At 47.7% G+C, this 57,671-nt stretch carries 43 protein-coding genes and 2 pseudogenes (2 of these 45 running past the window's edge); 33 read left to right on the forward strand and 12 right to left on the reverse strand.

Translation table 11 applies throughout. The features are described from left to right. The 10 genes from BCU07_RS22830 to BCU07_RS22875 form a co-directional block, all read left to right on the forward strand. A protein-coding gene (locus tag BCU07_RS22830; RefSeq protein WP_102428385.1) for a non-ribosomal peptide synthetase crosses the window boundary here: on the forward strand, nucleotides 1–12,460 show its 3' portion. The gene continues 2,702 nt to the left of window position 1, outside the view; 12,460 of the gene's 15,162 nt are visible here — the last part of the coding sequence; its start codon lies off the left edge, out of view; the stop codon is at nucleotides 12,458–12,460. Nucleotides 12,461–12,483: 23 nt separating this feature from the next. After that, nucleotides 12,484–13,449, forward strand: a complete 966-nt coding sequence (locus tag BCU07_RS22835; RefSeq protein WP_102428384.1) for a TauD/TfdA family dioxygenase — start codon at nucleotides 12,484–12,486, stop codon at nucleotides 13,447–13,449. Between the two features lie 13 nt (nucleotides 13,450–13,462). Then, nucleotides 13,463–14,584 carry a phytanoyl-CoA dioxygenase family protein gene (locus BCU07_RS22840; RefSeq protein WP_102428383.1) on the forward strand — a complete coding sequence of 374 codons (1,122 nt, stop codon included), beginning with the start codon at nucleotides 13,463–13,465 and terminating at the stop codon, nucleotides 14,582–14,584. A gap of 19 nt (nucleotides 14,585–14,603) precedes the next feature. After that, a complete protein-coding gene (locus BCU07_RS22845) occupies nucleotides 14,604–15,146 on the forward strand; it encodes a VOC family protein (protein ID WP_102428382.1) in 543 nt (180 codons plus the stop codon). 14 nt (nucleotides 15,147–15,160) lie between these two features. Then, nucleotides 15,161–16,465, forward strand: a complete 1,305-nt coding sequence (locus BCU07_RS22850) for a PLP-dependent aminotransferase family protein (protein ID WP_102428381.1) — start codon at nucleotides 15,161–15,163, stop codon at nucleotides 16,463–16,465. Then, complete coding sequence (locus tag BCU07_RS22855; protein WP_102428380.1) at nucleotides 16,458–17,465, forward strand: Ldh family oxidoreductase; 1,008 nt, start codon at nucleotides 16,458–16,460, stop codon at nucleotides 17,463–17,465. Before BCU07_RS22850 ends, BCU07_RS22855 begins: the two co-directional genes overlap by 8 nt. A 134-nt stretch (nucleotides 17,466–17,599) precedes the next feature. Next, nucleotides 17,600–18,571 carry a hypothetical protein gene (locus BCU07_RS22860; protein WP_102428379.1) on the forward strand — a complete coding sequence of 324 codons (972 nt, stop codon included), beginning with the start codon at nucleotides 17,600–17,602 and terminating at the stop codon, nucleotides 18,569–18,571. Between the two features lie 122 nt (nucleotides 18,572–18,693). Beyond that, a complete protein-coding gene (locus tag BCU07_RS22865; RefSeq protein WP_102428378.1) occupies nucleotides 18,694–19,638 on the forward strand; it encodes a cupin-like domain-containing protein in 945 nt (314 codons plus the stop codon). Nucleotides 19,639–19,653: 15 nt separating this feature from the next. Next, the gene (locus BCU07_RS22870) at nucleotides 19,654–20,448 is read left to right on the forward strand and encodes a thioesterase II family protein (RefSeq protein ID WP_102428377.1); all 795 of its coding nucleotides are present in this window, start codon (nucleotides 19,654–19,656) and stop codon (nucleotides 20,446–20,448) included. Then, the gene (locus BCU07_RS22875) at nucleotides 20,417–21,187 is read left to right on the forward strand and encodes a 4'-phosphopantetheinyl transferase family protein (RefSeq protein WP_198599053.1); all 771 of its coding nucleotides are present in this window, start codon (nucleotides 20,417–20,419) and stop codon (nucleotides 21,185–21,187) included. The genes BCU07_RS22870 and BCU07_RS22875 overlap by 32 nt, the downstream gene beginning before the upstream one ends. Before the next feature lie 86 nt (nucleotides 21,188–21,273). Here BCU07_RS22875 and mrdA read toward each other — a convergent pair whose 3' ends face one another. From mrdA to BCU07_RS22890, 3 genes are all read right to left on the reverse strand, one after another. Continuing rightward, nucleotides 21,274–23,136 (reverse strand): penicillin-binding protein 2, encoded by a 1,863-nt coding sequence (gene mrdA, locus BCU07_RS22880; RefSeq protein ID WP_102258467.1) that lies wholly within the window; start codon nucleotides 23,134–23,136, stop codon nucleotides 21,274–21,276. A 1,041-nt stretch (nucleotides 23,137–24,177) separates the two neighbouring features. After that, a complete protein-coding gene (locus tag BCU07_RS22885; protein WP_017101219.1) occupies nucleotides 24,178–25,182 on the reverse strand; it encodes an AbrB family transcriptional regulator in 1,005 nt (334 codons plus the stop codon). Nucleotides 25,183–25,719: 537 nt separating this feature from the next. Next, nucleotides 25,720–25,908, reverse strand: a complete 189-nt coding sequence (locus BCU07_RS22890) for a hypothetical protein (RefSeq protein ID WP_017101218.1) — start codon at nucleotides 25,906–25,908, stop codon at nucleotides 25,720–25,722. 775 nt (nucleotides 25,909–26,683) lie between these two features. On the opposite strand from BCU07_RS22890, the gene BCU07_RS22895 reads away from it, so the two are divergent. The 7 genes from BCU07_RS22895 to BCU07_RS22925 all read left to right on the forward strand — a co-directional run bounded on the left by BCU07_RS22895 (nucleotide 26,684) and on the right by BCU07_RS22925 (nucleotide 31,734). Further along, nucleotides 26,684–27,274: a phage integrase central domain-containing protein gene (locus BCU07_RS22895; protein ID WP_229648402.1), complete on the forward strand. Its 591-nt coding sequence runs from the start codon at nucleotides 26,684–26,686 to the stop codon at nucleotides 27,272–27,274. Next, on the forward strand, nucleotides 27,216–27,830 hold the full coding sequence (locus BCU07_RS22900; RefSeq protein WP_413286183.1) for a site-specific integrase: 615 nt from the start codon (nucleotides 27,216–27,218) through the stop codon (nucleotides 27,828–27,830). The genes BCU07_RS22895 and BCU07_RS22900 overlap by 59 nt, the downstream gene beginning before the upstream one ends. A gap of 377 nt (nucleotides 27,831–28,207) precedes the next feature. After that, the gene (locus tag BCU07_RS22905; protein WP_241910052.1) at nucleotides 28,208–29,032 is read left to right on the forward strand and encodes a phytanoyl-CoA dioxygenase family protein; all 825 of its coding nucleotides are present in this window, start codon (nucleotides 28,208–28,210) and stop codon (nucleotides 29,030–29,032) included. After that, entirely contained in the window at nucleotides 28,974–29,210 is a 237-nt protein-coding gene (locus BCU07_RS22910) for a phytanoyl-CoA dioxygenase family protein (RefSeq protein WP_240798339.1), read from the forward strand. Before BCU07_RS22905 ends, BCU07_RS22910 begins: the two co-directional genes overlap by 59 nt. A gap of 16 nt (nucleotides 29,211–29,226) precedes the next feature. Further along, nucleotides 29,227–30,552 (forward strand): hypothetical protein, encoded by a 1,326-nt coding sequence (locus tag BCU07_RS22915; protein WP_017102637.1) that lies wholly within the window; start codon nucleotides 29,227–29,229, stop codon nucleotides 30,550–30,552. Further along, the gene (locus BCU07_RS22920; RefSeq protein WP_017102638.1) at nucleotides 30,549–31,187 is read left to right on the forward strand and encodes a LysE family translocator; all 639 of its coding nucleotides are present in this window, start codon (nucleotides 30,549–30,551) and stop codon (nucleotides 31,185–31,187) included. Before BCU07_RS22915 ends, BCU07_RS22920 begins: the two co-directional genes overlap by 4 nt. A gap of 130 nt (nucleotides 31,188–31,317) precedes the next feature. After that, nucleotides 31,318–31,734: a GFA family protein gene (locus tag BCU07_RS22925; protein WP_017102639.1), complete on the forward strand. Its 417-nt coding sequence runs from the start codon at nucleotides 31,318–31,320 to the stop codon at nucleotides 31,732–31,734. A 354-nt stretch (nucleotides 31,735–32,088) separates the two neighbouring features. Here the strand turns inward: BCU07_RS22925 and BCU07_RS22930 are convergent, their stop codons facing one another. Further along, on the reverse strand, nucleotides 32,089–32,391 hold the full coding sequence (locus BCU07_RS22930; RefSeq protein ID WP_017100444.1) for a type II toxin-antitoxin system RelE/ParE family toxin: 303 nt from the start codon (nucleotides 32,389–32,391) through the stop codon (nucleotides 32,089–32,091). Then, on the reverse strand, nucleotides 32,363–32,599 hold the full coding sequence (locus BCU07_RS22935; protein WP_017100443.1) for a TA system antitoxin ParD family protein: 237 nt from the start codon (nucleotides 32,597–32,599) through the stop codon (nucleotides 32,363–32,365). The genes BCU07_RS22930 and BCU07_RS22935 overlap by 29 nt, the downstream gene beginning before the upstream one ends. A gap of 471 nt (nucleotides 32,600–33,070) precedes the next feature. On the opposite strand from BCU07_RS22935, the gene BCU07_RS22940 reads away from it, so the two are divergent. From BCU07_RS22940 to BCU07_RS22950, 3 genes and pseudogenes are all read left to right on the forward strand, one after another. Further along, on the forward strand, nucleotides 33,071–33,613 hold the full coding sequence (locus BCU07_RS22940) for a hypothetical protein (protein ID WP_017100441.1): 543 nt from the start codon (nucleotides 33,071–33,073) through the stop codon (nucleotides 33,611–33,613). A gap of 3 nt (nucleotides 33,614–33,616) precedes the next feature. Further along, nucleotides 33,617–34,924 (forward strand): YfaP family protein, encoded by a 1,308-nt coding sequence (locus tag BCU07_RS22945; RefSeq protein WP_229648405.1) that lies wholly within the window; start codon nucleotides 33,617–33,619, stop codon nucleotides 34,922–34,924. A gap of 803 nt (nucleotides 34,925–35,727) precedes the next feature. Further along, a pseudogene (locus tag BCU07_RS22950) lies at nucleotides 35,728–35,913 on the forward strand (IS6 family transposase); the annotation flags it as partial. A 59-nt stretch (nucleotides 35,914–35,972) separates the two neighbouring features. On the opposite strand, the gene BCU07_RS22955 reads toward BCU07_RS22950, so the two are convergent. The 7 genes and pseudogenes from BCU07_RS22955 to BCU07_RS22985 all read right to left on the reverse strand — a co-directional run bounded on the left by BCU07_RS22955 (nucleotide 35,973) and on the right by BCU07_RS22985 (nucleotide 45,288). Then, complete coding sequence (locus tag BCU07_RS22955) at nucleotides 35,973–36,446, reverse strand: GNAT family N-acetyltransferase (RefSeq protein ID WP_016800590.1); 474 nt, start codon at nucleotides 36,444–36,446, stop codon at nucleotides 35,973–35,975. Nucleotides 36,447–38,064: 1,618 nt separating this feature from the next. Then, nucleotides 38,065–38,322 (reverse strand): annotated as a pseudogene (locus tag BCU07_RS22960) (ISNCY family transposase); the annotation flags it as partial. A 164-nt stretch (nucleotides 38,323–38,486) separates the two neighbouring features. Beyond that, nucleotides 38,487–38,900: an H-NS family nucleoid-associated regulatory protein gene (locus BCU07_RS22965; RefSeq protein WP_069592252.1), complete on the reverse strand. Its 414-nt coding sequence runs from the start codon at nucleotides 38,898–38,900 to the stop codon at nucleotides 38,487–38,489. Nucleotides 38,901–39,740: 840 nt separating this feature from the next. After that, nucleotides 39,741–40,319: a DUF2913 family protein gene (locus BCU07_RS22970; RefSeq protein ID WP_017104238.1), complete on the reverse strand. Its 579-nt coding sequence runs from the start codon at nucleotides 40,317–40,319 to the stop codon at nucleotides 39,741–39,743. A gap of 258 nt (nucleotides 40,320–40,577) precedes the next feature. Next, the gene (locus BCU07_RS22975) at nucleotides 40,578–41,702 is read right to left on the reverse strand and encodes a hypothetical protein (protein ID WP_102428375.1); all 1,125 of its coding nucleotides are present in this window, start codon (nucleotides 41,700–41,702) and stop codon (nucleotides 40,578–40,580) included. Between the two features lie 720 nt (nucleotides 41,703–42,422). Beyond that, nucleotides 42,423–43,250: a hypothetical protein gene (locus BCU07_RS22980; protein ID WP_102428374.1), complete on the reverse strand. Its 828-nt coding sequence runs from the start codon at nucleotides 43,248–43,250 to the stop codon at nucleotides 42,423–42,425. 691 nt (nucleotides 43,251–43,941) lie between these two features. Beyond that, the gene (locus BCU07_RS22985; RefSeq protein ID WP_102427886.1) at nucleotides 43,942–45,288 is read right to left on the reverse strand and encodes an ISNCY family transposase; all 1,347 of its coding nucleotides are present in this window, start codon (nucleotides 45,286–45,288) and stop codon (nucleotides 43,942–43,944) included. A 269-nt stretch (nucleotides 45,289–45,557) separates the two neighbouring features. Between BCU07_RS22985 and BCU07_RS22990 the strand changes: the two genes are divergently transcribed. The 13 genes from BCU07_RS22990 to traN all read left to right on the forward strand — a co-directional run. Next, on the forward strand, nucleotides 45,558–45,737 hold the full coding sequence (locus BCU07_RS22990; RefSeq protein WP_016800598.1) for a TraY domain-containing protein: 180 nt from the start codon (nucleotides 45,558–45,560) through the stop codon (nucleotides 45,735–45,737). A 343-nt stretch (nucleotides 45,738–46,080) separates the two neighbouring features. Further along, nucleotides 46,081–46,449, forward strand: coding sequence for a hypothetical protein (locus BCU07_RS22995; RefSeq protein WP_048660709.1), 369 nt, complete (start codon nucleotides 46,081–46,083; stop codon nucleotides 46,447–46,449). Nucleotides 46,450–46,623: 174 nt separating this feature from the next. Then, complete coding sequence (gene traA / locus BCU07_RS23000) at nucleotides 46,624–46,911, forward strand: type IV conjugative transfer system pilin TraA (protein ID WP_016800088.1); 288 nt, start codon at nucleotides 46,624–46,626, stop codon at nucleotides 46,909–46,911. 9 nt (nucleotides 46,912–46,920) lie between these two features. Beyond that, nucleotides 46,921–47,223 carry a type IV conjugative transfer system protein TraL gene (gene traL / locus BCU07_RS23005; protein ID WP_016800089.1) on the forward strand — a complete coding sequence of 101 codons (303 nt, stop codon included), beginning with the start codon at nucleotides 46,921–46,923 and terminating at the stop codon, nucleotides 47,221–47,223. Nucleotides 47,224–47,237: 14 nt separating this feature from the next. Continuing rightward, entirely contained in the window at nucleotides 47,238–47,813 is a 576-nt protein-coding gene (traE, locus tag BCU07_RS23010) for a type IV conjugative transfer system protein TraE (protein ID WP_016800090.1), read from the forward strand. Continuing rightward, entirely contained in the window at nucleotides 47,800–48,585 is a 786-nt protein-coding gene (gene traK, locus BCU07_RS23015) for a type-F conjugative transfer system secretin TraK (protein ID WP_017096434.1), read from the forward strand. The genes traE and traK overlap by 14 nt, the downstream gene beginning before the upstream one ends. Continuing rightward, nucleotides 48,575–50,119 carry a TrbI/VirB10 family protein gene (locus BCU07_RS23020; RefSeq protein ID WP_048666133.1) on the forward strand — a complete coding sequence of 515 codons (1,545 nt, stop codon included), beginning with the start codon at nucleotides 48,575–48,577 and terminating at the stop codon, nucleotides 50,117–50,119. The genes traK and BCU07_RS23020 overlap by 11 nt, the downstream gene beginning before the upstream one ends. Further along, nucleotides 50,116–50,511, forward strand: coding sequence for a type IV conjugative transfer system lipoprotein TraV (traV, locus tag BCU07_RS23025; RefSeq protein ID WP_017104313.1), 396 nt, complete (start codon nucleotides 50,116–50,118; stop codon nucleotides 50,509–50,511). Before BCU07_RS23020 ends, traV begins: the two co-directional genes overlap by 4 nt. 150 nt (nucleotides 50,512–50,661) lie before the next feature. After that, entirely contained in the window at nucleotides 50,662–53,211 is a 2,550-nt protein-coding gene (traC, locus tag BCU07_RS23030) for a type IV secretion system protein TraC (RefSeq protein WP_102428823.1), read from the forward strand. Beyond that, nucleotides 53,162–53,893 carry a type-F conjugative transfer system protein TraW gene (gene traW / locus BCU07_RS23035; RefSeq protein ID WP_016800095.1) on the forward strand — a complete coding sequence of 244 codons (732 nt, stop codon included), beginning with the start codon at nucleotides 53,162–53,164 and terminating at the stop codon, nucleotides 53,891–53,893. Before traC ends, traW begins: the two co-directional genes overlap by 50 nt. A 157-nt stretch (nucleotides 53,894–54,050) precedes the next feature. Then, on the forward strand, nucleotides 54,051–55,061 hold the full coding sequence (traU, locus tag BCU07_RS23040) for a conjugal transfer pilus assembly protein TraU (RefSeq protein ID WP_016800096.1): 1,011 nt from the start codon (nucleotides 54,051–54,053) through the stop codon (nucleotides 55,059–55,061). Between the two features lie 253 nt (nucleotides 55,062–55,314). After that, nucleotides 55,315–56,028, forward strand: coding sequence for a type-F conjugative transfer system pilin assembly protein TrbC (gene trbC / locus BCU07_RS23045; RefSeq protein ID WP_102428824.1), 714 nt, complete (start codon nucleotides 55,315–55,317; stop codon nucleotides 56,026–56,028). Nucleotides 56,029–56,064: 36 nt separating this feature from the next. Continuing rightward, a protein-coding gene (gene traN / locus BCU07_RS23050; protein WP_102428825.1) for a type-F conjugative transfer system mating-pair stabilization protein TraN crosses the window boundary here: on the forward strand, nucleotides 56,065–57,671 show its 5' portion. Its footprint extends 121 nt past the window's final position; the window shows 1,607 of its 1,728 coding nt (coding positions 1–1,607); it begins with the start codon at nucleotides 56,065–56,067; its stop codon lies beyond the right edge, outside the window.

Raw genomic sequence — 57,671 nt, forward strand, 5'->3', positions numbered from 1 at the left:
CGCTTTGGCGCAGGGTTATCTCAACCAGTCGGCGACAACGGCTGATAAATTTGTCACCGTGGCGGATCAGCGTTGGTATCGCAGTGGCGATTTGGTTCGCTGGGTCGACAGTGGGGAGTCGCAGGTGACACTGCAGTTTTTAGGTCGTATTGATAACCAGGTCAAGATCCGCGGTTTTCGTGTTGAGCCGGGGGAAGTCGCTCAGCAAATCAAGGCGCTTGGATCCGTTGAAGACGCGGTTGTGGTGGCGATGGAAGATGACGCACGAGGGACGCAGCTGGTGGCTTATGTGTGTGTTCAAGCAGAGGACACTGGCCGCGTGATTGAGGCGCTTCCTCAGGCATTGCAGGCACGGTTACCTGACTACATGGTGCCGGCGGTGTTCGTGCCTTTGTTGGCGATGCCACTGTTGCCAAATGGCAAGTTAGATCGTAATGGCTTACCGGCCATCACGGCTGAGGATTACCGCACGCACGCCTATCAGGCACCGCAGACTGAGCGGGAAAAACAGTTGGCGCAAGTGTGGGAACAACTGCTGTATCTGGACAAAGTCGGGGTCCACGACAATTTCTTTGCGTTAGGGGGGCATTCGTTGATTGCCACGAAAATGTCGGGGTTATTGAGGCATCAGTTCAACATTGAACTGCCGGTTGCGGCGGTGTTTACGCATCCCACGATCGCGTTGCTGTGTGGCTATTTATCGGCAGCTTCTGGTACGACTAGCCCTGCCACGATAGAAAAACGCGGCGATCATGGCCTGGCACTGGCGTCATTTTCACAGCAGCGTCTTTGGATGGCCACGACGCTCAAACGCGCCTCCGGTGAATACAACATGGCGGGCAGCTTGAGCCTGACGGGGGAGGTTGATCCCCAAGCGGTTCAGGCGGCTCTGGACGCGATCGTCGAGCGCCACGAAGTGCTGCGTACTGGCTTTATCGAGCGGGAGGGAGAGTTATACCAGCGGATCGTTAGTGAGGTCGATAGCCCGTACCGCTGGGTGGATCTGTCCGCCTTGTCTCAAGAGGCGCAAGCGGTTGAACTCGAACAATTGATTGCCAAAGATGCTGAGCAGGGGTTTGATTTGGCCCAGGGGCCGTTGCTGAGAATGACGTTGGTGAAGTTGGCGGATCAGCCATGCCACACGTCGTCCTATCGTGCCTTGTTTAACATTCATCACATTGCTTGTGATGCTTGGTCTATGGATATCCTGATCCGCGAGTTTGTCACTTTGTATCGTCAATTGACGAGCGGCCAGGCGACCGCTTTACCGGAGCTTGCCATTCAGTACGCCGATTATGCTCACTGGCAAAGACAACAGTTGGCCCAAGAGGAGGGAGTGAAGGCAGGTTTGGCTTTTTGGCAACACGCCCTTAAGGATGTGCCGACGTTGCATGAGTTGCCATTGGATTTTGTGCGACCGGCGGTGCAAGGGTTTGAAGGCCGTATCCACCAACTGAGGGTGGAAGGCGACCTATTGCAGCGTTTGAAAACGTTTTGTCGTCGCCACTCGACCACACCATACATGGTGTTGCAGTCGGTATATGCGGTGCTGATGGCTCGACTCAGTCGCCAAGAGACGGTGGTGATTGGGTCGCCTATCTCGGGACGTGGTCAGCAAGAAACCGAAGCGTTGATTGGTTTTTTCGTTAATTCGATGGCGATCCCATCCAAAGTGTGTGGTGAGCAGAGCTTTGACGCGTTTCTGAAGCAAAATCAACGCACGATTGAATCGGCGTTGGATCAGCAACACATTCCATTTGACTTAGTAGTGGAACACCTCAACCCGCAGCGAAGTCAAAGTCACCATCCCGTGTTCCAATTGCTGTTTGCGTATCAACCGGCCAGCGCGAAAATTCCGGATTTTCCGGCGCTTGAATTTGGCGACTACGTGCCTTCTCAGGCCAAATCCCGTTTGGATTTGGAGTTGTATGTGAACGATTTGGGTGAGGCACTGAGTTTCAATTGGCATTACAGCCGCGAATTGTTCGCGCCTCAGACAATCGTCAGTTGGGCCGATAGTCTGTTGGTGTTGTTGGAGGCGGCGTTGTCTTGTCCTCATGCGAGTCTCGCCTCCCTCAGTCTGCAGTCTGACGCGCAAGCGCAGTGGATGACAGAGTGGAATGCTGCGTCTTGGGCGCCGGTCAGTGAGTCCAGTTTTCTTGAGTTGTTCCGCGCCCAGTGCGCGAAAACCCCTTATATGACAGCGGTGGTGCATGGGAGCACGTCGCTGAGCTACCGTGAACTGGATGAGAAATCGACGCAGTTGGCGCAGTATCTGGCGCAGTGCGGGGTGGCGTCTGAGCAGAAGATCCCTGTCTGCTTATCACGAAATGAATGGTTACACATTGCGCTGATTGGGGTGCAGAAAGCGGGAGCGGCCTTTGTACCGATAGATCCCCAATTGCCGGATGCTCGATTGGCGTATATTGCCTCTGATTGTGCGGCAGACCTGATCTTGACCGAGCAGTCTCTGTGTGACCGATTTGAGGCGTTCGACTACGCTGGGCAGGTGATTGCTGTCGACGCACCTGAGGTTCAGGCTCGTTGTGCTGAGCAGACGAAAGATGGCCAGCGAGTCTTTGCCAGTCGCGGTTTGGACTCATTGGCCTACATCATTTATACCTCGGGCTCGACCGGCCAACCTAAAGGGGTCTTGATAGAGCAACAAGGTTGGGTGACGTATTTAAGCACGGCAGCGCAACAGTATATCAATGCAGAGCCTGAGGCGCCGCTTGCGGGCAGTGTTGTGTGCACCTCAATTTCCTTTGACGCGACATTGACGACGTTGTTTGCGCCGTTGCTCACGGGGGGATTTGTTGAGTTGATGCCGGATAACCGCAACAGTTTATCGCTGCTTGCGGACTCCGTGATGGACAGTGAAGAGCGGTTACTCTTTAAGCTGACCCCGACGCACATGGACGCGTTGCTGCACACGGAATTATTGGCGCCGGATGACGAGGTGGCACATACCTTAGTCATTGGAGGGGAGCAGTTGAGCGAAAGGTTGCTGCTGCAATGGCTCGATCTGTATCCGAATATGCAGTTCTGCAATGAATATGGACCGACCGAAGCGGTGGTGGGTTGTAGTGTGTTCGCGACGACGAAAGCGCATTACCAGCCAGGGCAAGCGTCGGGCGCTGTGCCGATTGGTCGCGCCTTTTCGGGAAATCAGCTCCGCATCCTGGCACCGGGCGGTAAAAGCGTTCCGTTTGGTGCCATTGGCGAGTTGTATGTATCGGGGACACCGCTGGCGCGAGGGTATCACAATCAAGCTGAGTTGACCGACAACGCGTTTGTTCGGGTGAACGAATCGCGTATGTATAAAACCGGTGATCTGGTGAGAATGCAAATGAATGCCAAGGGTGAGCCCACGGAGCTGGTGTTTATGGGGCGCGCGGATGAGCAATTTAAGCTGCGTGGCTATCGCATTGAACCAGGGGAAATCGAAAGTGCCCTGACCGATCTGGACGGCATCACGCAAGCCTGTGTGGTGAAACGAAGCGAGGCAGACAGCCATGATGAGTTGGTGGCGTATTTGGTGGGCGACCGTCCGGAGGTGAGAGGTCACACGTCGAGTGAACTGTACAAACGATACAATGCGCCGTTGGCGGACAGATTGCCGGCCTATATGTTGCCATCGCGTTATGTGATGGTGGCGGCATTGCCACTGACGGCCAATGGTAAGCTCGATCGTCGGGCGTTGCTGCAAATGGATATCGATGAGGGTCAGTTATTGCCGTTGAGCCAACCGCGTACCCAAACCGAAGAGGTGATGCTGGGATTGTGGCAAGACGTGCTGCAGACTTCGGAGATTGGGCGCCAGGACGATTTCTTCGCCTTGGGCGGTCATTCCCTGTTGGCGACCCAATTGGTGAGTCGGATCAGGGACGTCTTTTCAGTGGAGCTTTCGCTTGGCGTTTTGTTTGACCATTCCACTTTGGTGGCATTGTGTGAGCAAATTGAATCTCTCAGCCCTGGGGCTCAATTGCCGGACATCAGCGTGGCGCCGGCGGCTCAGTACCCACTGTCGTACTCTCAGCAACGACTGTGGTTTGTGCAGCAAATGGACAAACAATCCCATCACTACAACATGCCGGGGAAATTTGAGCTGGCGGGATCCTTTGATGACACCGCATTCGAGTATGCGCTTAACACGATTTTGCAGCGTCATACTGTGCTGCGCAGTGTGTTCTGCCAGCAGGGGGATGCGGTTTTCCAGCGGGTTGTTGCTGACTATCGCTTGCCATTGCAGGTGACCGATTTGAGCCATCTTGACGCGGCGGAGCAGCAACAGCGGATCGCGGCACTTGAAACCCATGACATGCAGCAGCCGTTTGCGCTGGATCAGGAGATCCCTTGTCGTTTCCATCTAATCAAACTCAGCGCTCCTGCGAGCGTCAAGCCAAAGCATGTGGTGTTGTTTAGCTTGCACCACATCGCGGCGGATGGCTGGTCTTTGGCGGTGATGGTGAATGAGTTCAAGGCGTGTTACGAAGCGAAACGAGCCAAGATCTCAGCGTCACTGCCGACGTTGCCCGTGCAATATGGTGATTTTGCGTGTTGGCAAAAGCACTGGTTGTCGGGCGAAGTCTTGGCGTCGCAATTGCAATACTGGCGACAGCGTTTGGCGGGGGCGCCGCAGTTGCATGACTTGGCGACGGACAAACCAAGGCCAGCGAAGCAGACGTTCGCGGGGGCCCGCTACGAAACGGCCTTATCGTCGGATTGTCAGAAGCGCATCAGTGCGTTTTGCCGCCAGCATCACTTGACCTTGTTTACGTTCTTGCAGACGGCGTTTTCTGTGTTGATCAGTCGCCAAAGCGGGAGTCAAGATATCGTGATGGGCTCGCCGATTTCCGGTCGAGTTCACAGCAAGGTGGAAGCCCTGATTGGTTTTTTTGTCAACACGTTAGTGATCCGTACTCAGTTGGATGATGAGCAAACCTTCTTGGAATTAGCCGCGTGCAACAGACGTAATGTATTGGAAGCGTTCAACCACCAACATGTTCCTTTTGAGCTGATAGTCGAAGCGGTCAATCCGGAGCGCAGCTTGAGTCATGCGCCGTTGGTTCAAATCACTTTTGCTTTGCAAAACAACGACAAAGCCGAAATACGCCTTTCCGATGCGCAGGTAAGCAAGGGGCCGATCGCCGATCGTCATGCTGACACGAATGCGCGTGTTGATCTTGAACTGCACATCTATGAGGAAGAAGACGGCCTGCGTTGTGATTGGATCTACAACAAAGCGTTGTTCTATCCGGCGACGATTGAGCGGATGGCAGACAACTTCTCAGTGCTACTGGATGGCATTTTGAGTGCCCCGCAGACGCAGTTGGCGCGATTGCCTGTCGTGAATGCCGCGGATCAAACGTTATTGCTTGAAACGCTCAACGCGACTCAGGCGGCGTTTCCACAACACCGACTCTTGCACCAGTACCCGCAGACTGCGCGCGAGGCCGACCAGCGCATTGCGGTGAGATGTGGTGACGTTTCATTGAGCTATGCGGAGTTGCATCAGCAGTCTGAGCGCTTGGCGCGCCGATTACGTTGCTACCACGATGAGCCGGGTCATTTTATTGCGGTGTGTTTGCCAAGATCGGTCGAGATGATTGTGGCGATGCTTGCGGTGTTAAAGTCTGGCGCTGCGTATTTGCCGATCGATCCGCGTTACCCTCATGCCCGGATTGAATACATGCTGCAAGACAGCCAGGCATCGGTAGTGATTTCCAATCACGACTTGGCTCAGACGTTCAAATTCGAGGGTTGTCATACCCTATGTGTGGACAGTCATGAACAAGGGGGGGAGGATGAGCCGTCAGCTCTGATCAACGAGCCCACACCGGATCAGCCCGCCTATGGTATTTATACCTCAGGCTCGACAGGCCGCCCGAAAGGCACGGTGGTGAGTCATTCAAATGCGTCGAACTTGGTGAACTGGTACAGCCGTCGCTATGGGTTTTGCTCCGATGACAATACGCTCATCATTAGCGCGATAGGCTTCGATTTAACGCAGAAAAACATCTGGGCTACGTTGGCGACGGGGGGCACTGTGGTGCTACCCGATATGCATTTGTTTGATGTAGATCTGGTGGTGAAGACCATCGCGTCTCAAGCCGTGACGTCTTTAAACTGCACCCCGTCGGTGTTTTATACCCTGGTGCAAGACACAGATAGCTGGGCGCAGTTACAGAGTCTTAAGTACGTCTTCTTAGGTGGTGAGTCGGTGGCGAAAGAGATGCTCGAACCTTGGCTCAAGAGCGGATGTTGTCAGGCTAAAGTGATCAATATGTATGGGCCAACAGAGTGCAGTGACATCACGGTCGACTACCAGAACACGGGCGAGGAGACCGGGGTGATCCCGATTGGGGCGCCGATTGATAACGTGACGGTGTACGTTCTTGATGACGCGGGGCAGTTGGTGCCTGTCGGGACGCCTGGAGAGCTCCACATTGGTGGGGCTGGCGTCACAGAAGGGTACTTGCATCAACCTGCGTTGACGGCAGAGAAGTTCATCTCAGATCCCTTCCGGGCAGATGGGAAAGCGACACTGTATAAAACGGGGGATGTCGTTCGTTGGCAAACGGCGCCAAATGGCGACGTCCGTTACCTAGAGTTTTTAAATCGACGGGATCATCAAATCAAAATTCGTGGCCACCGCGTTGAGTTAAGCGAAGTGGAAACGCGCATCCGAAACCACCACGATGTAGTCGCGTGTCGGGTGCAATATGACGCACAGCTTGAACAAATTTGGGCGTGGGTGAGTCCGACGGAGCAGGCGTTTGAACGTGCTTGCGATGATCTTGCCCAACAAAACATCCAGGATTGGTCGCGCGTGTTCGATGAAACCTACGAAGCCAGTAACGGATCGTCTGAGGCTCATCAAAGCGAATTAGCGGGTTGGGTGAGCAGCTACACCGGGGAGATGATCCCAGAGCAAGAAATGCAAGACTGGGTTGATGATACTGTCGAGCAAATCTTAGCGCTTAAGCCGCGGAAATTGTTGGAAGTGGGCGTGGGCACGGGATTGCTGTTCCACCGTTATGTGGAGGCTTGTGACGCGGTCTTTGCTACGGATATTTCCGCAGCGGCTTTGGCGGGCATTGAAGCCAGCGTGAAGGACAACCATTACGATCACGTGACCTTGTGTCACGGGACTGTTGAGACGTTGGATCTGCCGGCAGATTGTCAGTTCGATACCATCGTGATCAACTCAGTCATTCAGTATTTCCCGAACCTGAAGTACTTGCATAACACCATTCAACGTCTACTGCCATGGTTGACCGATGACGGCCAGATATTTATTGGTGATATTCGTCATTTTGCTTTATTGGATGCGCACAACGCCGCCTCGATTGTGGGCACCACTGAGCGGACGGCCAACTTGTCGGTGCAGCAGGTACGTGAACAGTTGAATCAATTGCGCTACAAGGATGAAGAACTGCTGGTCAGCCCGGGGTATTTTCAGCACCTGGTGGCTGAGACAGAGGGGCTCGAACAGGCGGACATCAGTGTGAAAACTGGCGCGGGCAACAATGAAATGCTGCGCTACCGCTATGATGTGGTGTTGCATAAAGCGGCGTCGACGGAGGCGGCACCACCACTGCGTGAGTGGTATGACTGGCAGGATCTGACTCAGTTTGAGTGTTTACTGCAGACTGGTGAGCATGCGAGTTGGGGTGTTTGCGGTGTGCCTAATGTCAGGATCCTTGACGATCTGACGTTATTGCAGCACGTCAAATCGGCCGGGGATCAGGTTTTGGTTAACGATTTGAGGTTGACGGCGTCGACGTCACCGGCCGCAGATTTACCGCGCTTAAAAGCCCTTGCCCATCGTTATGGTTATCAATTAAGTGCCACGTGGTCTAGCCGTGACTTGCACAGTTTGGATCTGGTGTTGTATCGCGAGGTGAAGCCTCCTGTTGCGGGTCGTGGGCACTATGAGTACCAGCGCTTCGCCAACTACCCGAAAATTGCGCACGTGGCGGAAGGCTTGGAAACAAAACTGGTCGCGGAGCTGAGCACTCATTTACCGGACTTTATGTTACCGGCAGGTTATGTGTTTATAGACAGTCTGCCCACAACGCCCAATGGCAAAGTCGACGTGAAGGCGTTACCGAAAGTGGCGCATCAGACGTTGTCCTTGAGCCGCTACGTCGCGCCTGTGACTGAGCTGCAAGCGCGCTTATGCGATCTTTGGCAGCAAGTGCTGCGAGTACCGAGTGTGGGGGTGAACGACAACTTCTTTCACTTGGGTGGGCATTCGTTGCTCGCGACGCGCTTGGTGAGCAAGTTGCGGTCTGATTTGGCGGTGACGTTGACCATCAGCCAGATCTTTGAGCACCCTACGATCGCCGAGTTGGATGGTCTTATTCGCGAGGCGCACTCGCCTTTGTCGTTGCCGCCTTTAGAGGTGGTTGACGCCACGGAGGCGATCAGGCTGTCGCACGCCCAGAAGCGTTTGTGGTTTATCGATCAGTTGCAAGGGGGCAGTACGGAATTCAATATGCCCGTTGCGTTTCACGTCCATGGTCCGCTCGATGTGCAGGCGTTGAAAGCTTCGTTGAGCAACGTGATGCAACGTCATAGGGTGCTTCGTTCGACGATCCGCACGGTTCAGGGTGAGCCTGAAGTGTTGGTGCATGAATCGTTTGACGTACCGTTTACTTTTACCGATATGTCGCCTTTGTCTGACGCTGAGCGGGACACACAGATGACCGCGAGTTTGAAGGCGTTGACGGCGCAGAGTTTCCAATTGGCGACAGAGTTTCCGGTCAAGATGCAGGTGATTCGGCTCCCCGATGTTGACGGTGAGGCGTCGCATTGCCTGCTGATCAATGTGCATCACATCGCTTCCGATGGTTGGTCGCAAAATCTGTTTGTTCAGGAGCTGAGCGAGGGCTACCGAGCGTACCAAGAGGGGGGCGTACCGACGCTGCCAGAGCTCACGGTCCAATACAAAGACTACGCGGTTTGGCAGTCACGCTGGCTGCAAGGTGAGAAGCGCCATGCGCTAATCGAGCATTGGCAAACGCAGTTGGCGGATTTGCCGGTCGTCCATGGTTTGCCGTTGGACAAAGCCAGACCAGTGGATCTCGGTCACGAGACCCAGATGGTGAGAACGATGTTGCCACTTGAGACTCTGAACCGAGTTGAAGCGCTGACGCAACACGTCGGTGGTACGCTGTTTATGTTCATGCAAACGGCGTTTGCTCTGCTGCTTGAGCAGTACTCACACGAAAAAGACATTGTGATGGGGACACCGGTAGCGGGTCGTTATGACGAAAACACGGAGTCGTTGATCGGTATGTTTGTCAACATGCTGGTACTGAGAACGGAGTTGGATCCTGAGCAGACATTTTGCCAATTGTTGGCGGAAAACAAAACCAGGTTACTGTCGGCGTTTGAGCATCAGTATTTGCCATTTGACGTGTTGGTTGATGAATTGAACCCACAACGTAGTACCAGTTATCACCCGTTGTTCCAGATCCTTATCGTGTTGCAAAACAATGACCAAGACACGTTGAGTTTACCTGGTCTGGACATGGCGTCGCTGGAGGTCCACGAAGGTCGAGGTTTGCTGTCACCGTATGATCTCGAGCTGCAACTGGAGCAAAAACCGCAAGGTTTGATGATCAATTGGCAATACAACGTGCAGCTCTTTGAGCGGGACTCCGTGACTCGAATGGCGAACAACTTGTTGCATTTGGTCGACAGTATTTTGTCACGCCCAGAGGCTAAGATTGCCGATTTACCCGCGATGGTGCCTGAGGAGAGAGCGCAGCTTACCGACACGTGGTCGGGGGCTGACGTGGTAGTCCCGACGGCCCAGTACATACCTGATGTGATCACAGAGGTGGCGAAACGACAGCCGCAGGCGATAGCGATTGAGCATAGGCAGCGCAGTGTGACGTATCAGGCGTTGCATCAGGCCTCCGACAGATTGGCCCTGAGTTTGGTTGAACGGGGACTAAAGAGCGGAGAGCGCGTCGGGATCTTTTTACCGCGCTCCCCGGAGACGATCGTGTCGATTCTGGCCATTTTGAAGGCGGGCGGGACCTATGTACCACTCGACAAGAGCTATCCGGCGGATCGCTTGACTTACATCATTTTGGATGCGGAGTGCAAATTTGTGATCACCATGGCGGGTCAATCGCCTGCGGGGATGGACGCGGATCGGCTGGTGGATTTCCACGCTGAACCTCGCCATGACGTCGCGTTGCCGGTCAGTAATCCCGCCTTGTTGGATGGTCCAAGTTATTTGATCTACACCTCGGGTTCAACGGGACAGCCGAAAGGCGTATTGACTGGGCATCGAGCGATTGCGACGCATATCCAAGCGATGATTGCTTTGCATGAGATTGGGGTGAACGACAAAGTGTCGCAGTTCTTTTCATTCAACTTTGATGGCTCAGTTGAGCAGATCTTTATGGCTTTGTGTGCGGGTGCGACGTCAGTGATCTACGACTTTGAACAAGACCGTGTGGGTTTGGTCGAGCATATTTGTCAGACGGGCATCACCATTGCGGATATGCCGCCCAGCTTGTTCCAGTCCGCGGTCTACGATCAAGCCACTCTATCGACGTTGGCAGACAGTGCGCTGCGCACCTTAGTGCTGGGGGCGGAAATGTTGCCGCCGTCGATTGTCGCTCGTTGGTTTGAGTCGCCACTGTCAACACGATGTCGTCTGTTTAATGCGTATGGGCCGACGGAAGCCACGGTGACGTCGAATGTGTATCCGGTGACCGAGGCCACTGGTGGCAGTGTGCCGATTGGGGCCTTTGTCCCGGGCACGATAGGCTATGTTGTTCACGATGACAAGCTGTGCCCAATCGGCGTGACTGGGGAGTTGCTACTGGGCGGCGTGGGTCTAGCATCGGGGTACTGGAAGCAATCGGCACTCACGGAGCGCGCCTTTGTTGAGATCCCTGAACTGCCGGGTCAAAAACTGTATCGCACTGGGGATTTGGTGCGCTGGTCAACGACTTCGGGAGAGGGCCCGGTGCTTGAGATTTTGGGCAGAAACGACCAACAGGTGAAGATCCGCGGTCATCGAATTGACTTAGGTGAGATCGAACAGTGCTTAGGTCAGTTGGCGTGGGTGAAAACGCCGTTGGTGGCGGTCAAGGGTGAAGGGGCGTTGCGTCAGCATCTGGTGGCTTATCTGCTGCCTCATACGGAGCGCGAGCCGAGCAATGGTATTGACTTGGCAAGACAGCATCTTCAGGCGTGTTTGCCGGAGTATATGCAGCCGTCGGCCTTCGTCATGCTCGGGTCTATTCCGGTGACGGCGAATGGGAAAACCGATCTGGATGCGCTGCCTGAGCCCAAGGTGAGTGGTGACGCCGATTATGTGGCGCCAAGTACGGAGCTCCAAACGGTATTACAGGGCATTTGGCAAGACTTATTGAAGGTGGCCCGGGTGAGTATTGACTTGGACTTTTTTGCCGCGGGAGGGAATTCCTTAGTGGCGATCCGTCTGGTGAATCAAATCAATCAGCACTTTGGTCTCAATGTGCCGGTCAGAGCAGTGTTTGAGCATCCTACGATCGCGCAGTCTGCTGAGATCTTGGACGCCTTGTTAGAAGAAACGGCCAATTTGACGCCGAGCTCCAAGGGGGATGAGGGCGTTCAGGACTTCAAACCTACGGTCTTTGTGAAGCTCAAAAAGGTCGGTGGCACGTCGTTGGCGAGTTCTGTGCTGTTTCCTTACTGTGTGAAACATGGATTGACGTTTGTCGATACGGGCGACGAGCCTGAAGTCAGCCTCGCACAGCAGCAGGCCGAGCAGACGCGTGAAAAAGCCAGCATGCTCTTTCGTCATTTTCCAGACTTCCCGAAACCGGAGGGTAAGGCGTGGCTGCGAGACAGAATGGGTGAGCACAACCTGATCACCTTGCTGCGTGATCCATTGAGCCGAGCGATCTCGTTCTACAACCACTTGAGTTTGGACAAAGCGCTGAGCTTTGACGACTACCTGGACTTCTATCATGAGCCTAATCATCAGGCGAGTTGGTTGGGGTATGAAGACGGGCAGCCGGACTTTCTACAGCGCGCATTTACCAGCGTTGGGATCACGGAACGCTTTGACGAAAGTGTGTTGCTGTTTAGGCATGCGCTGGGGATGAGCCTGGATGAAGTGCTGTACGTGAAGCAGCGTGACAAGGTGAAAAAGACCCTCACTCGTGACGATCTGACGCAAGCACAAATTGGTCGCTTGAAGGCGCTGGATCACCGGGACTGGGCGCTGTATCGCGAGGCGGAAGCCTTAGTGCAACAACGTGTTGATGCCTTGCCACAACTGCAGGCCGAACTGGCTGTATATCAGGCGGCATTGGCCGATTTAACGCATCCGCTTTGGCAGCAGCGGGGTGATTTCACCATCGGATACTCGAAACGGAGTATCTGGGCCAAATATAACGCCCGCAAAGGCCGCGTTATTGAATTCCAACGTTTGATGTAACCGGGATTGAAAGGAGTACCACTATGACACCAGTTTGTGACGAACTGAGCACACACTTAACCACGCTAAACGGTGAGCCAATGATGCTGCTCACCGAGGGGAGCATGGATGCCGAATGGGCGGCGGCGAACCGGGAAGCGATTGATCAGCATTTGTCGCAACACGGTCGCTTGTTGCTGCGCGGCTTGACGCTTAAAGGGAGCAAATCGTTAGGAAAATTTCTGACCGCGGTCTTTGGCGGCGAGTTATTGGAATACAAATACCGTTCGACCCCGAGAACTCGACTCAGAGGCAACGTGTACACCTCTACGGAATACCATTCTGACAGTACGATTAATCTGCACAATGAAAATTCGTATGCCAATAGCTGGCCGCTGCGCATTGGGTTTTATTGCATGAATGCCGCTGAGGTCGGGGGGGAAACCCCCATCACGGACAGCCGCTTGATTTATCGTGACATGCCAGCGGCGATCCGTGAGGAGTTTGAGGTTAAGGGCCTAAGGTATGTGCGCAATTACCTTGATATTGATCTGAAATGGAGCGAGGTGTTTCAGACCAACAGTAAGCAGGACGTCGACGCATTTTGTCAGGCCAACCAGATTGAGCATCAATGGCTTGACGGGGACGGATTGCGCACCAGTCAGAATGTGGCTGCCGTGAGAAGGCACCCTATCACAGGGGAGAAGCTATGGTTTAACGCCGCTCACATGTTTCATCTGCGTGGGCTTGACGAAGCGGTCAAGCAGTCGATGTTGGCCAGTCTAGCGCCGGACCAGTTACCTCGTAATGTGTTGTTTGGTGATGGAAGTGTCATTCCCGATCACTATATCGACGAGATCCTCAAGGTGTATCAAAAACACAAATTCACATTTACGTGGCAAGAAGGCGATTTAATGCTGCTCGACAACATGCTGTATGCCCATGCCAGAGAGCCTTTTCGCGGTCATCGCAAGGTGATGGTGGGAATGGGTAAGGAGGTCAGAGCCTAAGTAAGAAAGCCTGATGTGGGCGAGAAGATCATCGCTCGCATCGGATGAAGATGGGAAGGAGTCAGTGCACGTCGGTCGTATGCGGCTTTTAGGAAAACAACCAATCAGAGATGAGAAAACCATGTTAACGAAAGAGCAATTGGAATTTTTTGAGCAAGAAGGCTACGTAGGACCATTCAACTCACAACTCTCGGACGACACGATAGATTCGGTCGCGAACTATTTGCATGAGTACCTTGACAAACGTGCGGATCACCCGCTTTACGGTCGTTTTTCTGTCCGAGAGATGCACTTACTGAACGAAGACGTGTTGGCGTTGGCGAGTCAACCGCAATTGGTGGGGGCTTTACAACAGATCTTAGGCGACGATTTGGCGTTATGGCGCTCTAAAATCTTCTACAAAAAGCCCGGCGATGCCGCGATCGAATGGCATCAGGAATGGGGGGCGTTCAACGGGGAAGAGATTGGTAATGATATCCCCGGGTTGAAGCCGAGTGCCGACAACCAGAACGAGTTTTGGAACCTCACGATTTGGTTTGCCTTACAAGATATTGATGAGTCGATGGGACCGATGCAGTTCATTCGCAAGTCATACAAAAAACGCTATCCGATAGAAATGGTGCCGATGGTCGACTCCGCGTTTTGGCAGGATCCTTTCCTGGACTTGGAATCAAAAGAGCAACTGGTGGAGAAGTGTCGTAATGCCACTTTGGTGCTCGATATTAATACGTCGGATTACCTCGACGATATCGACATTGACGCCAGTAGCGTGGAGACACTGCAGCAGCACATTCTGAACAAGTGCGCCAAATTGGAAGCGGCGTACACGTGCGACTTTGATTACACGGAAGACGAATTGGTGACCTTGCCAATGAAGAAAGGTCAGTACGTGATTTTCCCAGAGCGCACGATGCATCGTTCAACCGCGAACGTCAGTGAGTCGGGTCGTATGGCGATCAACTTCCGTGTCACACCGAGCAGCACGCTGATTTACCCTGGCCGTGTGGAGGGTGATTATGTGGATGGGTCAAACATTGATATTTCTCACCATAAATCGATTCTACTCAGTGGTGAAAACCGTGAGCCTCGCAATGAATTCATGGACGCATCGGACGTAAAAACGCACCGTTTTTAAGCCGCTAAGGAGAACAAAAATGACCGAACTATTAGAACGCGACGCGGTGGAGACCGTGACAGCTGGCAAGATCCCCAACCTGTTTAAGCTTGACTACTCGAGGATCGATCACATTGCGGTGGCGGTGAAGGATCTCAACAGCGCCAAAGAGTTTTACTGCAATATCTTAGGTTTCGAGTTGAAAGAAGAGCGTCTCACTCAAGGGGAACGCTCGGGGATGATTTCGGCGGTCGTGTCGAGTCAAAGCTTCGATATTGTGTTGATACAGGGACTTGAGCCCGAGTCTCAGGTGTCGCGTTACATTGATAAATACGGTCCGGGCGTGCAACACGTCGCGTTGCACGTCGACTGTATTGAAGAGGCGGTGGCTGAGTTGTCTAAAAAAGGGTTGGAGTTTGCGACCAACATTTTGTCAGACACTAGCTTAAAGCAGGCGTTTACACGTCGCGATCCCAATTCGGGCATGATGATTGAGCTTATCCAGCGTGGCGAAGGGAAAGGCTTTTCAGACAAAAATGTCAGCAACCTTTTCAACCAATTGGAGTCAGCAGACTTCGTCTAACAGGTTCAACGTTTATGCAATTAACACAATCTCAACTGACCTCACTGGCGCATCCTGCACTGGATGTGATGAATTTTCTTAATGAGGTCATAGAACAGTACCCGGAGGCGACATCGTTCGCCTCCGGGCGTCCAAGTGAAGACTTTTTCGATGTGGCGAAGGTGTCGGATTACGTTGAGCACTACGCTCGATATCGCGCTGAACAGCAGGGCAGCACGTTAAAGGCGGTGTATCAGAAGTTAGGTCAGTATGGTCCAACACAAGGCATTATTTGTGATGTGCTGGCGCAGCATGTGCTGAAAGAAGAGGGGATATCGGTGGCTCCGGAGCACATTCTGGTGACGGATGGCGCGCAAGAGGGCATGGCGCTGTTTTTGCTGTCGCTGTTCGATGCGGCAAAGGATGTCTTACTGGTGACTGATCCGGCTTACATCGGCATTGTTGGTATGGCCAGCGTGCTGGGCATAGAAGTCTGTGCGGTGGCGATGGATGACGAAGGGCCAGACTTGGCTGATTTGGAGGCCGTCATTGCAGAGATCCAAGGCCGTGGCAAAACGGCCAGAGGCTTGTATGTGGTACCTGAGTACAGCAACCCACTGGGGGTAAGTTTTTCTCGTGCACGACGTAAGCAGCTGGTGGCATCTTGTGGGGCGCAGCAAGTGCTGATCTTGGAAGACAATCCCTATGGGATGTTTCGTTATACCGAGCAGGGGTTACCCAGTTTGAAGTCGTTGGACACGGAAGGCTGTGTGATTTATTTGGGCACCTTTGCGAAATCGTTGTGTCCGTCGCTGCGAGTGGGCTATTTGGTGATTGCTCAACAGGTGCGGGATCACGAGCGCACCACGCCTTTGATTACGTCGTTTGTGAAGGTAAAGAGCTTTAATACCCTCAATACCAGTCAACTCAATCAGGCCACAGTAGCCGGGGTGCTGTTGTCAGAGGATCACACGCTGGCGTCGTTTGTGGTGCCGGCGAAACGGTATTATCAACGTAACCGCGATGAGATGTTGCGCTGTTTAGATCAGCACTTTTCTGAGTTAAAAGAGACCTACAAGGTGAGCTGGAATCAACCGGAAGGCGGCTTCTTTTTGGTGATTGACTTACCGGTGGCGTTTACCCTGCAGGAGTGTGCGGAATGTGCGGACAAATTCAAGGTCATATGCGTGCCATTGGCTTTCTTCAGTGGAACGGAGGTTTACAAAAAGCAACTGCGTCTTTCGTTCAGTTATGTTGCTGAGAAGGACATTGAGGCCGGGATCAAAAATCTGGCGCAGTATCTGGAAGTGTTGATCATGCGGAGTACTGGTGATGCATAAGGTACACGTTGAGGCGTTGTCTGGCGCGATCGCCGGTAAACTGAGAATGTTAGGATTGAGTGAAACGCACATCCATGATGTGGTGGACGGATTGATCGTGCCGTCACTGCGTGGTGTAGATACTCATGGTTTTCGTCTATTTAGCACGTATCTCTCTGAGCTTGAGGGGGGACGGAGCAAGGCCAAGCCCAATATTCAGATCGACCAGGTGTTGCCGGCCTTGGCTCAGATGGACGCGGACGGCGCCTTAGGCATTGTGGCAGGCTGTGAGGCGGTGCGCTTGCTGATGGAGATGGCGAGTGAGCAGGGCATCGCGGCGGTGTTTGTTAAAAATTCCAATCACTTTGGCGCGGCGTCCAATTACAGTTTAAAAGCTGCCAAGGCGGGATTCATGACTTTTTGTTGCAGCAATGCCGACGCGCTTGTCGCGCCATTTAATGGTGAAAAAGCCCTGTTTGGCACCAACCCCATGAGTTTTGCTGTGACGACGGACAAGGATGCGTTTTGTTTGGATATGGCCACCAGTCAGGTGTCGTACTCCAAAGTGAAGCAGCATCTGAAACAGTCAATGCCGGTTCATTGCAGTTGGGCGATTGAAGATGCGTCGGCGGCGTCTGGGATCCGCGCGTTGTTGCCACTGGGTGGCTACAAAGGCCAAGGGTTGGCTGCCATGGTGTCGATATTGGCCGGTTTGCTCAACGGCGCACCTGACGATGAACACATGGCCCATTTCTATGCGGAGCCGTTTGATACCCCGAATAACGTAGGACACTTTCTGTTTGCCATCAATCACAGGGCGTTGATGAGCGCGAGTGAATTTGATGCGCGCTTGGGGCGTTTTCTCGACAGTATCAGAGCGACCGAACCGCGTGGTTCGGAGCCAGTGAGAGTGGCTGGTGATCTGGAGCGCGACACGCAGGAGAGTCGCCAGAAAGGGGGGATCCCGCTGAGCGAGGAGGAGTACCTACTTTACTTACGTTTGCAACGCGAAGTTCAGTAACGACGTCCCGTTGACACTGGGCTATCGCCTAAGTGCGTGGTGGGGTCAAATTCGCAAACCGAGCTTGAGCCGGGCGAATTTGGCGTCACTACGTGACTCAATTTACGATTTACTATTCTTGGCAAGGGGGTTAGATGAGTGACGATAATCACCCAGATTCGACGCGCAATACGTACCAGGTGTCGCTGTTACCTGGGCGTTGGTTTGAGCTTACTTGGGGGGAGGCGCTCACGAGCACCGCGCGGATTGGTGAGGCATTGCAACAAGATAAGGTGGTGAAGGTGGTGGGCCTGCAGAGTGGCCGACACGCCGACCAATTGATGTATCAAATCGCGCAGCACTTTTCGTTAGAGGATAGCTTGGAGCTGCAAGCGGGGTATGCAACCAGTAAGGGGCATCGCCGCAATGTCGGCGAGTACTTTATGACGGTGTACGATCGCGATGACTACCGGGTGATTTCGCCCCATTCGGAAGGGAGTAGCTATGCAGGTATGCAGATGGCGGCCTTTTACTGTGAGCGGAATGATACCGATGGCGGGGAAACGGTGTTGTTGCAGGTGGATCAGGACAGCCCGCAATGGGCGTCACTGCGTGAGCGTAAGACGAAAGCGTTGTGCACTCGCGCACTCACTCCGGCCGATGCGGCGAAATTGAAAAGGATGTTTCAGGTCGATAGCGCGTATCCGGTGACCGCGCAGGATGAAATTGTCAGTGAGCACAAGGTGACGCCAGAGCTGACGTTGGTGCATGTGCTCACACCGCTGTGCCCGACCTATTCCCGCTTGGCTGAAAAAGAGGTGTTTACCTACTGGGACACGGTGGAGTCTGTCGACGCACGTTCGCCGCAGGCGTTTTCTGAGACGTTGGCCAATCTTGGTTTGTTGAAATTGCCCGAGCTGGGGACCTCGTTGGCTGCATTCGATGACGCCTACAAGCGGCGATTAACAACGGTAGCGGTGCGTTATCAGGATCTGTTTCAAGGCATGCTGGTGCACAAGCTGCAGCCTGGAGAGATGATCCTGTTCAACAACATGATCTGGGCCCATGCGGTCAACAACTGGACACCGGGATCGGGCGAGCGCACTGTGAGCGCGGCGTTTGCGTGAGACTCAACCCTAGGGGAGTCTTGGGCTGCGTGGCCTGTCCCGAACAGGGCTGTGGCGAGTGGCTAGGTTTGCCAACCTAAGAAGAAAATGGCGCTGTCAATCAAATAGCAAAGAGCAATCATATGCAAAATCAATTTACTGTAGATGAAGTGGACAAAGGGATCGCCCGAGAGGCGTTCTTAACCCAATATGTGGCCAAAAACCAACCGTTGATTATCCGTGGCTACGCCAGAGATTGGCCGGCTTTGACGCGCTGGGACGTGGACACGCTGAGGAGGCATTTTGGGCATTTAAATGTTCTCTGCTCGCAGTCCGAAACTCACAAACACCCGGATTTGTCGAATGCCCGACATAACCGCCATATCCCTAAGCCGCTTAAGATGTCGGACTACTTGGATCACATTGTCGCGGGGCCGGTGCAGGAAAGCGCGAAACTGGCGTTAAATCGTCTGATTTTCGACAGTGGCGAGCAGTGTCAGTATCGACACCATATTGACTTGTCACCGTTGGCTGAAGACTTCACTCAACCGGCTCTGAGCGACGGTGCAAGCTTTGAAATTGGCGTGTTGTGGATGCAAGCCCAACATACGCAATCATGGCTTCATACGGATGCGTACGAGAATTTGTTTGTTCAGGTTCAGGGCAAGAAACGGTTTATGTTGTTCGCTCCCCAGGAAGCAGGATCGCTGTACAACACACGTAAGTATGGTGCGTATTGTGAAGTGAACGCCTTTGAGCCGGATTTGGCTGAGCACCCACTATATCAGAATGCCCATGCGATGGAGGTGATGTTAGAGGCCGGGGATATGTTGTATTTACCGGCGTTTTGGTTTCACGCGGTAGAATCGCTAGATACGTTCAATATCAGCATGAACTGGTGGCATCGAGCTGACGCCTTGGCGGTTTCTCAACCCAGTCTGCAATTTTTATTAAAGAAAAGCGGCGAGCGTGCCCAAGAGCAGTTGCACTCGGCACAAGAGCGTAAAGCCTTCATGGATGCGATGGACAAGTTGAATGAGATCATCTCTTGCCCTGAGCAGGCGTGTCTTAGCAGTTATTATCGTTAAGTTCGGGTACGAGAGATGAACAAAAACCCATTATTTTGGACCCCACAGCCGGTGACGTCGCCTTCATTGAGGCTCTTTTGTTTCCCGTTTGCTGGGGGCTCGGCGCAGACCTTTACCTTTTTAAAGGCGAACTTGGATCCATCGGTCGAAATTGTACTGATAGAGTATCCGGGTCGGGGACGGAACTTTCAAAGCCCTCCGAGCGAGAGCATGTCGCAATTGGTGGACAGTTTGTTAGACAACTATCGGCAGTTGCCTGCGGCCTCAAGTGTGTTTTTGGGCCACAGTTTGGGGGCCTGTGTGGCTTGGGAGCTGATGCGTAACATGCGAGAACGAGGCATCGTATTACCGAGACTTTTGATTGCTTCGGGTTGCTCAGGTGCGCATCTCGCCTCCAATCTCACGCGTATTCACGATTTGCCCGATGAAGAATTTGTCCAGGCTTTGAAAGGGCTCGAGGGGACACCGCAAGAGGTGCTCGAGCACGACGAGTTATTGGCGTTACTCAAGCCCATGTTGCGGGCGGATTTTAAAATCGCCGAGCAATACTGCGCGCCTGCAGAGAGAATGCCAGTGCCGATCCTCGGGTTAGCGGGTACTCAAGACGCGCTTGCGACGCCGCAAAGAGTGCAAGCTTGGAGCGAACTCACGGATGATTTTCGCATTGAACTGATTGAAGGGGGACACTTTTTCATGAACACTCATCCAGAGGATGTGGTAACGTATGTCAATCAGGCGATCAGCCCTTTATTGTGTGGAACAAGGAGTCGTGAGACCAGTGAGTTTTCCGAGCTTTACACGAGTTGCTAACCCAGCGACAGAGGCCTTTTCTGGGCCTCTTTCTGGTTTTATTAAGAACGCAACGTTTTGGCAGCATGCGCACATGCCGGTCATCATGAGCCGTTGTGAGTTTGCTCGAGAGCAGTTCGAGCCGAGTTTTTTTGAGGCACTGGGGGTGCGTTTTGTGCCGAGCATCAGAGCAGCAGTGCCCAAAAGACAGGCGGAGTTTCTGGTGGGGCGTTATTTGAGTCAATCGGCGATGGCCATGTTTGAGCCTGGTGTTTCTTGTGGTGGTTTTGAGTTGCCCATCGGGGAGCATCGTTGTCCCATCTGGCCTTCTCATTTGATGGGGTCGATCTCTCATTCAGAGCGGATGGCTTTTTCCGTGGTGATGAACAAACCGTTGGCCCGACGTGGTTTTCTAGGGATTGATGCGGAAGGTATTGTCACCGAAGACAACGCAGAATGTTTGAGGGAGTATGTTTTGCGGGAGGAAGATCGGCAATATTTAAAGACCGTCGATCTTGCGGACAATGTGTTGCTCACCCTCGTCTTTTCGGCCAAAGAAGCCTTATTTAAAGCGACGTATCCATACATTGGGGCCTATTTTGGCTTTGAGCTAGCAAGGGTGATGTTTATCGATGTCGAGAAACGGTGTATTGGCTTGGCATTGACGCCTGAGTTTCAGTCGGAAACGGGCATTAGCGACACGTTTGTTTGTCACTATGATTGGCAAGACAATCATATTTGCAGTCTGATCTTACAATGACAATTTGAGGTTGCCACGGGAATGCGGGGCAGCCTTGGGCGATGACGCAATCGCCCACTGCTACCGATTGGGTTATCGCTCGGACTTCACTGACTTGGTTCGAGTAACACGTGATCAAAAATCTTCTTAACGATGGGCGCACTATTGAATGAACCGCCACCGGCGTTTTCGAGGATCACCGTCACGACGATTTGCGGATCGTTGTATGGGGCAAAGCCGGTAAACAAGGCCAAATCTCTTAGGTGTTCGGGAATGTTTTCAGCATCGTATTCTTCGTTTTCTGCCAGACCGAAGACCTGACTGGTACCGGATTTCCCGGCGCTCTTGTAGGGAGCGTTTCGAAACACTTTTCTGGAGGTGCCTTTTTTACCGTGGTTCACCAAATACATGCCGTATCTGGCGAGTACCCAGTAGTTTGATGGTACACCTTCGATCGGCGGGAATTCGGTTGGCTCTTTGGCGGTCGACGCGTTGTGACCCGACACACTATCGAGCAACCGGATCGGTTTTTTTCGGCCATCATTGATTAGGATGGAAGTGGCATTGGCGATTTGGATGGGGGTAGTGGTCCAGTAACCCTGTCCAATCCCGATAGGGATGGTATCACCGATGTACCAAGGTTTATTGAAACGACTTCTTTTCCAATCTCTGGTTGGCATATTTGCCGACGTTTCCTCGAATATATCGATCCCGGTACTTTGGCCAAAGCCAAACATCATCATCCAATTGGAGAGTGAGTCAATGCCCATATCGTAGGCGATCTGATAAAAGAAGGTATTGACGGATTGTTCGATAGAGTGAGTCACGTCGACGCTACCATGGCCCCATTTGAGCCAATCGCGAAACGCGCGAGAGTTGCTGTTGGGAACTCGCCACGCGCCAACGCTGCGAATTTTGGTTCTCGGGGTAATGATCCCCTCATTGAGGGCGGCAACGGCAACAAAGGGTTTGATGGTCGAGCCTGGAGAATAGGTACCTAACGTGGCGCGATTGACCAAGGGTCTATCTCTGTCGTTGAGCAAGGCTTTATAGGCGGCCCTGGAGATGCCGCTGACAAAGGCATTGGGGTCATAGCTCGGACTGGACACCATCGCTAAGACGCCATTATCGCGAGGATCGAGCACCACGGCGGCACCTTTTCGACCGCCAAGCAGGTTATGGATGTAGGTTTGAAGCTCAATATCGATATTGAGGGTGATATCTTGACCAGGGATAGGCGGCACGTATTTGAGTACACGTATGACGCGACCACGACTGTTCACTTCGACTTCTTGATAGCCCACTTTGCCATGGAGCATGTCTTCGTAATAGCGTTCAATGCCAATTTTCCCGATGTTTCTGGTGGCTTTATAATTGAGCTCTTTCCCTTCACTGATGAACCTGTTGAGGTCCGACTCGTTCAAGCGTCCTACATAGCCGAGTGAATGGGTCAAAATATCGGCGTAGGGATAATGTCTCTTGAGCATTGCCATGACATCCACGCCGGGAAATTTATAGCGATTGACCGAGAATTTGGCGACTTGTTCGTCATTGAGGTTGTCCAACAGAGGCACGGAACTAAAACGTCGTGCCCGTTTGAGGTTTGTATTAAACCTTTCTTCTTGCTCTTGAGAGATATCGATGATTTCACGGAGTCTCTCAATCGTTTTGGGAATATTCTTTATCTTTTCTGGCACGAGTTCTAAGCTGAACACTGGCACATTCTCTGCTAAAAGGACGCCATTGCGGTCATAAATCAGCCCTCTGGTCGGCGGCAAAGGAATGATTTTGATACGATTAGAATTAGAGCGTGTCTGATAATACTGATGTTTTGTCACCTGCAGGTTATAAATGTTGAGAACCAGCAGCCCGGCCAGAAAGACAATACATACGAAAGCAAACACGGCTCGGTTTTTGAATAAACTGGCTTCCAGTTCATGATCTCGAAGTCTGCTTCTTTTACTCTTCATAATGTTCTTTTATTGTGGTCGAGTTGAATTGGCCACAGAAGTGAGCCTCGATTGATGGGTGCGTAGAACCAATCCCTAAATGGTTGATTCGGCGTATGTAATATCTCTTTTTTCTACTTCGGTTCGCGTCCTTTGGGGAGCGGGTATTGTCGCTCCGAGCATATGAAATACTATGTGGATGTCCATTTCAAGTCTGATTTGGCTTTCTAGGCTAAAACTGACTAAGCACCCCACTGATTATCAAGGAATATGAACGCAAAGCGTACAGCGTTTAATGGTTATTACCCTCAGCCTTCCAAGATGATGATGCGGGGGGCGATTCCCGCAGTACGCTCTAAATCCATAAACCTAGTCGTACTATGACTGATATTTTTAATCACCCACCATTGTTTAAGCAACTTAACGCAGCTCTCACCATGATATGACGTCGAACCCATACATTATGATGTCGTGGTTGCTGGCGATGTTTAGAGATTGCCTATTGAATAGCACAGTCTTTCTATGTGTAAATATTGAGCATACCTTGAGGAGTGATAACCAAAATATATCGTGTAATACCTATATTTTTTCTAATACGTAATGGTCTAAATAGAGTAAATCGCCTAACAAACTTTTGTCCAGAGACGTGTTATGCCGCCATGCATTGGGACTGTGCTCTGGGTGTGCTCTGGGAAAAGATCGCCTTAGTGTTCACTTTTTGGGAGTGGTGTGATTACCGAAGGAGGTTGACGGTCTAAATAGAAATTAGATAGATTTACCGATGATGAATAATGTGTTCAAAGCAAAAAATGATGAGAGGATATTGTACTTCTCAAGCTTTATTGTTTCTGATGTTTTTAGATAGAAGCAGCGTAACTCCGCTCTTCAATACTACAAAGTACAGACTGGATACCGTTGAAGAACGGAAGTTCCAGTTGAATTTCTTTCAATAGGTAAATTAAATGCATTTAAGTGAAAAGAGCTTATTAGGAATGGAAAAAGCAAAAAACCAGTCTTAACTGAGGTTTTTTAATGAAACCAAGCCAACACCAATGTCCCATTTCATAATTGTCTCCGTAAATACTTATAAATATTGAAGCCGAGAGGGATAGAATGAAGCATTATCATGCGAATGATATGACTAAGCATTATTAATGCAGGCTCTAGTCCAAGATAAATGGCAGCGACAGTCATAGACTCCACACTGCCCGGAACCCACGACATCAAGAGTACGATGAACTCCTTATCAATTAGCTTGCTGAATATATATGCAAAAACAACTGTGACTGTAAGACTTAACGTTGTAGCAATAATCCCAGCTCGCGCATAAGAGAAGATATCTACAACGGTTATATCTTTTAGACGAATCCCAATTAATGCCCCTAGAGCGGATGTTGCAATAAAAACAAGCTCTGTCGGGACAAGAAAGTTGTATGACGGTAACTCAGAGTTCACAAACATAGTTGCTAACATCCCAGTCACCATATACGGTGCTGGAGTACCAATTTTATCGAGAAGCAAACCTGAAAAGTAGGCGAGGAAAAGTGGGAGAAGTATCCAAAGGTTGTCTAAGGAAATAGCCGGCCCAGGAACTGGTGAATTGTCCGCTGAGACAAGAAGAGCGGAAGCTATGATTAAGAAAATGAGTCGAACTGTGTGAGTGAAAATCACTTTACTAGAAGGTGAATTGTGATTTTCATTAATGACAAGAACCGCGGCCATCGCTCCCGGGACCGCCCCAAGTAGGCTTTCATATTTTGACCATTTCTCTCGCTTAGAAAGCCAGAGATACGAGGTGAGAACTTGTGCGGACATACAAAGGACGAGTCCCACAAAAAGTAATATCGGATAACCCTTGGAAAGAGTCTGCATAGGGACGATTGAGCCCACTGTGGCACCAAGGATTAACTGTACTCCGGTCAATGTGCTTTTGGGAAGAGCTAGAGTAAACCCTGTTTTTACCGTTAACAAAAGAGCAATCAGGGCACCGAACATTACACCTAGTGGTATCTCGAAATATGTAAATAAGAGCGAGCCAACCAAAGCTATGAATGAGGCTAGATACATGTTTTGGTTTCCCCTTTTTTTAGCTTGAAGGATGACAATAAAGTGGAGATTTGGTTATTAATCATATCTATGTTATTGACTATGTAAAAATCACCACAAGTTATCCGCCCAAGAGCATACAAGCCCATTTGAATATCACCAGTTTCTGACTTAGCAGGCTATCAAGTACCGGATTGCTTCTATCGAGTGAACGTTGTATTCCTGTAGCATTGATGATGAAATCAAAGAAGTACTCCTTTTCTATCTGTCTCTACACAATATTGACCATTGTCTAATCGTTGAGCAAAGTCACTGGCAAGGTAAGATGTATCAGTGCCCGGAATGGAAACCTGATGAGGAAGCTAGTTCCACCCTTGTAGGAGTGGAACTATGGTCGATAATTAAAATGGACAGCTCATATAATCCTGAAGGATTATCTTTTTGGGAGACATTTTGCAGACAGCAGCCTAATTGCCTCTAAAAATCAGTGCGCATGTAGTGCAACTAAACTTTGTGACACAACGAGTAAGACAAGAGTACGAAGAGATATTAATGATGTTAGTGGTCTTTATCATATATACCAATGTCTTTTTTTAAATGGTCAGAAAGGTGTCTCACATCGAGAGATGCATTTTTATTTTTTCCACTTTTAAAATTATACCTTTTAAATTTAATCCGCAGATAGCGTAAATAGTCTCTAAACTTCGATTTTTTTTGAATTGTTTTCACTGACTTTTCATTTTTCATAGCAACGCACTCTTTTTTATAAGAAAAACCATAATTTTAACGACCAAAATTAATTGAAATTAAGTATCTTTAAACCCAGAAGCTTCGTCTTCATGAGAAAGTTGATTTGATACTAATTATGTTTACTTTAGGGACTGCTGCTCCTTTTCTCTTCAGTGAAAATAGTTTTATTTGTCTTTCCATGAAGAATTCCCTTATTGTTTTGTTACTTATTGCCAGAGTAAGTAGATAGTTACTTATTATTTTATAAGTTAACACAAAGGCTAAGAGCTAATTATTTACATTTAATTTATATTCGTTAAGGGTTTATAATGAAAATCAGGATTAGATACTGTTCACGAAATGCCTCCAGTATATAAAAGGATATTTGATTGGTTTGATGCGATGGTGCGTTCTAGAATTTTTTCATTTCTAGCCTGTATTTTTGGGGTGAAAGTGCCCCTGTATAAGAGTAACTTGGCGTTAATGTAAAAACAGTGTGGTCAAATCTACACCCCAACCCCTTCCAATAGGGGCGTTTTTCATCGATAATTTAGCCTCTTAGTGAAAACAAAGACTAATTGGAAAGTGTTCCAAAAATGCCCCTGTATTTTCAATTTTTGACCACACCCTACGCCAGTATTGCCATTCAGTCGAAGGTGAACGTGATCGTGCTGAGTCGTCTTTTGGGGCATGCTGAAGCGGAAACGACGCTAAAGTATGCGCATTTGGGACGTGAGGACGTGTGTCAGGCGGCCTCTCATGTGTCGGGTGTACTCGTTAAGGGGATGCGCTCATGAAGTCACTGTTATTCACTTCTAAAGTGATTCAATCTCTTCATTCAAAAACTCGAACGTATACGGTGTGGGATACCAAAATTCCCGCGTTAGGGGTTAGAGTCTATGCCGATGATCGCCGTTTCTATGTGACTTATCTACCCATTCCCAATAAGACGTTAGCGGCCGTGGGACAATTCACCCTAAAACAAGCCAGACAACACGTGCAAGCTTTACAGTCTTCTTTTTTAGAAAAAGAGACGAAACCGATACGGTTAATTCGCTTTGATGCTTTGGTGAAAGAAGAATGGACGGATAAGGTCTGCAAGGGATGGAAACTGAGTACACAAGGGACAGCGTCGAGCGCCTTAAGAAGGCATTTGTTGCCCGAGTTTGGACGTTTTCCTGTCAGCCGTATTGATTCGTTTCATGTGCATCGTTGGTTTGATGAACTCAGCCAGAATTACGCAGGGGCTGCCAACCGTAATCTTGATGTGCTTCGTTCTATCTTCAAATATGCGGTGAAGCAAGGTTATTGCATGGAAAACCCTTGTGAGGGTCTCAAGCAAAGTCGCAAAAAAAAAGCTCAATCGTTTTTTGAGTTTGGATGAGTTAGCGCGATTGGATAAGGCATTAACTGTGGTCAGCCAGCAAGGTAATCTGGAAGCGTGCTGTTGTCAGGTGCTAAAACTGGTGCTGTTAACGGGGTGTCGAATTTCAGAGGTAACAGGCCTACAATGGTCTTTTGTTAAAGGCAGGGAGTGGCACTTGCCGGACAGCAAAACGGGTGCGAAGGTGGTGTATGTGGGCAAGGAAGCGCAGAAACTCCTTTCAGACATACCAAAGCAAGCATGGACACAGCGTAGCGAATCATACGATGATGTGTTTATGCCTTTGCGTCGTTTTGTGAGTCGGTCGACTAAGGTTAGTATGGTCTGGCAACAGGTGCGAGCCTTAGCCCATATCGAGGATGTTCGCATTCACGATTTGCGTCATACCTTTGCCAGTTATGCGGTGTTAGAGGGGTTCCCTATTCCGATGGTGTCGAAACTGTTGGGTCACACGCGTATTTCATCCACGCTTCGTTATGCTCACGTGGATGATGTGCAAGTATCGCAATCTGCTGAGGCGAAGTTATTAGTGGAATATTATCAGGCCAGCTTGTGAATAACCCTAAAACTCGAAAAGTGAGAGCCTCCAAACCTAAGCCGACGAAATCTCCCCCTAAACGCAGAGGAAGACCTATCAAAGTAATACCGGAACTGACCGAGAAGGAGGTTGAACGGTTTAGATATGAAGTGGATTTTTGGGAATGGTGATTAAAATATCTGTCGGAATAACATAAGTACATCAAATTTTAAGATTAGGTTTTTTGGTGAAGTTTGTGTTTTGGGGAGTCACACTTGGAGTTCTGTGAATAAGTGTACGCGAGAACTAACGCTTTTCTCTAAATATTAATTATTAATTATTAATTTTAGGCCATTCGATAAAGACTGATAGGTTCGACGCTCTTTGTTTAACATCATAGGGTAGGCAGCTAATCAATGGACAAGAGTAAAGGATTGACGAGAGAGCAAATAAGGTCTTTTCGCCGAGATGGTTATTTAGGACCATTACCGAGGTTCGCAAATGTCGAATTAATTCAAGATGTTTTAACGGAAGTTAGGGAGATAGCTCAAAGCCCAGAGCCGCATCCCCTGTATGGTCGTTATTCTGTCAGGGATTGGCATTTAGTATCGACGAAAATTAAAGAGTTGCTCACAGATTCAGCTTTGATCCCAAAGCTACAGTCTCTGATTGGAAACGATTTAGCTCTTTGGCGCTCAAAAATTTTTCACAAGAAATCTGGAGAAAACGGTACAGGTTGGCACCAAGAGTGGGGAGATTTCGATGGTGAAGAAATTGGCAATAATAAGCCTAGTTTAAGGCCTAAACATGAAAGGCGGGATCGTTGGTGGAATTTAACTGTTTGGGTCGCCCTTACTGATGTTGAGCTTGATTGCGCTCCGTTGCGTTTCATTCGTGGTTCACATAAAAAACAATATCCTAAAACCATGGTTCCAATGACAGAATCTGAGTTTTGGCATGATCCATTTATTGACTGTAAAACAATCGAAGATGTTGTCGAAAGGGCGAACAATTACACACTAGTATTGGACGTTGATACCAGTGGGCTTTTTGAAAATTATCAAATTAGTGGGAAATCATTCGAGGATGTTAAAGCCTATGTTCGAGCTGAACTTGCAAAATTACCTGCAAAAAAAAACATTGGGTGTAGACGAGAGCCAAGAAGATATAGTGACGATCCCTATGAAAAAAGGGGAATTTGTTATTTTCACGGAAAGAACCATGCATGGTTCTCTTCCTAATACATCTTATAATGACCGGTTTGGCATTAATTTTAGAGTAACGGCAACGGATACGGAAATTTATCCATTTCGACACTTGGGCGACTTTATTGATGGCTCAAACATAGATATCACAAGACATTCGAGCTTACTGCTCTGTGGTAAGGATCTGTCTAACACACGTAACAGTTATACGTGAGAAGGGAGGTTAGAAAGTGATTATCAGCAAACAAATGCATGACATGAATATTCTGAATGATGCTTCTGCCTTACTTGGGTGTTCGACTTCTAAAGAGCTCTATCAAAAATTAAGAGCTTTAATAGAGCGACACGAGACTGTGAGAGTGAAGACAGGAATAAACCTTGTGGCAGCAGAAGGCCCTATGAGTTTACAAGCTCGGGGACTACTAAGTTGTGACTTGGGGTCTAGAGCCTCAGGCGGTTCTATTGGGCGAAATAACCGCTTTTTTACGGGGCTTGATCAAGCTGATGAAATAGAAGCACTTTGCATAGTATTACTTAAGGAATTATTTGAATGCAATCATGCAGACCCTAGGCTTTTAGGAGGGCTTCATGCTAATACGGTTGTCTATGCAGTTCTCAAAAACCATTTCAACGTATCAGATATGTCCACCCTCAATACATTTTATGGTGGTAACTCAAGTAACCATAGTTTAGGCCCCCCGGGGATCTTGAACTATTCCATTTCAGATCTTCCTGTGGATCCGAATACCCTCGAAATTGACTTAAACGCCTTTGAATACATGGCTAAGTTTAGACACCCGAAATTAGTGAGTTTAGGGGCAGGTCTCAACCTTTTTCCCTTTCCTGTAAAAGAGATAAAAGACATTATTTCTCGTTGGGGAGGGATGTTACTTTTTGATGGCTCACATCAAGCAGGGTTGATTGCTGGTGGAGTTTATCCAAACCCTCTGTCTTTGGGAGCTGATATCTACACTGCATCGACAGGAAAGACGTTTAGTGGTCCTCAGGGAGGAGTAATTTGTTGGAATTCGGAAAAGTTTTCTTCTCCGATTAGCACGACTATATTCCCAAAGCTAACTGGTTCACATCAACTTAATCGAATTGCTGCCCTGACGGTCTCATGCTTAGAATTAAAGGAATATGGCCTTGAATATATGGCTCAAGGGATACTTAATGCTAGGCAACTTGCTAGTAATTTACAGGCGCACGGGTTGGAGGTGCTCTGTTCTGATGAAGGCTTTACTGAAACTCATCAAGTTGTTGTGAAATGGACTCGAGAAGAAGGTGCGCGTTTAGCATGCTACCGTCTAGCTGATGTTGGGGTTTTTGCTAATGCAGTCCCACTTCCTGAAGATAGAGAGTTGTTATCTGGGATACGTTTTGGTGCAACAGAAATTACTCGATTAGGGGTTACACAAAGTCAAATAGTTGTTTTAGCTGAGGTAATCGCAGGCGTTCTACAAGGTAATTACAATTTGAAGGAGGCGCGTAATGTAGTAAGTGAGTTAGCCTCAACATTTTCTGGCTTTAAATATAGCTTGGAGGGTGGACAATGATTTCAATTACAGAACTGTTTACTTACTTATTTGTTACGTTGCTATATGCGTTTATGCCCGGTCCTGCAATGCTTTACAGTATTGCTCAAGCTGTGTCAGGAGGGAAGAAAGTAGGAATTATGGCAGCTTTTGGCCTTCATATAGGAGGTTATTTTCATGTAATTTTAGCTGTATTAGGTTTGTCTTCTGTGCTTTTAGCTAATCCTTCTCTCTATTCTGCCATTCAAAAGCTAGGAGCTCTCTATCTTGTTTGGTTGGGTTTCCAACGTATCTATCTATCAAAAAAATTACGTATTACTTCTTGTGAAAGCAATCTTACCTCTCCTAAAAGAACGTTTATTGATAGTGTCATTGTAGATATTCTGAACCCTAAAGCCGCAATTTTCTATCTTGCTTTTCTCCCACAGTTTGTGAATGAAGCAGGAAGTGTTGCTGTTTGGCTCCAACTGCTTATTTTGGGAGTTGTTACGAATTTATTGTTTAGTAGTGCTGATCTGTTAAGTGTTTTGATGGCGAGTCATCTACAGAAAAAGTTTCAAGCAAGAAGTAACTGGGTTGATTTTTTCTCAAGGTGGTCTGGTAGTATTTTTATACTGTTAGGTGTTATGGCCTTGGTAAACTCCTCGTACAATTAGGGGAAGGGACACACTTCTCGGATTTTTAATTCAAGTTGATTTACGATGTAATGACTTAGGTTAGACGGTAGTGTTACTCGTTACTTAATTCGGAGTTAGCTGCCACTCATGTTGTGAGGAGGAGTGATAAATGGAATATCCACTTATAGGAGCATGTCAGTGCGGGCAAGTGACCTATGACTTGTATGAAAAACCACTAATGGTCTTTGCTTGTCACTGTACAGAGTGCCAAAAACTGTCTACCAGCCCATTTAGCATTACAGCAGTTGTCGATGCCGAGAAAATAGAGTTTTCTGGTCAACTGAAAACTTGGGAACGTTTAGCTGATAGTGGCAATCGTAATTGCGCGATGTTCTGTCCAAATTGTGGAAACAGAATTTACCATTTCAATCCAGATGCACCGCAAACGGTTAAATTAAAGTTAAAACCAACTGATATGTCGGCAGCTGATATTTTCGAACCTCAAGCACATGTTTGGGTTAGTGAAAAACTAGATTGGTACCAAATACCAACTAATGTAAAGGTTTTCCCTGAGCAGCCGGGGTAGCGGTGAGCAAGTGTTTAAGATATTAAAATACTTGTTCTAATCTATTGAGGTTTAGGGAGTTTCATTGCATTAACTTACTTTTGGCCAGAACTTTCATAGGTTGAATCTTTATCTGTGGCACTTTCTAACTCGAAAGTGCCCCATTATTGGCTAGACCTTTTACTCATTCACACCCTGTTCATGGGTTTTTACCATATTAAAACTTATCCACTCTTCTCATACTGTTAATCCCCGTGATGTTTCACGGGGGTAGATTCCACCTTTCTTTCAGCGTTAGCTACCTTAAGTTCTTTTTCAATCAGTTTGTAGGTGTTTGAGGGGTATAAAAAAGCCTCGCGCTTGGCGAGGCTTTGGTTATCTAAATGTTCTGGATGCATCTCGATAAAAGTTTTCATGACTGCCCAACGCCATTAAGGTCAGGACTAACGTCCCGTATTCATCGTAGTTGTACCCAAGCAAGGTGAGCTGCTTGTTCATCTTAAACTTGTGCACCCTAAGAAAAGACAAATCGCCTTTCTTCATCACGCCAATAAAAGGGTTTTCTATAACCTCTTTCACTGCTTTATCTAGATCTTGTTTTTGGTTTTTGTGTAGCTTTTTTACTGTCTTGGCAAATGTCGTAGTTTGCTCAATCTTTGTTACTTTCGCTAAATTCATAAGAGGTCGTATTCCCGTGCTCTAATTCGGCTTTAGCGATGATTGCCTGCAGTACGAACTCGTAGGTTAAGTCAGGGTTATCCTCCATGATCTTGCCTATTTTCGCCCAATGCTCAATTTGCTTGGGGGTCGTTCGATTTAAAGCTGTTCCAATGGTTGCAGCTCTATCTACTAGGCTCTCATCAAGTCTAACGCTTGTAGTAGCCATATGTATTACCTTGGTCATTTGTTTGTTGATGTCAATTGTAGCGCGTTGCATCATATGTGGCAACTTGCAACAAAAGCCCTGCTAGTGGGCTTTTTCACTTCTCATAAGTGACAATGAACTTAACCTCTAAGGTCGTGCTCTTCTGATGGCTCCTCCATACCGGAGATAATGCATCATTTACTAAATTAGAAAAAGCTTCTGTCCAAAGGTGTGCCATGAAACTCGAAAATGCCCCATTAGAAGTTACGACCGATTGATTACTCATTTCAGAAACCTGTGATTTGGCTTACTTTTCCTTATGCAAACCACATCTACTGTATTGATATAAGTGTAACGGACCTAGGTATATTAATGTAACGCCAGTCTCTATAGCGGCAACTTGGTCGGCTCAAGGGTGGTATGGGACTCGTTGCACTTGGCGTTAATCTCTTATATTTTAGTAACTTAACATTTATGATCAAGGAGTAGACAATGAAGTTGAAAATAAGGGAAGCTTTACCAATATGTGCCATCATGTTGCTAACGGCATGTGGTGGTGACTCTGATAGTGCCGATGATGTAAATGCAGCAACACCAATCAATTCACCTACAGATGCTTTAAGTCAGTTAGTTTCGTCAGGAACGTACCCAGACTTAGACACTAGTGATTCGCTTACAGGTTCAGTCACCAATAACGAAGCCATTCGAGACGATATATTGGCATATATTGAAGCGGCTAACTTATCAGCAAGTCAAAAGACACAAGTTAAGAGTATTGCCAGAACTATCCAAGAAGCTGTCCTTGTTGATCATTCTGATATCGATGCAGTCCTCCAAGTTGATGAAGAGTCTACTGTAGCTATCGGTTGCTTGAGTTTAGCTTTTGATAACCCTGCCGATGCACATCAAATTCTAAAAGCGATAGAACATTACACAGCAAACACTCGTGAGCGCGCAGCGGCATATTCAGCGTTCAATGAAGCTCTTGATGGCACTGTGACGCGCCTACCATCTAATATCGATTGCGTGGAATGATGTATGAAAAAAATTATTATAACCGCTTTAGCTGCGTCAATCTCTTTCAATGTAAGTTCTGCAACAGTTTGTGAAGTACCAGGGTATGTCGTTGGCTTTTTTAATGGAGTGTGGAATACAAAAAATGAAGCGAAATTAGCGACATTTGAATTCCAAAAGCAAATTGGAAATGAGTACAATTCAGAGCCTGTAGCATACGAGACTTTTTATAACGTAACTGGTTCATCGGTTAGTGCATCAGCGTTTCAAGATATAGCAGAAGTATTTATTCAGCGAGCGGAAGAAATAGACCCCGATCTCGGCGGTAGATTTGATATCTTTTGGTCAGCAATTACTGGTGGTGGAGCTGATGGTTTCTTAGATAAAGTCTACAATATTGTCAGCGCCCCTAGTGACTTGGTGTTGGGGCTACTTACTGAGCTTTACGACTGGGCATCATCCCAAACAGTTGCACTTGTTAGTCATTTGTTTTCTTCACCGCCAACAGCAAGCGATTACGCTCGTCATAACACGAGGATTCAGACGTTAGGCACACAGGGCGCAAAAATGCTGTTTATCGCCCACTCCCAAGGTAATCTTTTTGCTAATAATGCCTACAACGCAGCATTGGAATTGGATAACCTAGATGAATCTAATCTTGGGGTAGTCCACATTGCACCAGCTTCACCACAACTGAATGGACCTTATACACTAGCCGATCTCGATTTGGTGATAAATGGTTTAAGAGCTGTAGGGACAGTGCCCGATACAAATGTCTCGATACCAGTCAGCCATTTAGAGGTTGATCCATCTGGTCACACTCTCATACAAACCTATTTAAATACTTCTTTACAACCAGCTGGAATGATAAGAAACGATCTCCAATCGGAGCTGGCGTCATTACAAACTCCTGAAGCAATCGCTTCTACAGGGTCGTTCACAGCAACACTCAGTTGGAATGGTCTAGGTGATGTTGATTTGCATACGTTTGAACCCAATGGGATGCAGGTGTACTACCAAAATAGGGTAGGTAACGTTGGTGAGTTAGATGTTGATAACACCAGCGGCTATGGGCCAGAGCATTACTTCGCCACTTGTGACAGAGACAGCCTCGAACTCGGGGTATATAGTATCGGTGTGAATAACTACGCTCGTGCAGAAGGTCGAATTGCAACTGTTCAAATATCGACAGGTAGTATTTCGGATGTTCTAACTAAGTCAGTTACACTTGGGGAAGCTCAAGGTTCATCAGAGAATGCCAACCCATTACACATGATGAATGTTGTGGTTTCTGAAAACGACAGTGGTGGCATTGAAATAGGGGCTTTCTAGTAACCTTAAAGGGCCGTTTACCTATAGTAATATAATCTGATAGCCCTACTAAAACATCATTTGATGTTTTAGTAGGGCATTGCGTTTGGTCTACCAATTTCCGATACATTGTATGATTCGGAGTAGTAAATTTTGTCCGAACGACTTAGTCGCCAATCTGAACGTAACTCGGAAATGTCCAGAGGCTTCATAGACCTGAAGTTTTACTCGTCGTCGCGACTCAAGGCGAGTTCCAATGATATATTTTGTAACTGCAAGCAATTAGCTTTGTCGATAAGAGCTGATAACAAAGAGAGCCAAAGCTGACTAAATTGATTAACCAATAACTTTCAATGTTTTTGGTTATAGTATGTGTAATACAAATCCCAATAATACTTGAGTTATTTCAAATGAAACAAGAAGTACATAGGTTTGAGCTATCAATAAATAGCACTATCTCTGAAGTCTATGGCCACTTTACTAAGGCAAATAGTGACCAAAGCCTCGATAGAATGTTTGAAGGTCTTCAAAAAAAACTCAGGAAAATTACCTGCTCAGTGAGAGAGAGGGAGTGTACTCTCATTAATGTGTACATTGCATACGGCAGAAGACAAGAGGACTTTGATGGTAGAGGGAAGACTTGTAATTCTTTTCCTACAAGGAGAATCGAAAGTATAATGAACACCCATTCTAACCTTTCGCCAGAAGACCTGCTAGGTGAGGCTTTACGATCTTTAGAGCACTGAGCTGGAACTTTAACGTTTTCTAGATTAGCGCATGATAGCTGAAAATATGAGCAAAAAAATTAAGAGTAATTACACCATGACAATGCGATAGAGTCAGACCATGCTCTAATCAAAAAGCTCATCGAAGCGATTCAAGGTCTTTAAAGGTTACGGATATTGAACAAGAGTCAATTTGATTTTTGGTTAAGCCGTGACCGGGCAGAGGTGAGAGTGCACGAGGGATCAGCGTTTTTGAATGAACTCTTCAATACATTTACAGTTTAAGTATAAAATGAGGCGGCCAAATAGCCGTCCCAGACACACCATCTGACTTGTTTATTCACTCATTCCTTTAAGCCAAAAATTAATTCAATTTCATCATCAAGTCTTCTGCCCGTTGGTATAAAACCAAGTTTTTGATAAATAGAGAGCGCATTGCCTTTTTCTTTATCCATCGTGGTCAGGGAGACGCCTTTTAAACCGATAATGGAAGCGTATTTCTTACTGAAGTTAATCGCTTGACTCCCCAATCCCTTTCCTTGGAAACGATGGTCAATCATGACGCGCCATACATATAAATGCTCCTTTTGAAAGTGTTCATCGTGTGTGTCCAGTATTCTAGGGTCAATCAGAGAGATCAGGCCCGCAGGTTTATCGTTTAAGTAAATACCATAGTTGATACTATCGTCGTTAAAACTGGCTTCTGCAAGCCACTCTGCGTTGTTAGCAATGAGTTGTTTTTGAGACTCTTCCACTGAGAGCGCAATAATGTCATCGATAATGGTATTGTTTATTTTTAAAAAGCTAATTTTATTCATGCTTATTTACCTTGGGTAGGTATTTCATTAAAAGTAACTGGCCAATGTAAGGATCTTGATAAGCTAATCTTGAGTTATCAAAATGGTAATGCCGCTTTTGTTCCTGTCATTTAACATAGGCTCTTCAACTATCTTATAGATCTCTTTATCTGGCGCATGCTAGAACTCGCCAATCGTTTTTCATTAAGGTATATAGTCACAGTAGAGTATGCTTTCTCAAACAATGAGGATGGAAGTTCTTGTTTCCTATTTTGTCTGCACCCATGACAGAAATATGAGTTCCAAGCGTTGCCCACGATGATTAAAAAAAAGGGTCCGTACAGTATTTTTGCAACAGTCCCGTTACAAGAACCAAAACAAAATCCCTGCTAGAGTGCTTACTAGTGTAATGAAAGAGAGCTTTAACGTGTTCTAAGCCAGTTACATGTTGTATGTCACTTATCAACTAAAATGGTGGCTCTTCTCTTACCGCCTTTGCACTCAACAGTGACGTTCACTCCATTGACGAGTGCTTTCTCATTATTCGCTCTGGCTCTCACATCGAGTTCAAATTTGGACAACGAGTTCGGTAAGCGCAAAAGAAAGAGTGCTGGTTACCCTTTTGCTTTGGTACAGGCCAAATCTTGATGTTATCGAAGATGGCCAATCGCAGTGCTAAAATAGACAAAACTCTGGAATATTGCAGCTAATGTTATCGAAAGCTATTCTGCACTATTTTTGTAGTTTGCGTAATTGGTGTAGCCAAACTCAACACCAATGATACGAACCGCCATATAAGTTTTAGCCCAGACCATTTGACGTATTATTCCGGAATCTTTTGTCTCTTACAGTATGACTTTGTAAGTAAAATCATTACATAATGAAAGCGTATTCACTAGGTTGCTAGTTCAAACCTTGATGCTTTGGTTTTTCTAATAGCGATAAGATGTCGCTCCTAATGAATTGATAGCAGAGTAGTTTCTTACGTCTAAAGCGGGACTTGATTGGATGAACCAACGATAAATATAGGACGATTCACAATAATGCCGTGCTTGGCCGACATATCACTCAGATTGACATTACTCATGGGCGTTGATTAAGCGACTTTCCATACTTGTTAGAAGAATATTTATTACTTCTAAATCGTAGTCAATACAATGTTTCTAAAAATGACGTACTCTCTTACCTTTATCGTTTGGGTATAAAGAGAGTCGATTTAAAAGTGGGCAGTAAAACGTTGAATATTTTATAAAACTTTGACCAGAACGTTATATAAGGGCTTCAAGGAAGGTAATAACCTTAGTCTTTCGGTCTTTTTTATGACGTTGTCACAATGAAAGTTGGGTGAGGCGATAATTCCCCTCACTCAATTAGTACCTGAATATGATAACAATAAGGCCGATGGGTAGGAAAAGTCTAAAAGTTTCGTACAACGTCATACCATCCGGATGAAGGTGGACGTTAAGTGGGAAGGTGATGAAAGGGTTCCACATGACTCCGCGTTTAATCGAAGAAGGGACCTGTCGTATGACAAAAGAAAGTGCCCGCGCCGTTTTTTTTTCTTATCCTTATTTTTTATTGATTTAACTATTTATCTCCCCACGCGCAGTCCTTTATTGATGGCCATTTACTTGCTCGGCTAATGAGAAAGTTGTGCTAGTTCGTCTTTATTCAATCCTGTGACATCCATAATGGCTTCCTGATCTAGACCATTAAGCATCATCTTGTGCGCCATCTCCTTGAGGGCTTCTTGGCGACCTTCTTGGCGACCTTCTTGACGTCCTTCTTGGCGGCCACGTTGCTCGCCTTGTTGGCGCAATTGTTCTGCAATAGTCATAAGTGTTTTCTCGTGTTTCGGTACTGATGAGGCCAGTGACGTAATTAACGCCTCTAGGTTGATTTCTGTTCACGCATTCATTTTAAGATTGGCCAATGGGAGAGATATTTAAAGTGAGCTGACTGCCCTATAGAAACTAACCTAAACAAGGGCTCTGTTAGTTTCTATATGAATTCTGGGCCTCTTAATTGAGGGGGGTGTAGTGAGGGTTTTGAAAGAAGCGACTATTTCGCGATCAAGAAATCCTCAATTGATTTTCCAGCATCAAGCTGTTCTTGAATTATGGAAGGGGTGCGACCTTGACCGGTCCAGGTTTTTTCTATGCCGTTCCCGTCTGTGTAACTATATTTAGCAAGGCGAGGCTTACGTTTACCTTTTATTTTATTCTTTGATTGACCTGCTAGAGCTTCTATAAGAGCTTCAATATTAACACCATCGACCTTGATTTGCTTTGCGATTTCAGCGACTTTGGATTCTTGTTCAGCACGAGCTTCGCGCTCTACTTCTTCGCTCTCTTGGCGTTCAAGAAAGACGGTCGTTAACTTATTCAGTGCTTCTTCAAGTTCCTCAAGTGTTAATTCACGAGAGAACGCACGAAGCGAGCGGATATTAAGTAAAGTTTTTATCATTTCGGTCATGTTGAGTCCATTTACATTTAAATTGAGATAATATTACAAATCAATAAGATACACAAAAATTGTCGAAACACGTTTTCTCCAAAAATAGCGTTGTGAATATTCCCTCTTAGGCATATTTTTCTAAATATCAATGAGTTATTGCCTATCTTCATCCGAGAATGATGCTTTTTTAGGGTAAATAGTTCGAGCGTCGCTAAAGCTTATGGATTTAAAGTGGCTGTACTGAATATCTTTGATTAATTTAGTGTTCAAACTTTCATGAGTAAACGCACAGTAAATATGCAAGTTATTGATGGCTATAGAGGATAGAGCACTCTCAAGTTGAGTTTCAGTAACCATGTAGAGCAAAGGGGGTATTTCGGAACATCTCATATAACCATCAGCCTCGTCATAGCATGTTGATTATTGCATGTGTCTGCATAAAGAAAAGTATGAATAGTCCTAAACTCTTATTGTGTCTCTGCATTGAAAACTGGCGTCCGTAAGGTTTGGGTGAAATTTTCACCTACCACTAGGATGGAAGGCTCCGTGTCACAAGGTGAGTATCGCAGTATATTATACTAGACCTAAATCCGGATTTAGGTGGAAAAATGAAGAAGAGAATTGGACCCTATGCGCAAACCTAGCCTAGCTAATGCCAATTTTAAAAGGTTCATGCGTAAGCCAGAGTTGCGTATTGAAAAGCTCTCTCTTTATGACCTATTTGGTCAGACTGGCTTTGGGTGCGTTGTCATATGGGAAAGCTTTCAGTCAAGGTTGAAGATGGGTATTTAGTCGGACATTGTCTACCCAAGGTAAAACCGAGAAATAGAAAGGCACTATTCAATCGTATAATCGTTATCACTCTCGGTGCAATAAAAGGTGAATGACTTCATCTTTCTCTTCAGAGTCAACTTCAACGCGATAAAAGCCTTTGGCTTTTAGCGCTTCAATTAACGCTTCCAACCGATGGGTTTTCACCGTCATAGCCAGGGGTTTTATCTGGTTATTGTCTTCATCAAACCCTTGCTCTATGCTTTTTTCTTTCATGTAAAGAGTATCTCGTTCCATTTCTTTTGTGGGGTCTTCCAACATAGTTGGAAACTGATGCTGCTCAAATAATTCCGTTAACATGATATAGAGTTCATCAGCCTGTGAGAACTTGGCTTGATACCCGAGATTCAGTTGATTTACCTCCCACATTTTTTGTTCGAGGTTGCCTGTTACACTTCGGCCAATACTGAGCATGGTTTTGAGTTCATTTTTACATGTCGAGAACTGAGGCCGTTTTACTTTTGGTTTGATGAATTTTACCAACAGTTCATTTCTTATTTTCGTTGTCCAATATCCACCTTGTTGACTCATGGTTAAATACAGTGCGAGAAGCGCATTCGTCACGATCTCATCAAGGGCTTGATAGTGCTTAAGGTTTCGACTCATGAATTTATTCTTTCTCTTTAATTGAAGCTTCCTAGCTGTTTTTCACGATTTTAAATTGAGTGCGTAATCAGCGTGTATTAAGGCTTAAATAATAAGGCGCATTCAAAAATTAACGGGAAACGCGAACATATACCTGCTCAAACTTTAATGGCACCGCTCGTCGCAATCCCGTAGCTGGCGAAGCCAGTCGAAGGGTGAGCAAGCGGTATTTCGAACCTCTTAAACCACCATGATTAAGCCTCTTTTCTAGACACAGAATCAATAGAAGGTAAGAGATCCTAAATATTTTTTTAATTGATTGATACTGTTAACTTTTCTTATTCTTTTTTCAAGCGAGACTATCGAATCATCAATCATTTTAAGATACTTTTCCATTTTGGCTTGCGTCTTCTTCTTGCTTGGTGCTGAGAATTGTCTCCAGACTTGAGACTTAACTCCTTGTTGGCTAAAGATGTCACGGTGGGCCCGATTTAAATCCAGGAGCTTCATTTCGAGCAAATGCTCCATTCTCACTAAAGTTGTTTCATCAAGAAGGTGCTCAGAATCGGGGACATATTCTGTCAGCATTCGGACTAAGGTCATCACATCATTCTCTCGTTTGGCCACCGCCAGTTTCTGCATTAAACGATGTTTCTCTTCTTTCTTTAACGGGTCAGACTCTTTATCTGGATGGATAACACTCGCAATGCGTTTGTACATTTTGTTGAGTTGAGTACCTCGGAACATTTCTTTGATGTTAAGCGCGTCGTCGTCTTCACTCTCAAAATAATCGAATTCAAAATCGTCCCAATCGTCCTCATTTTGGGCTCGTGGTGAAAATGAGTCGTTATTATGTTTAACAAAAGAGGCCCATAAGGCACTGATAAAAGCTTCAATGGCGAATGGATCACCAGAAGCCAGAATTTCACGGATTTTTTTGTGGGGTAAATCAATATCAGCGCCGAACATCTCCTTCATGCCGTTTTCAAATTCTCGACAAGCTGCATTGAGCGCTTGCTGTTTCTCTTTCTGAAATACTTTATTATGATAGGTTTCATACTCTTCGCATAACGCCTCGACTTTGTCTCTATCATTGATAAAAGGGCGATCAAGCAAGTCAATTAACTCCTGTTCAATCGCTTGCATCAAGCGATTGCGGATATTGGTTTTGAGTTTTTTTGAGGTCAAAAATGACATCAAGTGCTTAACCCAGGCACAGTGAAGATGGTCGAGCTTTTTATCATAGGGAGTCAGTTTATCTTTGTATTCAGAAAAAAGCTGATTGACCTTGATCTCGGCCTTTTGATTACGCCGTTCATTTTTTTCAATCTTCCTCCAGAGCTCAGATAAATAATCCGACTGAGAATGTGGAACGTTGTTTGAGTGAAAAATAGGAAGTGTCATATCCGTCCTTTTCTCTTCTAGTAACCCATGTGTTTTTCTAGGCTAACAGCGTAAGAAGAGAAACACCTCGAAGTAATACTAATTTATGTTCCTTGAGTTTGAATTACCCTCTGACGCTGATAAATCGAAACGCTAATCTTAGTATTCAAGGGGCCATTCATTTTGTAAAGCAGTAAGCTTAAGCGGCTGAATAAGAACCGTGACCATTTAATGAAATTAAGAAGAAAGCCTCTCACAGCGCCATACTGCTCTTTTTAGGCTGCAATATTGACAGCACTAAAAACCCTCGCCCTGCTAAGCCATACCATCCGGATGAAGGTGGACGTTAAGTAAGGAGATGATGAAAGGGAGCCACCTGACTCAGCGTTTAATCGAAGAAGGTCCCTGTCGTATGACAAAAGAAGGTTGCCGCGCCGTTTTTTTTGCTTGTCCTTAAGTATTTATTTTTCTATTGATTTAATTATTTATCTTTATACGTAGTGTTCATAAGCGCAGCCCCTTATTGATGGCCATTGTAGCGGTCTTTTTTATCCTTCCTTTCTTGCACGGCCTTTCTTATAAAAAACCGTGAATAGAGAAATCCCTTCCGAATGAGACTGCGTGCGCAAGATAACCCTGAATAACCTGTTGGGAGAAACCAGAAAAATGAGAGATAGAGCAGGGTAGGCTAAGGTTCAGACGTGCTGATCCCTCCGCCTTCGCGGAGACGAACGTGTCTTTTTAATTAGGGGCCAGGTCCGGTTGATACTCACTAAAGAAGGCTGAGGTTGATTGCGCATAGGTGTTTAACGTTGACGCATTGAAGATCTCTTGTATCCCTGACGCTATCTTACGGAAAGAGAGCCATTGAAAGCTCAGTCCTTTCTTTGTCTGGCGTTCCCGTGTTGCGAGGATCAATTCGCTGATGTTGGTGTAACGCACGACTTTTAAGTCATTAAAGAAGCGAGGTGTAAACTGTTTGTACGCGGGTGCACTGCGTATCGTCCCTTCGTCTTGGTCGACACACACATTGATCCGCTCACTGTGAAAATAGCTGGCACGCTTTAGATACTTCACCGCTTTAGCAAAGGACTTCGGCGAAATAAACTCTCCAAAGCGCAACGCATAATCTTCTTGAAGCTGGTCGTAGCTGATGGTTTTCAATCCCGCTTCGGTGGGCAAACCGATGCGCCCGCCAATGAGGTCTGTGTTCGGCAGAGTGCACGCTAATACTTTCGCAATTAAGGTGCGACATTGGACATTATTCACCGCTTCACCGCCCCATGCATTGAGTGACGGGAAACGATTGGGGTTGGTAATAAATTCTTCACACCCTTTTAAGATCCGCGCGTATTCTGGCGGCAGGGTTTCTACCTTACCGCTTCGGAGCAACCGGCGAGACTTAAATCCGATCTCAAAAGGCGTCTTAGGGTTCCGCGCGTTCTCTTCTTCAATGACGCGTTGATACAATTCAATCAAATCCAGTTTGCGAGCCTTACGCTTACAGCGATACTGCGCATCGTAACTCGATTTATCGAACGGGGGAGGGGAGGAGCTAAACGTTTTCATAAGACTCACCGTCCACGTTTAAAACACACCTCGCTTCATCCTGAGGGACAAAAAAGGCGGTGTTAGGCAGAAAGTGGATTCTCCTGAGCGTTAGCCCAAGCCAAGGCTGAGTCAAATGCGTCATATTTTGAAGTCCAAGAGGTTTTTGGGGTGTTTGGATTGGCCGTCCAAACGGTGAAATTTCAACCTATCTCAACCGGGAAAAGAAATCAAATGCCGGTTTTTTAGACACAAAAAAGCCGACTACTCTTGGAAAGTCGGCTTTTTTGCGAGTGCTATATAGTCAGAGTACCACCTCTAACACACTCTAAATCCTAGAAAAAACACACGACATTGGACACTACAGGAGTAAGCAATGTCGTGTGTTTTAACCTTATAGACCTCAGGTAAGTATAGCGTGTCGTCGCCTGATATTTCAAACGCTAAGTGTGCCTTGGGATTTTTCCCTTAACATAACAAATATAATGCGTAACCAAAAATAGCAGATAAATAACAATGAGATAACAAATAACCTTGAAAAATTTATAGCACATCAAAGAATCCCAATAAAAATAATTAATGGATTAATTATTTAAAATTAAAAACAAAGGCAACGTTAAATTTAATAAAATAACCATTAAAATCAAAAGTTTAATTTTGTCAATCCCATTTTAAAATGTCCTCATTTGCCCCAAATAGAAATGTCCCGTTGTTAGGTCTTTCGACTGGAGGCTTTGAATGGTTCGATGAGGACAGGGTTGATGGCTCGAGGGGCTGTTTGAAGGGCTCTTTGTTGTGCACGGCGCTTGGGGGCTTTCTTACTGCGGGTTCGTTGCTGTTGTTGTTCGAATTCTTCTTGTTGTTGCTGAGCAAATTTTAAAACTTGGCCGAGGCGTTTGTTGTCGACGATTTGGGTTTGTTGAACGTGCTCGAGTTTGTCGAAGGTTTTGAATTCGAGTTTTCGATGCCCGTATTGGATGGCGATTTCACCGTTTGGGTAGTCGAGTATCTTGACATGTTCGTGCGCTAGTCGGCTGTTTTCTTCAGTAGGTTCAATGAGATAAATAACCTTATCGTATTGAAATGTCAGCGACTTTGAGAGCTTGCGGGTTTCTTGCCAACTGAAAATATCGTCGAGTTCTTGCTTGGACTCTCGAACCGGACGATGCATGTCTTTTGGGTATTGAGCGGGCTTAGCAAAGCGATGGTTAAAATCGGCGATGAAGTAGGGAAGCCAGGCGTTGGCTTGTTCGATGGTGTCGATACCTTGTAAGCGCATCTCTTTAACCAGTCGGTCTTGCAGCGTGAGGTTGGCTCGCTCAACGCGGCCTTTGGCTTGGGAGCTGTTGGCACAGATGAGTTCTATGGCCAGTTCTTTCAACACGCGCCCGTATTGAGTTTGGCCAACTTGTTTGTGTTTCTCCTGATTCACTCGAAAAATTGAGTGCTTGTCACTGTAAAATGCGATGGGTTTACCGTGCTCATTGAGGTATTCACGCGTGGTCAACATGTAGTCAAATGCGGATTCTGTCTCGCTGAATCTTAGGTTCATCAAACGGCCAGTCGCATCATCAATGAACACCAATAGGCAGCATTTGTCGCTGCGGCCTTCAAACCAGTCATGATGGGAGCCGTCAATTTGGATAAGTTCACCCAAGCAATCACGACGGTAACGAGGCTGATAGACTCGAGGTTTGCGTTGTGAATGTGGAAGCCACAGTCCGTCGGCGATCATCCATTGACGGAGTGTTTCTTTAGAGACGGATAGATTGTGTCGTTCAGTCAGTTTTTCCAGAGCGAACGTTGGTGAGAAGTCAGAGTAATGCTCACGGATAAGTTTCAGTATTTCAATTCTGAAATGTTCTGAGTAGCGTCGATTACTTGGGCGTCCACGCGCTGCGTGTGTAAGACTTTGAGCGCCAAGAGAGACAAGTTGGTTTACCAAACGTCGGATATGACGCGCAGACAGATTCAAAATGACAGCAGCGTCAACTTGACGTAGTCGTTTTTCACGTACGTCAGTAAGCACCTTGAATCGCTGAATATCTTTTTCACTCATAGTAATAAGCATCCGGATAACTCCTAAGCAGACCAATATAGGTAAGCTTAGGAGGACATTTTAAAATGGCTCAAACCGGACATTACTAAATTGCTCTAACAAATTTGGTGCGTATTATATTTGTTATGTTAAATTGCAAGATTGAGAGGCCCATCACAAAAGCAAATAAGTTTAATAATTCTGGGTCACTTTTGAACGATTAGAGGGTTCAGCGATATTTCAGTTTGAACTCGGTCGTTTCGGTTTTTCTTAATTGAAAAGGATTTTGTATGAATTTGAAATCAGAATGTAGGGTTGATAACAAGGAAGTCGGTATCGCTTTTAGTCTTTCAGCAAACGCGAATAAAACGTTAACGCTATCGGCGAAAAGAGCAGAACGGGCCAAAAAGCGCGAAGGGAAACTTCGATTAGAAGATCATCTCAAACGTTTTCCCAATTGGTCGCTGTAACGAATGATATTGCCGTCTGAGATCTTATTTCAGATGGCCTCGAAGGTGGGCTGCCTTCACGATTGCAAAAAGCGCCGCAGAGGGGCGCAGGCCTGCGTAATATGCCTAACAAATTCAGGAGCCCTCTCTGGGGCGACGTCCAAGGCTGTTTTTCTACTCAATTAAGCACGCTGGTTGAGTGGTGAAATAGAGTTACTTGGGAATACCAGACACCACACCCTTTGGATGTGCGCATTCTACTACAAGAATGCTCAAGCCAGTTTGTAGCACGGCTCTTGAAAGAGAGCCCATTGTTTTGCTTTTTTAAAAGAACAAAACAATGTCCTAAAAAGGAGTGTGAACGATGCAGATTATCTACGGACATTGTCGTACAGATGAGGCGGCGAATGTATTAGGCCACTTTGTTGAACAAGGGGATTTTGTCAGCGTCAAAGAACTGGGAACGGTCGGGCGTGAACACATGGCGTTTGCCGCCTTACTGTCTTTTACTGGACACCTTTCATTTCCTTTCTATTGGAAGGGTGTTCATTTTGTTGCGGTTCAAAAACAAGTTCAATCAGTTAACCGTCTCACTCTCCCAGCTTCAAAGAATGCTTGTAAAAAACGTTATCGGAAGCTTAAGAACACCATCATTAGCGCTCAAAATTGGAAGCAACATGTGAGTCGTAATCGCGGTTTGAAGTACGCGAAATCTTCTCTGTTTTCTTTATGATGCGTGCCTATACCTGTCGATTTTAACCTTTCTCCCCACGCGCCGTTTAATTTGCACGTTGCACGGTCTGCCTAGGACAACCTAACCCTTCTTCCCAGCTTCCAGGCAAGGAGGTCTTTTACTCCATCATGACCAAACACTTGATAAATTTATCACTCAATAAGGATATTTATTATGAAAAAACGCACCCAGCGCACCCTCCTTGTCGGGCTTGGCGTTGCTGTCTCGACACTTCTTATCACTCAGCCCGCTCTGGCTGCCGATATCTTCGCGTCAGGTAAACAAGCCATGAAAGACTCGGCGGGCAAAGGCTCTGCGGTTGAAACCGCGATGCTGGGGACTGGGCTTGCGGGGGCGGTCGTCACTGGACTGATGAGCCGTAACTGGTTTGCGGCCGTTGGCGGGTTCATTGGCGGCTCAGTCTTGTGGAATGTTGGAGCACCACTCGTCGGCTTAGGCTAAGGAGTCACAATGGAAGACCCTCATCAGTTTTTTTCTATTCCAAAACACATGAACAAAGGTCGTCGCTGGCTCGGGTTCCCAGTTGATGAACTCGTGCCTGCCCTCTGCATTTTTGGCCTCTCATTCTGGCTTAAACACGAAATGATAGGGCTGACGTTATCGCTGGCTTGGTTTGGGGGATTACGTTACATCAAAGCGCAATACGGTGACAACATCGTTACCCTGTCACTTTATTGGTGGGGGGCTTCCTTTGTCCATCCCACCCTCTTTAAGCGTACCCCCTCAGCCTGTCGTCGTTACTGGATTTTCTAAGGAGACCCTTCATCATGGATCCGTTTGTTAAACGGGATAAGCTGGCCGTCAAAAGCCTCCTCAATCTTTTTTTGAGTGCAGGCTTTCTTGTTATGCTTATTACTAACCTGGTGTTGGGTTACACCAGTTATCAAGCCCTTACCCATCAAAGCCGAACCCTAGTCCCGCCCACCCTCTCTCAAGCCTTTACGGTTTCGGATGGCGCGGTCGATGAACCTTATCTTGAGCAAATGGCGGATTATCTTCTCTACCTGAAACTCAACATCACGCCGGCAAGCGTTGGACGTCAGTTTGGTCAGTTACTTGAATATTTAGACGAGACAAGCTGGTACAACGTTCAACCTAAGCTGCTTCGAGAAGCCACGGTGGTTAAAAAAGATAACATCAGCAGCCAATTTTCTGTCGAGTTGGTCCGAATTTCTCTCGACACTCTCCAAGTACAACTCTACGGGAAACTCCAAAAGCACGTAGGCCAACGCGCACTAGATCCGGAGATGAAGTGGTATCAAGTCAACTTTAGCTATGACCAAGGCGTCATAGGTTTACTCTCCATTGAAGAAGTCGAGGTCAACACCGATGAATCTTTATGAGCAATCATTCACCCCATCGCAGCAATGGCACCCTTATTTTTTATCCATCGCGCTTTGGGTGGTCTTTTTCATCCCCTCTTTTGCCCTGGCTGAAAATGCCGCCATGGTGAGCTATGAGTTTGACGAAGGCGACACGATCCCCTTGTCACTCTCTTCCATTAACGTAAACCGTTTACTGGTCAACAATGACCGTATTATTTCGATCGTCTGCCCGAAAGGGTTTTGCACCTCAACGGGCAACCAAAAAGACGCTTCCGGCTCCATCACCTTAAAAATTAACCTTCCCTTACCGTTTACCGCGCACCTGACGACAGAGAAAGGGCGATTGTTTGCGCTGTTTATTACCCCCAAAGCTACACCATCTTTGGTCACGGAGTTTGTTTGGTCGCAAAATTACAAAGAGCAGCAAAGCCCGATTGAGCAGGCGGCGGATTATCCCGCCGCCATGACAGCGCTCACCAAAGCCATGATACGTTTTGTCCATGATGGCGCTCCCATTGCTGGTTTTAAACGTCACGACGTTGACCCCAAAACCTTACCCAAAGATGAAGCGTCGCTGGCCATCATCCCTCAAACGGTCTTCGTGGGCCGTCATTATTCTGGGGTGGTTTATCAGCTCAAAAATCAAAGCCGCAGTGACATGGCGCTGACCACCGCGCAGTTCTACAGCTATTCCGCACGCTCAGCCGCGCTCGATGCCTATCAATTAAAACCTGGGCAAACTACCACGCTCTATCTCATTACTGGAGGAGGCGCCACCCATGCTCGATAAACAAAAAGACGCCTTGGGCCGTTTTAAGAAACGCGTCTTCAAAGACACCGACGGGGACTTTGAAGACGGCGGCACGATCAATGCCGTGACAAGAAAGCGCAATCGCACCATTACGCTCACGGTATTGCTGATATTGACCGCCCTGGCTTTTGTTGTTTGGCGGTTAACACTGTCTCCCCAAGCGCCAAGCAAGGGCATTCAAGATGTCGGATTTGGCGCTGTCGTCACCGATGATTTTACCGACAAAGACAACCAGTCCGCCCTGACGTTTCAACAAGACAAAATCAACCAAATAGAACAAAGCTTAGCGCGGTTTGAAGGCACATTAAGTCGCTTTGGACAAAGCTTAACCTCTGAGTTAGAGAACATTAAAAAGGCCAATGAGCGCGATACAAAATCGCAACTGACAGAGCTTGAGCAGCAGATGCAACAAAAGCTCGATGAAGTTGACGCGCTCAAGGCGCAGCTTGAGACGCAATTAGCCTCAACCCTCAAGGCAGGCGATCCTTCGACTCAACACGGCATCGAGACCAACCAAGGAGACACCTTTGGCCAATACAAACTGCCCCCAAGACCGGCCATTAATAGCAACATGGATAACGCCAAGGTGAATGAGTTCCAGTACCAAGAGCAAGATGATGTGGCCTTTAGTGGTGATGCCTTTGATAGCTTTGAATTTCACTGGCAAGCCAGTGTCGAGGAGAAACAATCCCGTCGCACGACCGATAACTACGTGCCAACCGGCACCTTTGTGACCGCCGTAATTACCGGCGGCGCTGATGCTAATGGGGGCGTCTCTGGACAAGGGGATACCTCACCGATTGTCTTTCAGACAGTCAATCAGGGGGTCTTACCCAACGGTCAGGCCTCTAAATTGAAGGATTGCACGATCACCGGCGCCGTCTACGGTGAGATCTCATCCAGCCGCGGCGTCGCTCGCACCAGTAGAATGAGCTGCATACAACCCAATGGCGATATTCTCGATATCCCCGTCAATGCGACCGTGTTTAACTTTGGTCGCAATGGTATTCGCGGTACCACCATTTTGAAAAACGGTAAGATCGTTCAAATGGCCGGCATTGCGGGGATCTTGCAAGGCGTAGGGGATGCAGGTAAAGCGCTGGCACAAACCACGACACCGACGGCGCTCGGCCCAAGTCAAAGCATCAACAGCGATAAAATTGGCTTGAATCTGCTTGGCGGCGCCACGGAGAGCGTTGGCAGCAAATTGGCGGACTACTACATCAAACTGGCCGAACTCTATCATCCGATAGTGGAAGTCAATCCTGGTGCCATCGTCAATATTGTCTTTTTGGAAGGCTTTCCATTAGATCCATTGCTGGCCGATGAATACGAAACGCGTATGAATGAGCAGCGTGAGCAAGTCTCCAACAGCAATCAACTGTTAGATGTCATTACCAACACCCCCTCTCTTCCACCAACCACTCAAACCGCCCCCATCAACCCTTTAGCGCAAAAAATCACCCAACAAGGGTTAAGCCGCGTGGGCTTTGGGCGTGAGGAATCACCATGAATAGGCACGCTTTGTTTTCACTATCGATACTCTTAGGTCTGACCGGTTGTAGCGCGGGCTTTGAGAGCGAATACAGTTGCGATCAGGTCGGCGGCGTTTCAGGTTGCGTCACCATGAACGAAGTTCGAGACAACCTATACGGTTATACCGGAGGCAGTGGTAACGCCACGGTCTCTTCTCAAGCGCGTCTCGCCCCACCTTCCGCCTTTACCTTACTGCCAAGGCGCAATCGAGAGGGGGAGCCAGAGCGAAGCCAAGAAGACGTTAAAAAACTCACCGTCTTCCCTTTCATCGACAAAGACAATCACTACATCGATACGATGGATGTTTACTTTGTCTTAGACGATAGCCGTTGGTCTGGGCGCCCTGCGCGCGCGATTTGGAAAGATTGATTAGGAAAAAAAGAAACGAAGCTTAAACATCATTTTTATCATGGGCGCGCGACATTCAGTCTCAGCCTTCTCTCAATGAGGGGGGAATCCATCAAGCGGTCCAAGATTGTGTCACGCCCCCTAACATTAAAATAGAAAAAGGGATCCCCCATGTTTTCCTCCTCACGCAGTGGCTTATCCGCCTTATTTCAAGAGGCCAAGCAAGCCCAAAACCACCTTCACCATGAACTGCCGTATCGAGATTACGATCCCATTGAGCGGGTGTTCGACAATCCCCACTCTCGCGGTTTTGGCTTTAAAATCAGTGTCCTTGGGGGCGCTAACGACGATTTAATTCAGTCGTTAAGCCACCTCATGGGGGATTTGCCAGCAGGGGATAAATGGGACTATCAAGTGCAGCTGTTTGGTCACAACCGAGTGGCGCACTATCTCGAAGGAAACCAAGCTCTACTCAGTCAGCGAGGCGGTATCTGCCAGAAGCTGGCTAACGATGACGCCATTTACGCCCACTACGCCGCGCAGCACGGTTTTTTACACCGACAAAAAAACAATCGCTTTGATTTGCGCGATTACGACGCGTTCTTTTTTGTCTCCACCACGGAAAAAGACCCACAAGAGCTGCTTGATGCGCGAATGACTCTAGAGACAGGACTGGCGCAGCTTGGTTTTGATTTACTGCCCGTCACGCCTGAGATGTTGCTGACCGATGTGAGTGATATCTTAAACTTTGATAAACGACAAGACCGGCCAAAGGAAAAAGGCTACAACCCGTTAGAGCCTTTGAACCTGCAAGCCCTCTCTCCCGATACCGAAGCGTTAACGCATCGTGGCCATATCGCCACCCGTCATACCAATGACCAAGGGGAGGAGGTGCGCACACGGCTGGTCAATTTGGGACTTTCTCGTCTGCCTGGGGATTATCGCTTGTACGCCTTACCTGAGGCCTTTTCTTCTCTTCGCAACGTTTCTCGTAATATCACTTGCCCTCACCGCGTCACGTTGAGCTTTCGTAATGAGCCAACCGGTAAGCAAAATGCGGATAACGATAATAAGATAAAAGACTTAACCAAGACGGTGAACAGCCAAATGGCGCTGCTGGCTCCAACAGCGGAAGATGAGCTCAAAGAGCGAAAAGCCCTACAAAAAGGTCTGTTGTCTAAAGAGTTTACCATTGCGTCTATGGTACTCACGGTCTCCCTGTTTACCGATAAGACCCACCAGAAAAAAGACACCCAAGCGGCGAAGGAGTCATTCAGCCATGCTGGCCTTGATATCATTCCCCTGAAAATGAATCAGCCACAAGCGCTGCTTTCAACGTTGCCTTTTATGATGAGCGAAGGGTTGTGGGGCGATTGTAAAAAAGCCGGCCGAGTTCGCACGTTAAAAAGCTCTAATCTGGTGAACCTCTTCCCTCTCATCATGGATTTTTGTCAGTTAAAAGGCGGCGTATTGCTGCCCACGATGCGCCAGCAAATTTCTTTCTTTAACCCTTTCACCTGTGGCAGTGATAACCAAAATATCGCTCTGACCGGAGGCTCAGGCGCAGGGAAAAGCTTTCTGGTTCAAGAGATTGCCGAAACGGTTTACGCCATGGGCGGTAAAGTGTGGATCCTCGATAAAGGGGCCAGCTATAAAAAATTGACGCTCAGCCTTGGGGGGACGTACATGACGCACGCCAACATCTTCTTAAATCCCTTCACGCATTTAGGCGCCATGCAAAGTGCTGAGTTTGAGTTTGTGGATGATGACGGTAGACCGGTCGACCCCATGATGGAAGCGCTCGATAATATCACGGCGTTGTTTGCCACCATCGCGTCACCCTACGTCCCACTGACGGCGTTTCAACAAAGCGTCTTAGGCGATGCGATAGTGACGGCATGGGAGCGTAAAGGTAATCAAGCCTTGGTGGATGATGTCAGAGACGCCTTGATTGAGATTGCTGGAGAAGAAAGCGACCGACGCATCAAAGACATTGCGGTGCAACTGAAAAAGTTCTGCACCGACGGCATGTACAAAGATGTGTTCAACAAGCCCTCCATGCTCGACCCCAGTGTGGAAATCACCACGCTGGAGCTGGATGGGTTTCCGCCTGCTGTGCTCAGACCCGTGATTTTTGCGTTGATGGTGTCGATTAACCAGCAGATGTACCTGGCTGGCTCTCGCTCTACCCCAAAGCTGTGCATCATTGAAGAAGCCTGGAGCCTCCTCTCTGGGGCAAACGAGCAAGCGAGGGAGTTCATCAACACCGGTTATCGCACCGCCCGTAAGTTCGGCGGCGCTTTTTGTACAGTGACTCAAGGGATTGAAGACTTCTTTAGCAACGAGGAAGCCAAAGCCTGCTACAACAACTCCGATATCCACATCATTCTTCGTCAAGGGGAAGGGTTTGATGAGTATCTGATCCAAAACCCGGATGCCTTCTCACCGTTTGAGCAGCGCCTCATTAAAAGTTTCGCTCCGTCTGCCGAAGCGGGATACAGCAGTGCGCGCATCAAAGCGGGTGGCCATGTCACCTATCACCGCTTTTTCGCCTCTCCGGTGAAACGCGCCATGTTCTCAACCGAGCCTAAGGAGTTTGAGTATTGTGAAAATCTTTATAAACAAGGCCACTCACTGGAGCGCGCCATTGAGCAAACCTCTAGGCACTTTTATGGCAAAGACATTGACGCCTTTAATCAAGCCATTGGGGCGAGCGCTTAAATCCCCCCTTTTTCTTTTGGTCGCTGGACTGGCAACGACAAATGCCGCTGGAAAGAACTTGGGCCAAGTGGCCCCTATCTTCCCCATCGGTGAGATTGACATGCTGGAGTGGATTGACCAAAGACTGAAAGGGTTTGAGGCCAGTGGTCAATTAGCGGACATGCAAAACGAGTTCACGGAGCGCGCCAAGCAAAGCATTGAAAACCCACCGCCCGTTGCAGGCTTAACCACCACGATCAACCCCCGCACCTTTTACGTTGACCCAAGCATCACCCTCCCTAAAGACATTATCGCCCCCACTACAGGAGCCGTGATTGCCAAAGCGGGCACCAGAGTGAACCCCTTTGATACCCGCACTTGGCCAAAGGTCGACGGTCAAAACGTTCTACCACGATTTGAGTTAAGTAAGGTGCTGGTCTTTTTTGATGCCAGAGACGCGCAGCAACGAAGGTTCGCCAGCGAGTATCAAAACGCCAAGCCAATCAAGTGGGTACTGACAGGAGGCAGCCCGAATAAAATGGCAACCTTATTGGACGCAAGAATGTATTTTGCGCAGCAAGGCCACTTAACCCAATCGCTTAACATTACTCACGTCCCAGCGATTGCCTACCAAGAAGGCACGCGCTGGCGCATCGATGAGGTGAACGTATCGGGTTTGCACCCCTTGGCGATAGAGCAATAACAATGACATCGCATTGGAAGTGCGCACCTCCCTTGATCATGCTTCCAGTATGACGCTTTTTTCTCTTAACCAAGCTCGCTTTTGGCGGCGATAATGGGGCGAAGCCTCTTGTCGAGACAAAAGGAGTACCACGCTCGGCGTGGAAAAAGGACACCCCATGACACAACGACACTTTCGTTTACTGTTGTGCTGCCTATTGGTTTTTATTGCCCCATCAACCCTAGCAGCCAGTGCGGCGTGTAAAAGCCGTTTTATTAACCCCATGACCGATATTTGTTGGGATTGCTTGTTTCCGATGACGATAGGCTCAGCCACCGTCATGCCCTCTAAGTACCCCGATACGCCCAACCCCACACTGCCTATCTCTTATTGCCCTAAACCGCCGCCTATCTTTGTGCAAATAGGCATCAACATTGGCTATTGGGAGCCTTATGCCTTAACCGATATCACGCGCGTCCCTTACTGTATGGTGAACATGGGCGTGCAAATGTCCGGCGCTAACACTCAGCGTATCGGTGGGCGCGTGACCGCCCGTGAGAGTGACAGCAGTGACGGAGGCTTTTATCACGCCCATTGGTATAAGTACCCCGTCATTTATTGGCTGCAACTGATGCAATCCACCGCCTGCATGGCCACGGACGTTTTTGATGTGGCCTACATGACGGAAATTGACCCACTTTGGGACGACGATGAGTTATCCCTCATTCTCAATCCCGAAGCGTTACTGTTTGGTAACTTGGTTGCGCAGCTTGCTTGCGTGCCCGAAGCCCTGTTGACCTCCACTAACGCTGCCTTACCTATTGATGCTTTATTTTGGTGTTTAGGCTCACAGGGCAGTGCCTATCCGCTCACCGGCACCACCAACTATCGAGACACGCCCATCCAGGCGGCGACACTCTTGATGGAAAAGCTGAACTACAAACTGCACCGGCAAGGAATCATCTGGGAGACGCGCGGCGAAGATGGCGCGATTTGTTATCAATATCCCGATCCTATTTTGCCAAAATCTCGTTATCGGTATCAAATGTCGGGGCCTATTCCCGATGCCGCCTGGTGTCACCCGTACACCACGACAACCACACTCTGGGAAGCCGGCCATGACAACCCGGTGACAGGGGATAACTTTGGTTTTGTACAATGGCGAAAGCGCAACTGTGTCTTTTTATAAGGTGACGCGATGATGCCCATTCTTCCCCACAAAAATGAAACGGATCTATTTATTGCCAGTCACCCTGACTCCCTTACCGATTTTTTAAAAACAGAGCTCGCCAACAACAAGCACATTTACTGCTGTTTCCCGCTCTCGCAGTTTTGCTTCTCGTTTTGTCGCGATCTCAATGCTCGTAAGGTGCTGTCAATCAGCTTCCAAAACGCTCACACCCTCTACCCACCCTTTCAGCGGCCATAATGAAGAGGTTACTATGACCATTCCATCTTTTGAGAGCACCTTTAGGCGCTCTCTTGTTTTTCTGTGTTTTTTTATCACGTTACCCGCCCAAGCTTACACTGAGCAAGAGCTCAAATCTTTTGCCAAGCTTGAGCAAAAAATGACTCAACAACCGGAGGCGGCGAAGACGTGGCCTACGGACGACATACAAAATAAAGCCCAGGCTTATCGAGAAGAAGCGCTGACTCTCAGCCGCAATGTTCAAGATTTGATAAAAGAGGAGAGCCTGTCCCCCTTATTGGGGCGACAAAAGCCCACGCGCAACCCTGACCAAGCCCCAAAAGGGGTAATGGTGTTTGTTTCACTCACCATGCCCAAGACCGCGCTCAAACAGCTTCTGATGCAAAGTGAGCACTTAGGCGTTCCACTGGTGATACGCGGTGTCTTACCTGAAGGTTTTCCGGCCACTGCCAAGCGGATCGAGGCCTTGATACGCTCCCCCAATAAGGCGCCCATTCAAAGCGGCTTTTCCATCAGCCCTGATTGGTTTAAGCAATTTGATATTCATCGCGTACCGGCCTTTGTTTCGGTCAAACAAAACCGTTGCTTACCTAAGCAGCCTTGCAAAGCCAGTGACTACGACATCCTTTACGGCAACATTTCACTTTACCAAGCTCTGGATTACCTCGCGGCCGGGGATGCGCAGCAAAACATCCACCCACTGTTGCGCACGCTCTATGCCCAATAACCCTCTCTCACCCCAACTTTTGATGAGGTGCTCCTTATGCGCATTGACCTCTGGGCTGCGCTCACGCTCAGTTTTTTATCTACTCTCGCTCTTGCCAGCGAACAACAAACCTTTACCGAGAGCGCCAATTGGGCGAAGCAAACGGCAAACCAAGCTCTCACGCCTCATGCGCTTCCACTCAATGTCGATGACTATTGCAAAGACGCCACGTGTCGAAAAGAGATCCGCAGTCCAAAAGAGTCAAGACTGTCAGACAGTGATATCAATGCACAAAAAGGGACAGAGTTTGTGACCAATGGATTGGCTCAAGACATCAACACCCATTTTAATAAAGGGCGCCCCGATGTTAAAAGCGACCCAGCGATGCGCTTTGCCTTACTTGGCCAAGAGAATGCGTATGAAATCACTCACGGCCTCTCAAATGCCTATGTGGATTGTGATAGCGGCTCCCAGTGCCTTATCGAACACATTCCTAAACAGTGTCATCGTCCAACGAATAACAATGTGCCTTGTACAAAAGTCCCCGTTGCCTCCGTGAGCACCGGTGAGGTGAGCTACCGCTGTCCATCCGGTTGGACACAACAAGGGAGGGATTGCCAACGCCCCCTCCCACAATGCCGATACAATAATGACAATTACGTGAGGCAATCAGGGACTAGAAGAGGTTTTTCGGGATCAGAAACCACGTATTTTTGGGATGGAAAGATAGTCTCTCCCAACCAAGGCTACACGCTTGGCGATTTAAAATATACCATCAACTTAAACTGGCAATGGAGCGCATACTGGCATAAACGCTACGAGATTTGTCGACCCACCACACAAACGAAAAAAGCCACCTTGAGCTGCTCAAACGGATTCTCCTTATCCGGAGGGAACTGCATCAAAAACACCATGACCTGGCGAACACAATGCCGCCTGATGAACTCGTGCAAGATCACTCGCCAGCAATGTATTGAAGGTCGAGCCACCCGCACCATTAATGGCATTCCCACCACGCTCAATTGTTGGAAATATCGGATAGACCATCATTGTGACCGCCCTAATACCTGCGCAAACCTCCCGAAAGACTGTACGACTCAAACTCAACATTGCAGCCTTAAGCAAAATGGGGTGTGCATCGAGCAAGAGGTCACAAAGCGTTGTGCTGAGAAGACATGCCGAGCCACTGATCTGCAATGTGGGGAGCACTCCTTCTGTCTTGACGGGGAGTGTTACGAGGAGGCGCCCAAATTGAATAACAATTTTGATAAGTCCGTTGCGGCACTGGCAGGACTTGCCGAAGCCGTGAAAGACATCGGCGACCCCCCCAAAATATTCACGGGAAAGCCGATGAAGTGCAGTAAGAAACTCGCGGGCTTCAACGATTGTTGTAAAGACTCAGGATGGGGGCAAGGATTGGGAGCGAAATGCAGCGAAGCGGAAGAAGCGCTGGGGGAAGCCAAAGAGAAAGGCTTAACCCTGTACGTGGGGCAATACTGCGCCAAGAAAGTGCTGGGTGTCTGCACCCGTAAAAAGCGCAGTTACTGCGTTTACGACAACAAGCTGGCCAAAATCATCCAAGAGCAAGGGTCTCTTCAGCAACTGGGTAAACGGTTAGGCAGTGCTAAAAATCCCACCTGCGCCGCTATTACGCCCGAAGAACT

Source organism: Vibrio sp. 10N.261.54.E10, assembly GCF_002877735.2.
Lineage (GTDB): Bacteria > Pseudomonadota > Gammaproteobacteria > Enterobacterales > Vibrionaceae > Vibrio > Vibrio crassostreae_C.

Coding starts and splice junctions, on each gene's coding strand:
- BCU07_RS22835 (WP_102428384.1), top strand. CDS start 12,484: ATGACACCAGTTTGTGACGAACTGAGCACACACTTAACCACGCTAAAC.
- BCU07_RS22840 (WP_102428383.1), top strand. CDS start 13,463: ATGTGGGCGAGAAGATCATCGCTCGCATCGGATGAAGATGGGAAGGAG.
- BCU07_RS22845 (WP_102428382.1), top strand. CDS start 14,604: ATGACCGAACTATTAGAACGCGACGCGGTGGAGACCGTGACAGCTGGC.
- BCU07_RS22850 (WP_102428381.1), top strand. CDS start 15,161: ATGCAATTAACACAATCTCAACTGACCTCACTGGCGCATCCTGCACTG.
- BCU07_RS22855 (WP_102428380.1), top strand. CDS start 16,458: ATGCATAAGGTACACGTTGAGGCGTTGTCTGGCGCGATCGCCGGTAAA.
- BCU07_RS22860 (WP_102428379.1), top strand. CDS start 17,600: ATGAGTGACGATAATCACCCAGATTCGACGCGCAATACGTACCAGGTG.
- BCU07_RS22865 (WP_102428378.1), top strand. CDS start 18,694: ATGCAAAATCAATTTACTGTAGATGAAGTGGACAAAGGGATCGCCCGA.
- BCU07_RS22870 (WP_102428377.1), top strand. CDS start 19,654: ATGAACAAAAACCCATTATTTTGGACCCCACAGCCGGTGACGTCGCCT.
- mrdA (WP_102258467.1), bottom strand. CDS start 23,136: ATGAAGAGTAAAAGAAGCAGACTTCGAGATCATGAACTGGAAGCCAGT.
- BCU07_RS22885 (WP_017101219.1), bottom strand. CDS start 25,182: ATGTATCTAGCCTCATTCATAGCTTTGGTTGGCTCGCTCTTATTTACA.
- BCU07_RS22890 (WP_017101218.1), bottom strand. CDS start 25,908: ATGAAAAATGAAAAGTCAGTGAAAACAATTCAAAAAAAATCGAAGTTT.
- BCU07_RS22895 (WP_229648402.1), top strand. CDS start 26,684: ATGAAGTCACTGTTATTCACTTCTAAAGTGATTCAATCTCTTCATTCA.
- BCU07_RS22905 (WP_241910052.1), top strand. CDS start 28,208: ATGGACAAGAGTAAAGGATTGACGAGAGAGCAAATAAGGTCTTTTCGC.
- BCU07_RS22910 (WP_240798339.1), top strand. CDS start 28,974: ATGAAAAAAGGGGAATTTGTTATTTTCACGGAAAGAACCATGCATGGT.
- BCU07_RS22920 (WP_017102638.1), top strand. CDS start 30,549: ATGATTTCAATTACAGAACTGTTTACTTACTTATTTGTTACGTTGCTA.
- BCU07_RS22925 (WP_017102639.1), top strand. CDS start 31,318: ATGGAATATCCACTTATAGGAGCATGTCAGTGCGGGCAAGTGACCTAT.
- BCU07_RS22930 (WP_017100444.1), bottom strand. CDS start 32,391: ATGAATTTAGCGAAAGTAACAAAGATTGAGCAAACTACGACATTTGCC.
- BCU07_RS22935 (WP_017100443.1), bottom strand. CDS start 32,599: ATGGCTACTACAAGCGTTAGACTTGATGAGAGCCTAGTAGATAGAGCT.
- BCU07_RS22940 (WP_017100441.1), top strand. CDS start 33,071: ATGAAGTTGAAAATAAGGGAAGCTTTACCAATATGTGCCATCATGTTG.
- BCU07_RS22945 (WP_229648405.1), top strand. CDS start 33,617: ATGAAAAAAATTATTATAACCGCTTTAGCTGCGTCAATCTCTTTCAAT.
- BCU07_RS22955 (WP_016800590.1), bottom strand. CDS start 36,446: ATGAATAAAATTAGCTTTTTAAAAATAAACAATACCATTATCGATGAC.
- BCU07_RS22965 (WP_069592252.1), bottom strand. CDS start 38,900: ATGACCGAAATGATAAAAACTTTACTTAATATCCGCTCGCTTCGTGCG.
- BCU07_RS22970 (WP_017104238.1), bottom strand. CDS start 40,319: ATGAGTCGAAACCTTAAGCACTATCAAGCCCTTGATGAGATCGTGACG.
- BCU07_RS22975 (WP_102428375.1), bottom strand. CDS start 41,702: ATGACACTTCCTATTTTTCACTCAAACAACGTTCCACATTCTCAGTCG.
- BCU07_RS22980 (WP_102428374.1), bottom strand. CDS start 43,250: ATGAAAACGTTTAGCTCCTCCCCTCCCCCGTTCGATAAATCGAGTTAC.
- BCU07_RS22985 (WP_102427886.1), bottom strand. CDS start 45,288: ATGAGTGAAAAAGATATTCAGCGATTCAAGGTGCTTACTGACGTACGT.
- BCU07_RS22990 (WP_016800598.1), top strand. CDS start 45,558: ATGAATTTGAAATCAGAATGTAGGGTTGATAACAAGGAAGTCGGTATC.
- BCU07_RS22995 (WP_048660709.1), top strand. CDS start 46,081: ATGCAGATTATCTACGGACATTGTCGTACAGATGAGGCGGCGAATGTA.
- traA (WP_016800088.1), top strand. CDS start 46,624: ATGAAAAAACGCACCCAGCGCACCCTCCTTGTCGGGCTTGGCGTTGCT.
- traL (WP_016800089.1), top strand. CDS start 46,921: ATGGAAGACCCTCATCAGTTTTTTTCTATTCCAAAACACATGAACAAA.
- traE (WP_016800090.1), top strand. CDS start 47,238: ATGGATCCGTTTGTTAAACGGGATAAGCTGGCCGTCAAAAGCCTCCTC.
- traK (WP_017096434.1), top strand. CDS start 47,800: ATGAATCTTTATGAGCAATCATTCACCCCATCGCAGCAATGGCACCCT.
- BCU07_RS23020 (WP_048666133.1), top strand. CDS start 48,575: ATGCTCGATAAACAAAAAGACGCCTTGGGCCGTTTTAAGAAACGCGTC.
- traV (WP_017104313.1), top strand. CDS start 50,116: ATGAATAGGCACGCTTTGTTTTCACTATCGATACTCTTAGGTCTGACC.
- traC (WP_102428823.1), top strand. CDS start 50,662: ATGTTTTCCTCCTCACGCAGTGGCTTATCCGCCTTATTTCAAGAGGCC.
- traW (WP_016800095.1), top strand. CDS start 53,162: ATGGCAAAGACATTGACGCCTTTAATCAAGCCATTGGGGCGAGCGCTT.
- traU (WP_016800096.1), top strand. CDS start 54,051: ATGACACAACGACACTTTCGTTTACTGTTGTGCTGCCTATTGGTTTTT.
- trbC (WP_102428824.1), top strand. CDS start 55,315: ATGACCATTCCATCTTTTGAGAGCACCTTTAGGCGCTCTCTTGTTTTT.